This is a genomic window from Pseudoalteromonas sp. NGC95 (assembly GCF_015864705.1).
GTDB lineage: Bacteria > Pseudomonadota > Gammaproteobacteria > Enterobacterales > Alteromonadaceae > Pseudoalteromonas > Pseudoalteromonas arctica.
Map to the genome: position 1 here is coordinate 115,344 of NZ_JADYWR010000007.1, position 57,671 is coordinate 173,014.

The window sequence follows — 57,671 nt, forward strand, 5'->3', positions numbered from 1 at the left end:
TGTGCTTCGTCGGCTCTATCTAAGCCTATGGTAATTTGTGATAAATACGGTACTTCGCGTAATTCGCTAACTATATTTTGCAGTGCAGGGCCTTCAAGTTCACTAAATAACGAAGGAAGTATTAATCCCATTGGGCGCTGCTTGCTAAAAGTAAGTAGCTCTTTTTCTAGATCTTCTATTGGTCTGTCGGCAATATTATGTAATGTTGTAATAATGCCATTTTGATAAAAATCAGCCATGAGATTTTTGCTCCTCAGAAATACTTAAAATACTGCTAATGCACGGCAACGATGTTATTTCTTCAATCCAGCCCAGCGGTGCTGGCGATTGAGAGTATCGTGCTTTGTTGTGCGACAATTTAACCGGCTTTTTACTCGCCGGATTGGCGATAATAATGGCGATATTTGCATGCTCTAACATTTGCTTATCGTTATCGCTATCACCAAGTGCAATGACCGTGAGAGGCTTTCTGAAATGATGGGTAAACTGTTTAACTAACCACTGCTGTGCAGCGCTTTTATCGGTATTTTTGGCAATATGAATGAAGCGCCCACCAATTTTTATATCGTAGCCGAGTGCTTCAACATCGTTTACAAAGGCTGTGAGTAATTCGTCGTTGCCATACCAATAAAGAGGGTCTGAATAATCGCGGGTTTGTGCGCGTCTTGCTTGCGCATCGTTTAGCCCGGTAAGTTCTGATATTTGCTCACTCGATAAGTCACTAAACAATTTGTAATGTGCTTTATAATCTGCCTTTAAAGTATTTAGATCATCTAATAAACTCGATAGCGGCTTTGCCATTGCGTAGCACCAGTAAGCGCCTATTTTTTTGCAACCAATAGGCTTAAGTTCAAAATAATCTTCTGGAATAAATACCGCTGCACCGTTTTCAACAATAAAAGGTTGTTGAATATTTAAATCGTTTTTAAGCTCTATAACTTCGCAAAAAGTTTTACTGGTATTAAACACCACAGGAATATGTGCATTTTGCAGCTGCTGTAATAACTCACTGATATTATTGGTATTGTAATCGGCGTGATCGAGTAATGTACCGTCCAAATCTGTAAAAATAATGGGTTGAAGTGTGTCATCACTCGTTAGGTGCATACCGCTAATATCGCGGTTGCTATCAAGTTCAATTAAAGCGTTTGCTTTAGCGCTCAGTGTGTTTAAGTTCTCACGCGTAATGCGCTCAAAATGAGAAATAAAATACACCAATTGCTCGTTAGTCATGGTGCCTGAGCCTTCACCTTTTTTGGCTATTAACTTTTGTTCTTGCTCTTGTCGCCATGTAAAAACATCACTAAAACTCGGTGCTTTTAGCATAACGGTATAATCAATTAGGTTAAAAACGGCTTTATATTCGTTTGCCAAACAGCTATTTACACAGCGGCGCCAAACGCCTTCTTTATCAAACTGTTGCTCTAACTCGTTAAGCGGCTCACTCAATGAAAACAGCGGTTGTGGCTCACTGCCCACGCACCACCCTTCTAAAATAACAATATCAACTGGCTTTTCGTTTGTTAGCCAATCACTTGCAGGCACGCAGTCGTCTTCGTGTTTATTAAAACGTGGAAGTGGTACGCTTACCTCTCCTGCCAGTAAGTTAGTTATTGTGCTATTCATTAACGCTACATCGTGAGTACCCGGTACTCCGCGAGTAGTAAAAAGAGGATGTACGCCTTTGGCAAGTTCACTACGTGCTTGTTTTGCTAAATAAAAGTCATCAATCGACAATGCAACACTGTTAAGTGGTGTGTTTTTAGAAAACCAGGTAACTAAAAAATCAGCGAGTGTTGTTTTTCCTGAGCCTTGGCATCCATTTATGGCAACAAAAATAGGAGTATTTGTTTTTTTAGATTCGAGGATGTCATGCGCGAGTGGAACAAAATATTGCTCACTCAAATATTGATACTTTAAAGGCAGTTGGTGTTTTGCTAAAAACGGGGTTATATCCACAATATTGGCCTCTGACATAGTAACTCCTTTGCATACAATGCGTTCTGGAAGTTAAATGCAGATACTAGACCATTATTATTTTTGTATATTTATTAATAAGTTAAAAAAATAGCGCATTAAAAATGCGCTATTATGGTGCAATCTATTTAGCTAATGTGCAAAATTAAACTTTTTCAGGTTCTGCTTTTGGTAATACTAAGTTAAGTACTATTCCTAAAATAGCGCAGAGGCTTACGCCCTCTAAACTAAATTGGCTACCACCAATATGCATACCACCAATACCGCACACCAAAATAAGCGCAACAATACTTAAGTTACGCGGCGCGGTTAAATCATCGCCCGACTTAACCAGTGTATTTAAACCCACTACAGCAATAGAGCCAAAAAGTAGAATCATAATGCCGCCCATTACTGGCACAGGAATAGTTTGCAAACCAGATCCCATTTTAGCTACAAATGCTAAAATAATGGCAATAACAGCTGTCCACATCATTACTTTAGGATTGAAGTTTTTGGTAAGCATAACTGCCCCCGTTACTTCTGAGTAAGTAGTGTTAGGCGGGCCACCAAATAATGATGCCGCAGAAGTCGCAAGGCCATCACCAAACAAAGTACGATGAAGCCCAGGCTTTTTCAAAAAGTCTTTATTGGTTACTTGGCTAATAGCCATCATATCGCCAATATGCTCAATTGCAGGTGCTATTGCTACAGGTACCATAAACAAAATAGCCTGCCATTTAAACTCAGGCCAAGTAAAGTTTGGTACAGCAAACCACTGTGCGTTAGTCACTGCGTCAAATTGCACAACGCCCATGCCGAGCGATAAACAATAACCCGCTACAACCCCTGCCAGAATAGGTATAAGCTTAAATACGCCTTTTCCCCATACTGCAAAAATAAGCGTAACCACTAACGAGAACAACGAAATATAAATAGCGCTGGTGTAATCAATAATTTGAATACTGCCGTCGCCACTTTTACCCATCGCCATATTTACAGCAACAGGTGCTAGCGCAAGGCCAATAACCATAATCACTGGGCCTACAACCACAGGTGGTAAAATTTTATGAAGCGTTGCAACGCCTTTAAATTTTACTAATAAACTTAAAAGCATATAAGCAAAGCCCGCCACCATTAAGCCGCCCATAGTGGCCGGCACGCCCCACATTTGCACAGCGGCAATAATAGGTGCAATAAAGGCAAACGATGAAGCTAAAAATATAGGCACTTGGCCTTTAGTCACTACCTGAAACAGCAAGGTACCAATGCCTGCGGTAAAAAGCGCAACATTAGGATCCAAGCCCGTTAAAAGCGGCACTAATACCAGCGCACCAAATGCTACAAACAGCATTTGCGCGCCCGTTAAAATAGTTTTTATTGAAAAGGTGTCATTATTTTGCACTTAAGACTCCTAAACAGTACCGAATATTTTGTCGCCCGCATCGCCTAAACCAGGGATAATATAGCCCTTTTCGTTTAAGTGGCTATCTACTGAGGCTGTAAATATTTCTACATCTGGATGAGCTGTAAGTGTTCTTTCAACCCCTTCTGGTGCTGCAACTAGTACAATTACTTTGATTTCTTTACAGCCTGCTTTTTTAAGCATATCGATTGTGGCAATCATTGAGCCACCCGTTGCAAGCATAGGGTCAATAACTAAGCTTAGGCGCTCATCAATATTACCTACTAACTTTTCAAAATATGGTACTGGCTCTAGTGTTTCTTCGTTACGTTCAAGACCAACAACACTCACTTTAGCGGCTGGTAATAACTGCATAACACCATCCATCATGCCAAGACCAGCACGCAAAATAGGCACTACGGTAATTTTTTTACCTTTAATATGCTCTACCTTTAATTTATTACCATCCCAGCCTGTAATTTCGTTATCTTCTAACTGTAGGTTTTTAGTGGCTTCGTAAGTTAATAAGGTTCCAACTTCAGAACATAATTCACGAAAGCTTTTAGTACTAATACCATGCGCTCGCATTAGGCCTAGTTTATGTTGAACAAGAGGGTGAGAAATAACGTGAATTGCCATGATATAAACCTACTGATACAAGAATTTGCAGTATTTTATATTAAAAAAGGTCATTTGACCTGTAGTTTTAAAGAGATTTTCATACATCGTGCCAAAATGTATTGTTTTGCTTGATATTTATGCAAGCCATCAACCCGTTGTGTTTATTAAATGTTACTCGCTAACCAGCTGTTTACTTGCTGTTGCATATAACTATTTATTTTTTGGTGCTCGGGGCTCCAGCCAGCTACAAATCGATAAAAGTCAGCCCATGCAGCAGGCCATAAAGCGAGCCAATTGTCAGCTATTTTACTTGCTGGTGCTGTAGGATGATAAGTAGTAATAGCAGCCTTTAAATTATCAAAATAATACGCAAGATACTCATCAGCGCACTCGTGTAATTGTGCATCACTTAAGCAACTGGTCATAAAATACATTACATCAATTATCCCAGAACCTGCACCTATATACTGAAAATCATAACCGAGTATTTCATCGCGCTCATTTGCTGCAAAGTTAGCAAGTTTTGCATCGCCATGAATCAGCGTTTTATACGCACAACTTTGTAGTTGCTCATCTATTTTATGTGCAGCATTTTTAATATCGGACTTTTTATCAAGGTTATCTTTTAGTTTATTAAACTCATCTGGGCGCGTGCTTAAATGCCAGTAGTTGCCTTGCTGCCATAACCCTTCAGCGGGTTTACTTAAGTTAAACGCATGAAAGTGTGCAAGCCACTTTAATATAGCTTTAACATGTTGTGCCCCTGCTTGAGCAAACCCATGTTTGGTGAAATCCTTAAACACCAGCGCATATTCATTATCTTTATTAATTGCACCTATACATTCAATACTTTGCGCATGTACTGGTAAATACTGGCTATAAAGCTTATAAAATGTGTATTCAACACTATAGGAATGCTGCTTTCTTTTAAGCGCAAATTCGCTTTGTTTAATTTTAGGATGGTGTATATAACTGGGTATTTTAATAGCTTTAATAACGCAGGCTTTATCATCAAGCTGGCACTGCACAATACTGCCACAGCCACTCCAAAGGGATGTAAGCGTATCGCCAATTTCAATGTGCTTAAAGTGAGGTTGTAATAAAGGAATGTAAAATGCCATAGCTATATTAAGTAAGTAAGTTTTTTGTAGTTTAACATTAGTGGGCATTTTTAATAAAACTAAGGCATAAAAAAGCCCCACTTGGTTTTATACAAGTTTGTATGTAAATAGTGGCCAAAATCACTATGCCACTACACACTAAGAGGCAAATGATAGTTGGCTATAATAGAGAGCGAAGCGAACAAAGCCAACTGTTATTTGTCCTGCTTGAGTGGCTTGTTATATACCCGTTGATACACAGCTACAGCCTGTTTTGCAGAACTGCTCTTAGTTAACAGATAGTTGACTATAAATATTAAAGGAAGGAGTAGCAAGAAAACTAAGTCGCTGGCATCACTTTTAGAAACTGATGACCAAACGGGAAGACTAAAATTACCACTTAATAATAATGTAGAAATGAAAAAACTTTTTAGGTATCCGTCAGTTTCTTTGTAAATATTAAAGTTTCGGAAAAAAAATAAAGCGGCAACCAAAGCAATTAGACTTGAAACGGCAACCTTTTCGTAGTTTCCATTAGCTAACATTGCAGCTAAAAAACCAGGGTACATTGCTAAGATGGCACAAGGCAGCGCAATTATGTTTATCGGCTTAATGATGCACCTCAACTTCCTTTTAGGGTATATAACGCCCAAATAATGGGCTAAAAATTGTGGGCTAAAATGGAGCGAAGCGAACAGCCCGCTGTTTTTAGTCCTTTTAATTTGCTTGTTAGTTGCCGATTACAGGCAACCCTTTTGAAACATGTAATACATCAGCTACCCAAGAACCATTTTCTTGGCTTGATAAATAGGTAGATGACAACTGGCTCTTTAAATGTAGAATTTGATGTGACTCATCAGTAAACACAAAACTTATATCTTGCCCGATTAAATCGCGCCAAACTTTCCAGTTAGTTGCATCAATAACATGATCAGGTTCATTGTCGTTGAACCTTTCAGATTTAAACCCAATACAATATTGAACTGGTTCGTTACACCAAGAGAAATATAATTTTTCACCAGCTTCAAATTCTAAGTAAATTTCACGATCTATTTCATGAGATTCAGAATCTGACTGCCCCTTCAGCGAACCAAAGTCAATTTCAAACAATTCGTAAATTACACGCTTAAGTTTCATAGGCAACTAACGCCTTGCTAAGGGGCAAATAATGGTTGGCTATACTGTGCGAGGCACGAGCGCGGCCAACTGTTATTTGTCCGTTTGAGCAACTTGTTATGTTTATTTACAACTTGCTTGCTTCGGTGAGCTATCTTGCACAGGGACTCTTTGATGAGATTTATGAGTTGCATTCCATTCGTTGGCTTTCCGAATATTGGTTCTAATTGCAGCAGCTTGGCAGTTATTATAACTACTATGAGTACTAACTTGAGCCCCGTCTGAGTATACAAGGGTATACTTTTGAGACTGATTTGAATCAATAGTACTACAAGCTGAAAGTAAAATTAATGAAGTGATTAGAGTGAAACTTTTCATCATATATTCCTTTATTTATTAAAAGTTAGTTATATTTCATATAATAATATAGCCGATTTTTAGAACGATATAAACATAACAACTTTGTCTACGACATTTGTCGTTTTATAAACCGACAAATGTCCATATATTACAATGCATTTATCTTAACCATCAAATAAACACCTGTAAACAATTAGTTAACTGAAAATTATTTTTAATCAGTGCGAAAATGCACCGAAATGGTGGAGATCAGTAATATTGGACAAAACAACAAGCACTGTCTATATACACAGTTAACTTTTGCTAGAGATTCATATCATGAAATCACCTTTTTTAACTATGATAGCCGAACAAATGTATCTAAAGCGTTATGCTAAAAGTACCGTTAAAGCGTATTTATACTGGATAGCTTCGTTTATTCGATTTAACTCTATGAGGCACCCAACAACGATGGGAGACAATGAGGTCGAACTTTTTTTAAACCACCTTGTCAACCAACAAAATGTTGCTCCTAACACTCAAGCGCAAGCCTTAAATGCATTGAGCTTTTTATTTAAAGAAGTGATTAAAAAACCACTTTCATTATCATTAGGTTTTATTAAGAGCAAACGAGCAACTAAACTACCGGTAGTTTTAACGCAGCAAGAAATAAATAATTTTTTTAAAGTGTGCTCTGCAAAGCATTATTTACCCTGTGGATTACTTTATGGTAGCGGTATGCGCTTAATGGAGGTACTACGTTTACGGATACACGATATTGACTTTGACTATAACTGCATTCGAATTTGGGATGGCAAAGGAGGCAAAAATCGTGTTGTAACGCTTGCAGTAGAGCTCACACCGCAATTACGTTCTCAAATACAATTAGTTGATAGTTACCTGCAATTAGATTTGAAAACCCCCTTATATAGCGGCGCTTACATGCCTCATTTATTACGTAAAAAATATCCAAACCACAATAGACAGCTGGGCTGGCAATATTTATTTTCATCACATAAATTAAGCATTGATCCTGAGAGTAAGCAATTAAGACGTCATCATATCGATGAAAAACAATTACAACGCGCTGTTAAAAAAGCCGCTTTTGATGCACATATTAACAAACATGTTACGCCACATACTTTGCGTCACTCTTTCGCTACGCATTTGCTGCAAAGCGGCGCTGATATCCGCACAGTACAAACACAGCTAGGTCACAGTGATGTGCGTACTACACAAATTTATACCCATGTATTGCAGCAAGGTGCTAATGGGGTTATTAGTCCTTTTTCAAGATTATAAGCGTCTCTTTTTAATCCTCTACAGATACATACTCGCTTACAAATCAATACCGCTATCTATTTCTACTTTAAAAAACACATAAAAAAGCCCCGCTTGTTTTTACACAAGCGGGGCTCCACACTAATACTTTTCAACAATAAAAGCGCCGATACTGCGGGCGCTTTGCATTATTGAATTTAATTACTTTAACTTACTGATTAACTATGCTTTTAAGCGGGTTAATCGGCTGTGCGTTATCGTCTAGTAGGTTCATATCAAAATCGAACTCATCTACACGAATCGCTTTTTCACGTTTGATGTTGTAATCAATTAACTGAACGTGTTCAGCTTGCGTGATTACGTTTGCCGCTAGTGCGTTATCAAGCGTGATGTTAAAGCGTATACCTGGTTTAATTACTTTAGCACGTAGTGCTTTTTTAACTTTAGCCAGCTCGCCAAGTGATGCCATTTTAGCTTTGTAAGCTTGCTCATTAATATGATGACCATCGCCTACTACTGGTTTAACTAAATGCGTAATTTGCGCTTTAAATGCGGTATCTAGCTGAGCTTGCTTAGCTAGTTCGCGGATTAAATCATCGCTAATTTTTGGCATTTTAGTTGAGTAGTTCATTGTAATGAAACGAATAAACTTACGTGTACCACTTGCAGGGAAGTTATCTAAAAACTTATGCAATGCTTCTTCAGCACTTTGTAGTGCAAAACGAGTCGCGTAATGGAAATACGGCGCTGCTTGCTCACGGTCACTACTTGATACTTTTTGCTCGTAGTATTTAATTGATGCCATAGCTGCATATAAGAAGCTCATTACATCGCCTAAACGTGCCGATAGCATTTCTGCTTGTTTTAATTTACCGCCAAGTACCAATAACGAAAAGTCTGCGTACACTGCAAGTTTTGCAGATAATTTATGTACTGCTTTTTCGTAGTCACGTACTTCTGGTAATTCAGAATTAGCACTTGCTGTAAATGGTAAAACACCTAACCGGAAAGCACGTAAGCTGTTTGCTGTGCTGTAACCAATTGTTTTACGTAAAATACCGTTAAATTCTTTATCTGCGCCTTTGTCTTCGCTGTGAATTGACTCAACCATAGATTGTAAATATGGGTGACAACGCATAACACCTTGACCAAAGATCATTAGGTTACGTGTAAGAATGTTCGCGCCTTCTACCGTAATGGCAATCGGCTGAGCAACATAACCACTTGCTAATGTATTTTGTGGACCGTTTTGAATCGCTTTACCTGCTTGAATATCCATTGCTGAATCAAGCACGTCGCGACCAAGCTCTGTCATGTGGTATTTAGCGATTGCGGTTACTACTGATGGTTTTAAGCCCATGCCTAAGCCTTCAGTTGTAAGTACGCGCATTGCTTCTTGTAGGTATGTTTTACCTGCAATGTCAGCTAGTTTTTCTTGAATACCTTCAAACTGGCCAATGGCTAAACCAAACTGTTCACGCACTGCTGCGTATTCAGATGCTGATTTAAATGCAACTTGTGCTGTACTAACACCTAGCGCAGGTAATGAAATACCACGGCCAGCACCTAAACAGCTAACCAGCATTTGCCAACCACGGCCGATATTTTTCTGTCCACCAATAACAAAGTCCATTGGTACAAATACTTTGTTACCACGTGTAGTACCGTTGTAAAAACGAATACCCATTGGGTCGTGACGATTACCAAGCTCTACACCTGGGTGCTCTTTTGGAATTAGTGCACAGGTAATACCTAAGCTTTCTTTACCACCTAATAAACCATCAGGGTCCATTACTTTAAAGGCTAAACCAAGTACAGTAGCAATAGGTGCAAGCGTTATGTAGCGCTTGTCCCATGTGATCTCAAGGCCAAGTACTTCTTCGCCTTTATACATGCCTTTAGTAACTGTACCAATGTCTGGAATGCCACCTGCATCAGAACCCGCTTCTGGGCTTGTTAATGCAAAACATGGAATGTCTGTACCATTTGCTAGGCGTGGTAGGTAATGTGCTTGTTGTTCTTGCGTACCAAAGTGAAGTAATAGCTCACCCGGGCCTAACGAGTTAGGAACCATTACGGTTACCGCAACTGCTGAGCTTTTAGTCGCAATTGTGCCAACAATAGTAGAGTTTGCATAAGGGCTAAACTCTAAACCACCAAACGACTTAGGAATGATAAGCGAGAAAAAACGCTCTTTTTTCAAAAATTCTAAGATGTCATTTGGTAAATGAATGCCGTTTTGAATCACTGAATCGTCAATCATGCCCAGTAGTTCTTTTACTGGACCGTCTAAGAATGCTTGCTCGTCTGCGCTTAATGTAGCAGCAGGTACGTCGCGAAGTGCACTGAAATCAGGTTTACCTTGGTAGATAGAACCTTCAAGCCATACATCACCCGCGTCTAGCGCTTCTTGTTCTGTGATAGAAATACTTGGTAATACTTTTTTTAGTTTTGTACGTAAACTCATGATTGAACTCATCCGACCAGCTAAATAATAACTACATTACGTCATAAAAAATCGTTTAGATCAATTACTCTATTCAATTAATTAACAGTTTTTTCAATTTATTTTCTTTACCTGAACGTAAACTGTTGAAACACAAAGGCTTACAGTTGTACGCTGAAAAAAAGTATTTTAGCTAAAATGATGAATAAAACAGCAAAAGCTCTAGCGCTGTATCTATTTTTTGATGGGCATAAAAAAACGCAGCACAAATAGGCTACGTTTTTATTCAATTTGTAGAGGCTACATTATCAATTAATCTAGCTAAAACTACCTAAATTTAAATCAAATTGTATAAGCGCTTCACTTAGCAACTTTAACAACTTGCTTGCCGGTAAAACCACCAGCAAGTTGTTTATTAAGCGCTTGCGATACTGACTCAGCACTAAAATCTACGGGCGTTATTTCTGGGTGTTTAATGTCGCCACTAACAGCGCCTTCAAGTAACAGATTGCCCATAAAACTCAAACGTTGTTGTGCACATAAACTATTAGCAAGCCACGCACCACCAATCGATACAACACTAATATTGGGCGCTCGGTGATACATTAAGTCTTGATCAAAACAAGGTAGCGGATTTAAGCAGGCAATACGTCCGCAAAAACGCATTAACTCAATATTACGCTGAGTACACTCACCACCAATCGTATCAATAACCGCATCAAAGCCTTGTGGGCCAAGTTCTCTGCGGATTTTTTCGCATAGCTTTTTATCGCTATAGTCAAAAACCACATCAGCGCCTAGCTGCTTAACCAACTTATGGTTACGCTTTGATGCCGTGGTAAATACATCTGCACCACGCTGCTTTGCATATTGAATAGCAAACTGCCCTACCGCTCCGGCTCCGCCTTCAATAAAAATAGTATCGCCTTCACTAATGCCTATTTTATCTAAGCTAATAAGTGCTGCCATACCGGCGCATGGAAGTGTTGCTGCAATGGCTGCATTTAAACCGCTTGGCACAACCGACACTGCAAAGTTAGGTACCTTGGTGTATTCGCTCAAAGCACCTTGCTCACCAATGTTGGCATGCCACATAACGCGCTGGCCAACATTTGGAAACACACCTTTATTAGCTTTAACCACAACACCTACGGCATCTAAGCCTAAAATGTGTGGATACTGCCATTTACAAAAGCCTGTTTTAGCAAATTGACCATCAACTGGATTTAAACCAACGTACTCTACTTTTACAAGCAGCTCGTTATCTGCACAAATAGGAACAGGCAGCTCAGCATCCGCTAAGTCAATTGCTTCATTTGGTTCTGGCAGTACAATAGCGCGCATTGTTTGCGGGATAATGTATTCATGTAAATTTTCAGTATTTGGCATCAATATAACTCTACTTATTAGTGTCGTTTAACGCATAACTCCATTGGCCATTAAATGACTGGTAAGCATTTACTTTGGCAAGCAGTGAAGAAATTGTTGTTTCAACAGCATTTTCTTGTGCTATTAAAACATCCTGGCGCGCATCTAACAACTCAAGGTAAGGAATTTGACCTTCTTCGTACATTGCTTGTGCTTGTAAAAATGCTTTATTAGCAAAGTCATAGCGCTCATCGGCAAAGCGTTTTTGCTGTGCTTGATTGACCAACAATTGCAGTGAAAGTTCACTTTCACTTAGTGCAGTTAATACTACTTGTTGATAATCGCTGTAAGCGGCTTCACTTAAAAACTGCTGCGCGTCGCGCTGTGCTAATAATGCTGGGTAGCTTAATAACGACCATTGCAACTGCGGCGCTACTTGCCACTGTTGGTCGGTATTTTTTAAGCCTGTGCTATCTATACTCACAACCCCTGCAAATGCAGATAAACTAATATCTGGTAATAACGCTTTACTAGCTGCAACGCTTAAACTATTTGCTTGGCTAAAGTCAAACAGTGCACGGCTAATATCTGGACGTAAGGCAATGGCATTATTAGCGTTTTTTAGTGCTACGCTAAAGTCACGTTCAAGCACGCCTTGCTCGTTTTCAATAGCAATATTTTGCGCTAGCTTACCGCTTAGTACTGCAAGAGCAGATAAATCGCTGTATTTTGCATACTCAATAGCAGGCATTAATGCTTGTTGCTGCCTAAGCTGCGCCATCGTACGGTTTAAATCAAGTTCGTTTGCTACGCCTTCGTCAACTCGGGCTTGAAGAACGTCAATACTTTGCTCAAGCGCTTCAATTTGTAGCGTAACAATGTGTTGTTTTTCAACATTCCCTTGATAACTTACAAAGCCTTTAACGACTGACGAAACTACTTCAATTTGTAATAAGCGTACTTGCTCTGCTTGGCTCATGGCTGATGCATTTGCAGCATCAACCAACGCTGTTATGCGACCAAATAAATCTAGCTGCCAATCAAGTGCAACATTTGCACTTGATTGGCGGTCAAACACGCTTGGTGCATCGCTTCGAGCTGCGCCAACATTTACGCCACCTTGCGGTAGGTACTGGGCTTTTTGCTCTCCTAATCGCGCTAATGCACTTTTAAGTGTTAGCTGGCTTGTTTGCAAATTATAGTTATTTGCAAGCGCACCAGTAACAAGCTCATTTAGTTGATCAGAATTAAGCTTTTTCCACCAGCTTGTTTCATCAGCAACGCTAACGTTACTAGCAATATTAGCTTTGGCAACAAATTCGTTAACGGCTTTTTGCTCGCTCATGGTGTCTATTTTACTCGCACACCCGGCTAAAAACGCAACGACTAATACCGCACTGGCAGTCAGACTTGTTTTAAGTCTTTTTTGCATTAATTTAGTCATGAGTATTCTCCTGCGCTTTCTCTTTTTTGTTAGTCACTAACATATAAAATACCGGCGTAAACAATAGGCCAAACACGGTTACACCTATCATCCCTGAGAATACTGCGTTACCCATTGCGTGTCGCATTTCGGCGCCCGCACCGGTGGCAAGTACTAAAGGTACAACACCTGCTGTAAATGCAATTGAGGTCATTAATATTGGGCGCAAGCGCATACGACATGCCTCAAGTATTGCCTCTAAGTGCGATAAGCCTGAGTCGTGTCTATCTTTTGCAAATTCAACCATCAATATTGCATTTTTAGAGGCCAACGCAACCAGTACTATTAACGCTATTTGGGTGAATATGTTGTTGTCAGAGCCAACAAACCACACACCTAACAAGGCTGAGAAAATAGTCATAGGAACAATTAATATAATTGCCAGTGGTAAACGTAAGCTCTCGTACTGCGCTGCAAGTACCATAAATACAAGTAATACAACTAACGGGAATACATAAACCATGGTGTTACCGGCAAGTACTTGTTGGTACGTTACTTCAGTCCACTCATATTCAATACCTGTTGGTAGTGTGTCTGCGAGTACTTTTTCAATAGCAACTTGTGCTTGATCAGAGCTATAACCTGGCGCTGGGCTACCATTTAACTCTGCACTTGGGTAACCGTTGTAATGCATAACACGGTCAGGACCAATTGTTGGTGTTACTGTTAATACAGAGCCTAGAGGCACCATATTACCTGAGCGGTTACGTACTTTTAAATTAAGTATTTGATCAGGGTCTAAGCGGTAGTCAGCATCAGCCTGTGCATTTACTTGGTACGTACGGCCAAACATATTAAAGTCATTTACGTACACAGAGCCTAAGTAAATTTGCAGGGCATTAAATACTTCATCAAGTGGAATACCTTGAATAAGCGCTTGCTCACGGTCAATATCAATATCCATTTGTGGAACTTGGATACGGAAACTTGAGTACAGGCCCATTAATGCAGGGTCTTGTTGCGCTTTACCAATAACGGCTTGCAGACTATTAAATAGTGCTTCAAACCCTTTATTAGCTCTGTCCTCTATTTGCAGTTTAAAACCACCGGTAGTCCCTAAACCTTGAATTGGCGGCGGTGGAAATACCGCTACAAATGCCTCATCAATGGCAGCAAAGCGTTTATTCAACTGCGCCGCTATCGCCATCGCTGATTGGCTTGGGTCGGTACGTTTATCAAAGCTCTCAAGTGGTGTAAATACAATGCCGCTGTTAGGGCTATTCGTAAAACCGTTCACTGATAAGCCAGGAAAAGCAACAGTATGTGCAACGCCTGGTACTTCTAGTGCAATTTGCTGCATTTGAGCAAGTACATCTTCAGTACGATCAAGGCTTGATGCGTCAGGTAACTGCGCAATAGCCACTAAATACTGTTTATCTTGCTGTGGAATAAAGCCACCTGGTACGGTATCAAATAACTTAATTGTGCCACCAACAAGTGCGATGTAAGCCACCATTACAACAACGGTCATACGAATTAGTTTTTGTACCAGTTTTTCGTAACCTTTAGCACCACGATTAAATACGCGGTTAAATGGTTTAAATAACCAACGACCAAACAATTTATTAAGTAAACGCGTGAACGCATCTGGTTTTGCATCATGTGATTTTAATAACAATGCAGCAAGCGCAGGCGATAACGTTAGTGAGTTAAACGCTGAGATAATAGTCGAAATTGTAATTGTAAGTGCAAATTGCTTATAAAATTGACCTGATAAACCGGTAATAAACGCAGTAGGAATAAATACAGCACTTAGTACTAGCGCAATGGCAATAATAGGGCCTGTTACTTCGCTCATTGCAACGCGGGTTGCTTCAAGTGGCGATAAGCCTTTTTCAATATTACGCTCTACGTTTTCAACAACTACAATCGCATCATCTACAACAATACCTATGGCCAATACTAAGCCAAACAACGACAAGGTATTAATTGAGACACCTAACCACTGCATTACGGCAAACGTACCAATGAGTGAAATAGGCACAGCAATTAGCGGAATAATTGATGCACGCCACGTTTGTAAAAATACAATAACAACAATAACTACCAGTACAATTGCTTCAAGCAACGTTGCAATTACCGCGTCAATTGAGCCGCGAACAAATACCGTAGGATCGTACACAATGTCGTATTCAACACCGGTAGGAAAATCTTTAGATAAGCGCGCCATTGTTTCACGTACTTGATCAGAAAGCTCAATAGCGTTTGAACCTGGGCGTTGAAATATTGGCATTGCAAGTGCTGGTTGGTTGTCAAGCTCTGCACGCAGTGCGTAAGTGTCTTGGCCTAAATCAACACGGGCTATATCAGATAAACGCGTTAACTGACCTTCGTCGCCTACTTTAATAATAACTTGTTCAAATTCTTCAATACTGTTTAAACGACCTTTAACATTTAACAATATTTGAAATTGACTGTCGTTTGAAATTGGTTGCGCACCTAAGCTACCTGCAGCAACTTGCTGGTTTTGCGAGCGAAGTGCTGTTACTACATCTGTTGCTGTTAATTCGCGTGCAGCAAGTGCATCTGGGTTTAGCCATACTCGCATTGAGTATTTACCAGCACCAAACATGCGAATATCACCTACGCCTGGTAAGCGCGCAATTTCATCTTTAATGTTTAAATCAGCATAGTTAGATAAGTAAGCTGTATCGTGCGTTTTTTCAGGTGAGTATAAATGCACTACCATGGTTAAATCTGGTGATGACTTTTCAGCCACAACACCTAAACGTTGTACTTCTTCAGGCAAACGCGGAAGTGCACTGTTTACACGGTTTTGTACTTGTACTTGAGCACGGTCTAAATCGGTACCTAACGCAAAGGTTACCGTTAGTGTCATGCGGCCATCACTGGTACCTTGCGAAAACATATATAGCATGTTTTCAGTGCCGTTAATTTCTTGCTCCAGCGGTGTTGCCACTGTTTGCGCAATAACGGTAGGGTTAGCACCCGGGTAGTTGGCGGTAACAACTACAGTTGGAGGAACTACTTCTGGGTATTCACTTACTGGTAATTGGAATAGTGATATACCACCAGCAATTAAAATAACCAATGACAGCATGGCCGCAAATATTGGACGCTGTATAAAGAAATGCGAAAATTTCATCAATAAACCTTATTGCTTAGCCACAAGTTGTGCGTTGTCATTTAACAATGTAAATGCCACACCACTTGTATCAATTGTTACTGTTTGCGGAGAGATTGGCATACCAGGGCCTACGCGAGCTGGGCCATTTACAGCAATAACATCACCTTCGTTAAGGCCCGATGTAACCGCACGTAATGCACCGTAACGCTCACCAGTAGTGATAAGTTTGTATTCAAGTACGTTGTTCTCGCCAACCGTTAATACAAAACGATTTTTTAAGTCGGTACCAATTGCACGTTCTGGGATAATAATAGCGTCGCTAATAGAATTGGCTGCAAGCTTGATACGTGCAAACGAGCCTGCGCGTAATTGGTTGCTGTCTTCATTAAATACCGCACGTACACGTAATGTGCCCGTTGATGAATTAATTTGGTTGTCGATAAAGTTAATGTAGCCCTTGTATGCAAAATCACTTTGACCGACTTTTTGCATTACAACAGTTTGATGGCTCGCAGCAGTAACATCATTAAAAGAGCTATTCCATGTGCGCTCATCAACATCAAAGTAAGCGTACATAGCTTGGTTTGAGACAATCGATGTTAATACGCTTTGACCCGCAAGTATGTTATTACCTTTAGTAATATTTGCGCGGGAAATAATGCCATCAATTGGTGATACTACTGACGTAAACTCTAAATCAAGCTCTGCTGAAGTAAGTTGTGCTTGAAGTGCAGAAAGCTGTGCTTCGCGTTGGCGTAGTGTTGAAGTACGCGCTTGTGCTTGTTCAGTTGAGATTGCCTTACGGTCTAATAAGCGTACCGCACGTTTGTCTTCACTTTTAGCTTGCTCTAAGGCAGCTTCTGCACTGTTGATTTGCGCTTTTAAGCTAGCAACCACAGCAGCAAATGGGCGAGCATCTAATTGAAATAAAACATCGCCTTCTTTAACCACGTCGCCTTCTTTAAATTCAATGCTATCGATGATTCCCGATACACGCGGCATTAAAGCAACTTCTTGTGGAGACTCTAAACGAGTTGTATATGTGTGCCAGCTTTGTACCGGCTTAACAAGCACCTGTGCTACATCAATTGGTTGAAGTTGCTGTGCAGGTGCTGATTGAGCTGTGCTCTCATCAGCACAACCCGCAAGTGTTAAAGATGCCGCAGTAAGTGCAGCAGCAATTAGATGTTTGTTCATGAAGACGCTCCATTGTTGATTAGCCTCGCATAATACGGATTAAACCCGTGTGTAAAAACCATAGATTTTTAAATTCATTAATGCCAAAATGGCATCAATAGATTAGTTAAGGTGTAATAATGGATACAACAAGTCGACTTTTAATGTTACTTGAAGTGGTTGAGCAAGGCTCTTTTGCAAAAGCTGCAGAAATACGCAACATAGATCGCTCTGTTATATCTAAACAAATTAGCCGTTTAGAGGATGAGTTAGGCGTTAGGTTACTTAACCGAACCACGCGTTCATTTTCGCTCACAGCGGCGGGTGCCGAAATGATCAAAAAAGCAGCTGAGCTTAGAGAGCTGCTCGGCGAAACCGTACGCATGGCTGAAAACTACCATTTAGAACCGCGTGGCGTATTAAAAATCACTTCATCAACACTTATTGGTCGTCGTTATTTACAACCTGTACTTAATGATTTTCAAAAACGCTTTCCTCAAGTAGAAGTTGAACTGCGTTTAGACGATAGATTAGTAGATATAGTCTCTGAAGGATTTGATTTGGCTTTTCGTGTAGGTGAGCCTAAAGATTCGTCACTTATTGCACGTAAAATAGCGCGTAACCGATTATTAATTTTAGCTGCACCGCAGTTTATTGAAACTTACGGTATGCCAAAAACAATCGAAGAGTTAGCGCAATTACCAGCAGCAAGCTATGCCAGTAATTCTATTCGAGTAGAAACCATAGATTACTACGATAGTAAAGGTGAACGCTGCGAGCAAAAAATAAAAAGTGTGTTTCGTGCTAATGATGCCGAGTCATTGTTAATGAAAACATTATCGGGAACAACTTACTTTGTTGCCCCTGCATTTATTATTGGTGATGAAATAATACAAGGTAAGCTAGTGCCTTTATTGACCGATGTAAAACTGATGGAGTTTAGTGCGATGTATGCCGTATATCCGCACCGAGATTTACCAGTGAGGACCCGGTTGTTTTTTGATGCTGTGCGCGAGCATTTAGGAAAAGATAAACCGATTTGGGAAAACGGGATCCCCAATTTTGAGCAAATGTATTAAGTAATCCTGCTTAAGCAACTACCGTTTCGTAGTCATGTTCTTTTTTAAACTTACAGTACACTTTATTGCGGCCAAATTGTTTTGCTTTGTATAACTGTTTATCTGCTTGGTTTACAAAGCTTTCCAATGAATTAGTACTTTTAAATTTTGCCACACCAATACTGGTTGTAACATTGATTGCAAGGCCGTCAATGTCAAACGTGGTATTTTCAAAACGTGCTCTTATTTGTTCAGCGGTATTAAGTGCAGCCTCATCATTTTCAAAAGAGCTAAATAAAGCAAACTCTTCTCCGCCTACTCTAAATACATACCCTCTACCAAGCACAACTCTTAGTAAAGTGGCCACTTCGATAAGTACTTGGTCACCGACACCATGGCCATGCTCATCATTTATCTGCTTAAAAAAGTCTAAATCGAGTAAAAACAAATATAACTGTGACTTATCTTGTAGTTCTACTTCAAAGTAGTGGTTCATTGAAAGGCGATTACCTGCACCCGTTAATGGGTCAAGTAACGCTAAATTTTTAAGTCGCTTTGAAAAATGTGAGCGGCTCCCTTCAAAAACATGAGAAATCGCCCAAATACTTAAATAAGCACAGAGTAGATTAAGGGATAAGTTAAAAGTTTCAAAGGGGGCAAGTGTAGACTTACTCCCTAAAATAAACACTTGGATAACTAATAAATTTGCAGAGAAAATTACACCATATTGTTTACCTAATAACAGGTAGTACAAAATAGGTAATGCAAATGACCATACAAACACACCATTACGAGGCGATGCTAAGGATGTACCTAAAATAACAATTAGCGTTATAAGTACACACATTATTAAGGATTGCCAAAACTGTAGTGGACGGCGTATAAGTGAAATATAAGTAAATATACAATAAATAGAAAAACAGATTTCGATGTAGCCAAGCAATGGAAAGTTATTTACGGTTAAATTAAATCCCGCAAATCCTACCGATAAAAAACCAAAACAAAGACACATCCCTCTCAGAACGTCCTTTCTTAATGATTTAGTGCTATTAAGAGCCGCGATATCCATTCTAATCACTTAATAAAAATAAAAAGTAAGTTTAACGTGAAAATACAATTTAACAAGCCTTGTTGATATAAAACCATGTAGATACAACCAGTTATTTACATTTTAGGGATAATGTAGTGTGTTTTAGAAACACGTTTGATGCTTTAATATCACTAAGTGGCTTTAACAACTAGCCACCTAACATGGATAAATTAGTAGTAATACCTGTATTACCTTGGTGTAAAAGGTGAGTTGGCTTTTTGGTTTTAATATAACGAGATAACAATGCCATTAATTCACTGTTTGAACTGTCGTTCATATATTCTCTTAGCGAAATACCCTCTTCAGAAAACAAACACAAGTGCAGATTCCCTTTTGCTGTAACCCTTAATCGGTTACAGGTACTACAAAAGTCGTTGCTGTAAGGCATGATCAAACCAATTCTGCCTTGATAATCAGGATGAGCAAACTCTTGAGCAGGACCTGCTGATGCACTACGCGCAACTTGCTGCCAACCCGTTTGTAATAACTGAGTTTTTAAAACTTGCCCAGAAACATGGTTAGCATCAAAAAAGGCTTTGTTGTCGTTTGTTTGCATCAACTCTATAAAGCGGATGGTAACGGGACGGTGTTTAACCCAATTTAAAAATGTATCAAACTCTTTTGCGTTGTATTGCTTCATCAACACGCTATTTATTTTTACCGAATCAATACCCGTTTCAAGCGCAGTATCAATACCTTTCATTACTGAGGTAAATTTGTCATGCCCAGTAATGGTGTTAAACATGCGCGAATCTAAACTATCAATGCTTACATTAATGGCGTTTAAGCCTGCATCTACCCAGTCATGAATATTCTTATGAAGGGAAAAACCATTGGTAGTCATTGCAATTTTTTTTATGCCCGCGACATCTTTTGCCGCGCGAACAACATCTATAAAATCTTTTCTAAGCGTTGGCTCTCCGCCGGTGATCCTTACTTTTTCGATACCATGGTGTGCAAACGCTTTAAGCGTGTTGCTAATTTCATCAATTGTGAGAAAGCCACGGTCTGGCCCGCCCTGATAACCATCTGGTAAACAATAAACACACTTAAAATTACATACATCAGTAATAGACAAACGTAAGTAACTAAACTCTCGCCCTGTTGGGTCGATTAGCATAAATAAACCTTAACTAATATCAACACGTAATAACAACCTAATACCAATTTGCAATAATACTTAATCATTTAATTAAGCAAATTGGTATAAACAACGCTACTTATTGATACATAAATAATAATTACATAAATATATTTAATAACTTAAAGGGCCAGCATAAAGCATACCCCTTTAGTTATTTTTGTTTTACGCTTCCAAGCCTTTTTTAAGTTCGCTTGGCTTCATTGGTAGGTCACGTAAACGTACGCCTACTGCATTAAATACAGCATTACCAATAGCAGGAGCAACCCCTATAACGCCAGGTTCGCCTAAACCAACTGGAAACTCATCACTTTGTAAAAATTCAATGTCAATATCTGGCACATCTTGCATTCTTAGTGGTAAATAAGTATTAAAGTTAGTCGCTGATACTTGCCCATCTTTATACGTATTTGATTCATGCAATGCAAGGCTGCTGCCCCATAGTAACGAACCTTCAATTTGCGCCAGTGCGCCATCTGGGTGAACTATTAAGCCAGCATCTACAACAACATAGAGCTTTTTGAGCGTTATTTTACCACTATCACGGTTAACATGAACATGCGCTGCGGTTGCAAGCCATGCTGGCATGGTACGCTCTTGCCCTGAACTTACAGAAAAACCAATGCCTTCATCTTTTGCTAATTTAACAGAAGCTACTTTATCAGACACCGTTTTAAGCACATTACGTAAGCGCAGTGCTCCGCCAACGCTCTCAGGTGCTTTACCCGCTTGCTTGCCTTTACCGTCTAACATTTCAATTCTAAATTGAACTGGATCTTTACCTTGCTTATGGGCAATTTCATCAATAAACGACTCAAGGCTCCATGCAATCCAGCCAGGCCCTACTGAACGTAACCAACCTGGAGTAAAGGTGCTTTGTGCAACTTCGTTATTAATAGCGCGTGCACGGTGACTGCTCATGCTATACCAATGATCAGCGCCTGATGCCGAAAATGCATCAAATTTACCTTTACCATCAACACCCGGTGATAAAAACCCTGGTGCCATTGCTTTAGTAGGCCAACCTGCAGCAAATGCATGCTCTAAACCAGTAAAAGTACCGTTTTTATCAAACGACGCTGTCATTTTTGCAGCAGATGCAGAACGAGACTGATCGAATAAACTATCGTCTGCTCGTGTAAATACCAGCTTTACTGGTTTACCTACTGCTTTTGCGGTTAGAGCTGCAGGTACAGTCCAGTCACCAAATAATCGACGACCAAAACCACCACCTAAATAATAAGGACGAATAATTACTTTGTTTTGTTCTATTTCGAGTGCTTTAGCAAGCGCAGGTAACGTAAGTGACTGCCATTGGTTACCAGTATGAATAATCCAATTTCCGTCTTTAAATTCTGCAACCGCATTTAATGGCTCTAGCTGATAATGACTCGCTGTCGCTGTGGTATACATTGATTCTAACGACTCACTGGCGTCTGCTTGGGTTTTCTTTATATCGCCTTGATCAACAAATAAAGTACCCGAGTCGCGTTGCTCGCATAATCGCTTACCTTCTTTTTGAATATCAGCTTCAGATATATTTGCTGACTCACCCTTTTTGTAACTCACCTTTAAAGCATCTACTGCTTTAATGGCACTTGGGTAACTATCAGCTAATACAACAACCCAGCCTTGCACTGTGTTACTAGGGTCATTTAAAATTTCATAGCCTTTGTAACCTTTAATAGCTTTTGCTGCACTATCGTCAACGTTTGTTACTGTACTGCCATAACGGGTTGGCGGTATTACTGGTCGCGCGTACAGCATGCCTTCAACTTCTACATCTATCCCATATACTGCTGTACCATTTGTTTTGGCTGGTATATCAAGCGCTTTAAAGTCTTGTTTAAGCCCTGTTAAATGACGTTTATTAGCCGGTTTTAGTGGAAGGTTTGCAACTTCATCACTGGTAAATGTACGATTAAACTCGCCTTTTTTAACTATGTCAGCATAACTAACCGATTTTTCGCCTGCAATAATATAGCCCTTTTCAGCACGACATTTGTCTGCAGGCACGCCGAGCATTTTAGCTCCAGCTTCTATTAATGCAATTCGACCCGCAGCGCCGGCTTGAGATAATGGCTTAAAGCTTTGAAATACAGACCACGAACCACCCGTTACCATAAAGCCCCATTTTTCATGGGTATCTACGTAGGTAATTGATACTTTATCCCAATCACATTCAAGCTCATCAGCCACAATGCGCGCAAGAGCAGTACCAATATGTTGACCCATTTCAGCTTTTGCAATACTTACTTCTACGGCGCCGTCGGTGCTCATAGTCCACCAAATGGTTGGTGAGAAAGCTTGTTGCGCAATTGATTCTTTTGCACTGACCGAACCCGAAAATAACGCAGGGGCAAACGCCATGACTAAGCCTGCGCTAGCAGTGCCAATCATAAACGAGCGACGATTTAAATTAACGGTTTCGCTATTTTTTTGAAATAATTTTTTCATTATCGGCTCCAGTTAAGCGTCTTGTGCATTTGGATCAAATATATTTACTACACTTTGTGACTCATCTGCAGCGCGTTGAATAGCAGTTTTAATACGTTTATAAGCCATACAGCGACAGTAGTTACCATTCATATGGCTTACTATTTCTTCATCTGAAGGACTTGGATTAGCTGCCAGTAATGTAGCAGCTTGCATTATTTGTCCCGACTGACAGTAACCGCACTGTGGTACTTGCTCTTCAACCCATGCTTTTTGAAGTGGGTGTTCGTTATTAAGCCCTTCAATTGTGGTAATGTTTTTTCCTGCAATTGCGCCAATTGGTAAAACACATGAGCGAGTTGCTTGCCCATCTAAATGCACCGTACACGCACCACACATTGCAATACCGCAACCAAACTTCGTACCTTTTAATCCAATTTCATCACGAATAACCCATAACAATGGTGTATCTTCACTTGCGTGTGATTCAACCACCTTGCCATTAATTGTAAACGTCACCATAGCTTGCCCCTTGATTAAGCTTTATAACCCGTGTTTAAATTATTTAATTTAAATACGGGTTATAACAGTTAAGATTGTTGTAACTACTAATCCATAACACATATAGTTACCGCATCAGCTACATTAACAGCTAAATACCATAACCACTGCACTAAAGCGTTAGCGCAGCTAAAACTTATTTTGCCCTACTACTATTTTCTCACTCATTTTTAGCTATAAAATTACTTAGCTGCTTTTGAGTATCTATGTCTAAACTCGCACTACGTAAACTAATTGTATTGACGTCCTCACTGCTGGAGCGCAGTAATTGCTGTGCACCTCTATCTGAAGTTAAGCTTGCAAGCTGAGATAAATCAACCGCTGGGAATATAGCGGGTACACCTAAACGCTCGCCATAGTTTGCGCACCAGCGCGATGGATTACGTGTAAAACCAGTAACTAGCTCACTTAAGTGTGCTACTTTTAGCTCAACCTGATCCGCGAGCATAAATAAAATCCCATCAAAGGACTTATTTTTAAACACTGTTTGAGAAGCTATCGCGATTGAATTACCTAAACCTTGGCTCCATTGCTTGTTCTCAATGAGCTCTATGTTTTTATAACCTGCCAGTGCTTGTGATACTTCTTTATGCCATGCCCCGGTAACTACATACACCGGCGTGTCATCAAGTGCTTGAAGTGTATTTACTGCATGCTCAATCATTGTTTTGCCAAACCCGATATCAGCCGTTAATTTACAGCCGTTAAAGCGAGATGATTGACCTGCGGCTAAAACAACTTTTGCAATTAGCACGGCTCCTGCCCCCAATGGCTTAGCGATTGGGCGTTTTTGTCACACAGCACTGCATGTATTTCACTGATCAGCGATAGTGCAATACTCTCTGGCGAGTCGCCGCCTAAATTTAAACCGACAGGCCCAAAAACAGGAGACTTTATTTGTGAAACACGCGTATTTGCGTGCTCTAAAACTTGTTCACGTCTGTGCTTAGGACCCAATAACCCTATGTATTTAAAAGAAACATCTTTAAATTGAGCCAACGTACTGGCGTCAAGTTCAACGCTGTGAGCCATTAAAATAGCAGCATCTACTTTATTAGTTATGCAATATTCTTTTAACTCACTCGGTGCGAAGCGCAAAATAGCATCTGCATTTTTAAAGTATTGCCTTTTTGCATTGGCAGCACGTGTATCCCATACAGTTACACTCCAACCAAGTTGTTTGGCAAATGTATAAACCGGAACTGCATCGGCCCCACCACCCACTATTAATAAATGAGGCGGTGGATAAATAGAGGTTTGCAAGCACGTAGCGCCTTGTAATTCTACCAACTGCGCTTTGCGGTTCATTGATAAACCATGTAACTCATCATTTTGCGTAAATACACCACTGCCGGCTGGCAAAATGGGGCTTACTTGTTGAAGGTATCGCCCTGGTTTATTCTCATTAAGTGCTTTAGATACAAGCTCTAACTGTAAATAGTCATTAGCTTTGTGAATGGGCTGCAGTAAAATGTGTACTATGCCCCCACAACCAATGCCAAGTTGAAATGTTAAATCGTCTTCATCGGTGGCATCATAACTAATGGTTTTACTGGTTAAAGTACTCATTACTTGTTTAGCGTGGCGCTGTATGTCAGCTTCTAAACAGCCTCCTGAAAGCATGCCCAAGCGCTCGCCTAGGCTCGAAATAAGCATCATAGCCCCTAATTTTCTGTAGCTAGAGCCTTCAATTTTGTACAAAGTAGCTAAAACCCATTCTTGGTTGTCCCTATTGAGATACCAAGTGTTTAAGATACTTTTCAAATCTGTAACCATATATTGCCCTTTAAAAAGCATTTTTTGCGTTTAAAAACAAACCAGCCTAAACAGCTAATTTAAAACTTAATAATTCACGCACAATTTAGTTTTCTATTATATCGTTTAAGGTCTCAATTAACTCATCAAATTGATCATTAACGCTTTGGCGTTGTTTATCATTTAGAGTTAGGTTTAATTCGTAGAGTAAATTTATATATAAATTTAAGTTTGCTTCGTTGCTTTTCAATAGTGCGTCGCTCATATAAAGTTCGCGCTCTTCAATAACCGTACTTAACTGATTTATAAATTCTTTTTTTGTAATTTCAGCATTTGTGAATACCTGTTTGGCTGCATTCAAACGGTTTTGCTTGTACTCTAACCACAGCGCTCCTGCATCTTGATGTTGCTCATTAGTTAATTTAATCAGCGTTTTTTGTTGTTTATTAAGCTTGCCTATCCACTGCTCGTAGTATTCAAATTGCTCTTCCAAACGCTCACTTTTTCGCTCAAGCGGGGTTTGTTCGTTAAACTCTTCGCGTTCGTCGTTAATTTTTATTTGGATATTGTTTAAAAGCTCACCTCTTTGCTCACTTGATAAGGTTGCCCCAAGTTCAGCTAAAGGCAGTTTTGCGTACCCAAGTAGGTTCTGCCAATGTTGTTTTGCAAGCACAACCTGTGTTTTTAATTGTTTAGCCTCCAATGTTTGGTTAAACAATACTTTTATATTTTGTATGTCTTGTCTGTAGGCGGGTAACTGGGTAGTTCGGTGCCAATTTTGTGTTGTTGTAATTATGTTTTTTAGCTGTGTATTTTGCTTTTTATTTAAATCAACATAATCGTCAACCCAAAACGATGAAAGCCAACTCAAATTATTGTAAGTAAAAGATGCCGAACAACTACATAAAAACAACATACTTACAGCAAGGCATATCTGTTTTAGTTTTTTTGCTTTGAAATTATTAAGCATAACCTTCTCTATTATTTAGATTGTGGCAAAGCTCAAAACTCATTTGATAATAATTATCATTTAAGCATTGACTTGCATTTAGATCTAACTGATAATCGTTCGCACAAACACAGTGTAACGACCTCAGTGCCTACGGAAGAAAATTCAGCAAGGATGCTGACACATTAAAAGAAGAGCGTGCCGCTTCGTGTTATTACTTACTCGACCCAAGTAATAACATCAAATATCACATTTACTTGCTACATTGCTCATATTAGTGACGGTTAATATGACTCAAAAAAGCCCTAACGGGCTTTTTTTATTTCTTTAAATTTTCTATAAAATCTGTATCTTACACTTCTTAAACTCGTTTACTTACCTTAAAAGCCCACCGCGCTATTATTTACATTTTATACGCACGATCTGATAAGGTATCGCCTTGCGTTTGCGCTAAAGCTGGCGTAAAACATAACAGTAGACACCCTTTTTTGCATCTATTTATAATAACCGATTTAGTCTCTACTTAAATGCATTGAGTATTAAACGTTTAAAATGCGCAAATAGTGCAAAAATTTAATAATTTAGCATTTAACTAAAGTCTGTTTACCTTTCGGGATTAAAACTTGTTCTATTTAGGCGCTATTTAATCGCGGCAAGATATACTGGCCCTAAAACCTATCGTAACTATTACTAATTGGAGACATTAATATGTCACAGTTTAATTTGAAAGCACTCGTTCTTGCTGGCGTTTTACTTGCCAGCCCTTTCGCTCATGCAACATTAGAAGATGGCATAAGAGCAGCTAACGAAGGTGAATTTGCAGTCGCCCTAAAAGAATTTCAATACCTTGCAGATAAAGGTTTTGCGCCAGGAATTTACGAACTAGCTAAATTATACGAAGGTGGATATGGTGTAACACGCGATTACCGCAAAGCAGCTGCGCTTTATCAACAAGGCGTTAAAAAGAACCATCCGGATTCAATGTTTGCGTTAGCTGTTTTATACGACGAAGGTAAAGGCGTAAAGCTTGATCACCAAATGGCTGTTACCTTATTTGAAAAAGCAGCCAATAAAAACCTGCCTGCGGCTCAGTTTAATTTAGGTGTAATGTATTCTAATGGCGTGGGCGTTACGCGAGATTATGAAGCGGCACGCAACTGGTACGAAAAAGCAGCTGCAAACAATTACTCTTTAGCACAATTCAATTTAGCCCTCATGTATTTTGAAGGGCTAGGTATGCCAAAAGATTTAGAAAAGTCATACATTTGGAATACTATCGCTGAGTACAACGGCAATATGCAAGCGAGTCATAGCCGCAAACTTGATGAGCGTAAAATGCTGCCTAAAGAAATTGAAGAAGCTAAAGAAAAAGCCGATGCCATTTATGCAAAAATACAAGTGGGTACCTATGCTGGCGAAGGTCGCTTATTTTAAAGTCTTATTTTAAAGTTTAAGAGTTTAAGACCTTAGTTTGAAACTAATCTAAAAAGGCTGAATTACATAACGTAATTCAGCCTTTTTAATATCTTGATTTAGCAAGTTAAAAATCTATTCAACTTTACAAAATCAACACACTCTTATTTTATGTAAAGCCACTTTAGTAGCTTAATAAGAAGTTTGCTTTGTTTTAGCAGCATAACAATACGAGGATTAAACGAGCCCGATACTAACGTATTTTTAGCATGGCTAAACGTTAAAAACCCTTCTATGCCATGATAATGCCCCATTCCTGAATGCCCTACACCACCAAAAGGCGCATCGTCAGCAGTTACTTGCACTAACGTGTCGTTTATTGCCACAGTGCCACTGATTGTTTGCTTCATAATGTATTCTTGAGCGTGCTTATCTTGCCCTAGAATATAAAGCGCTAACGGGTGGTGATGGGCTTTAATATAGTCAATTGCGCTGTCGAGCTTGTCATAGCTCATTATTGGTAGTATTGGGCCAAATAACTCATCTTGCATAAGCTGCATTTCGTCAGTAACTTGAGTCACTAAGTGCAGCCCCATACGATGTTTTTGCTCATCTTGCTGGTTTTGCTCAAGTGGCTTAATAATGTTTGCGCCAAGCTCTTGTGCTTGCTCTAAATAGGTTGCTAAACGTTTATAGTGTGCATCGCTAATAATAGAAGTTAAGTTTTTACCTTCAACACCGTCTTTAAAGTGCTTTTTATAAAGCTCGCATAATTGCTGAACCAACTGATGCTCAAGCTCTTTAGGTACAAATACGTAGTCGGGAGCAACGCATATTTGCCCTGCGTTGGCCATTTTTCCAAACAGTAAAGCTTGCGCCGCTTTTTTAATATCGGCATTTTGCGTAATAATAACTGGCGATTTACCACCGAGTTCGAGCGTTACTGGTGTTAAATTACGACTCGCTGACGCCATTACTAATTTACCAACGGCCGATGACCCCGTAAATAATAAATGAGCAAATGGCAGTGATGAAAACTGCGCGGCTACGTCGCTACCGCCTTGTATTATTTTGCAATGCGCTTGCATGTCGTCTTTAAATATTTTTTCGATAACGACGTTTGTGTGAGGTGTAAACTCGCTTAATTTGAGCATAACTCTATTACCAGCAGCTATGGCGGTAAGCACAGGTACTAACGCTAACTGAATGGGGTAATTCCACGGTGCAATAATACCAACCACACCTTTAGGTTGGTAATTAACACTTACTTTTGAAGGCCACAAACTTAAACCTACAGAGCGATTACTTGGCTTTGCCCATTTTGGTAGCTTTTTGATAATGTGCGCGAGTGTTTGAACCGTAGGCAATATATCGCCAAGTAGAGTATCGAAAGCGGTTCTGTAACCAAAGTCTTTTGAAGCAGCATCCACTAGCTCTTGCTCAAGTTCAACAATACGTACACGGAGTTTTTTTAATAAAACGAGACGTTTATCAATTGGCAAGTAAGGTGTTTCGAGAAAGCTTTTTTGCAATTCATCAAATTGGGGAATTAAAGGCATTGCCTGTGATGTGTCGGTGCTCAAAATAGATTACTCAATTTTTAAAGTTACCGCAGACTATAACCTTGTTCTGTTTTTCGAGCAATAACACTAATTATCTAAAAAAGAGCTTCTTGAGCAATATAAATAAGTATAAAGAGTAGCTTTGTTTAAAACTGTAAATATAAACAAAGCTACTGGTTGGAACTAATTTAGTATAGCTTTAAAAGCCAAATACTTGCGCTGCGATAGTCATTGTCACTAGCGTAATTAATACAATGGCGACAATATTTAGCACAAAGCCGGCTCTTATCATGTCGCGCATTTGAATTTGCCCTGAGCCAAACACAATAGCGTTTGGTGGTGTCGCTACCGGCATCATAAACGCACAACTACACGCTATAGCTGCAGGAATAACCCAAACCAAAGGCGAACCTGTTATAGACTCTGCAACGGGTCCTAACAAAGGAAGAAAGCCAGCTGCAGTCGCTGTATTGCTAGTGATCTCAGTTAAAAATGTAATTAAAGCAACCACAACAAGTACGCTCATAACAAGAGGAATCGCACTTGCGCCTTCAATCATGTGAGCAATAAACTCGGCAAGACCTGACGATTTAATTTGAGATGCAAGCGTAAGTCCGCCCCCAAACAATAGCAATACGCCCCAAGGCACTTGTGAGGCGTTTTGCCAATCAAGAATACGCTCATCACTGCCTTTATTAGCAGGCATTACAAACAGCAGTAATGCAGCAGCAATTGCAATTGTAGTATCTGAAATTTTAAGACCTGTTATATCACCCAATAAAGGTCTAAATATCCAGCAAAGTGCAGCAAGCACAAATACAAACAATACGCCTTTTTCTGCGCGTTGCATTATTCCAAGCTTTTTTAACTGTTCAGAAAATACCGCTTTGGTATCAATTTTTTGATCGTTTTTAACATTAGCATCTACTTTATACGCAAATTTGGTAAGCCAAACCCAACTAATAATAAGCATACTTAAAGACAGTGGTACGCCTACAATCATCCACTGAGCAAAGCCTATTTCAATTTGGTAACTGTCAGATAGGTATGCAGCCATTAATGCATTAGGCGGTGTACCAATTAAAGTAGCAATACCACCAATGCTTGCACCATAAGCAATTGATAGTAGCAATGCTTTGCCAAACCCTTCATTACTTGGGTCTGATTGCTTAACCAAATTGGTAATTGAAAGTGCAATAGGCAACATCATTACGGCTGTCGCAGTATTAGACATCCACATAGATAAAAATGCAGTAACAAGCATCATAGCTAAAATTTGTAAACTTGGTTTTTTACCCGCATATAACATGGTGCTTAATGCAATACGTTTATGTAAACCCCAACGCTCCATAGCAATTGAGATTAAAAATCCGCCTAAAAATAAAAAGATTAACGGGTGTGCATATGGCGCAGCCACACTTTTTATTGCTGCTATGTCAGCCAGTGGTGATATAACCAGTGGTAGCAATGCAGTTGCCGGAATTGGTACAACTTCACTTACCCACCACGATGCCATCCAAAACGCTAAACCTGCGGTTTTAAATGCCGCAACCGACATTCCTGTTGGCGGATCAAGTAAACATGTTAATAGCATTACTAAAGGGCCCAGTACTAAAAAAAGCCATTGAAAATGTCTGTTCTTATCTGGTTCTTGCGTCAATATATTATCTGTCATGGCTAGCCTCTAAAACTTGTATTTAAGACCAAGCGCAACACTGCTGTCGTCTTGTTCTTCTAAATTAAGATCGGTATATAAAAGATAAGCTGTAGTTTGCTTATCAAATACATAATCAAGGCCTGTGCTCCATTGCGTTGCCTCAGATGCTTGACGAAGAGTTGAGTCATCCTTTGCAAACTGAACTTTTGGCACCCACTTATCAAGTGTATAACTGGCACTTAATACGTAACCATTGCCCGACTTACTGCCATCTACTGATTCTGAATGCTGGTACAGCGCACCAAGTTGTAATTGTTCGAACTTATAAACACCGGCAATTCTACTTGCAGTAATATTATTAAGTGAATCAACATGGCTTAACGATAAGTAATATGGCGTATTATTTAAATTACGGTCGCCATAAATAAGCGTAGCAGCAAAGCCTGCTTTATCGTCTTTATTGTCATCTTTTGGCGCATAAGTAAATGAAAACTGCATATTATGCCAATAGTTTGAGGTGTAAGTTATAGTATCGCCAAGGCGGTCTTGACCTGCAATAACCTGTGCCATATCGGCTTGAGTTTCGTTAAAGTTATCGAGTTTACCTTCAGAGTATTTAAAGCGAGTGTCGTTACGACCTACAACAACTTCACCAAAAGCGCCTTTTAAACCTAAATAAGTATTACGTGCAGTAAAAGGCTCTTGCGTATCATCTTCTTCAAAACCTTTAACTTGTACCTCATATTTAAAAACAGCACTTAAATATTCGTTAAGTTTATGATCGCCCTTAATACCAATACGCGAGTATGGCGCTTCAATTTGAGTACCCTCTTCGGCATAACGCATTATGCCCGTATCAGTACTGGCAATTTGTACTTCAGCTTTACCGTATACAGCGTACTCTGCAGCAAAAGATGTGTGTGAAAACGTAGCTAAGCAACCATAGGATAGAAATAAAATACAGGTGTGTGTAGTTTTTGTCATCGTGTGCCCTAATTATTAGAATCTACTTGTTGTAGCGCTAATAAGGCAACTTTACTGCCAAGTGTATAAAAGCAACCTATTTCAATAGCTTACTAAAATAAATCGTTTGATTTAAATAAAAACGTGTGAATTACCGCACATAAGAAAGTGGGTCTTGTCACCAAACCCACACATTTAGTCAGTAAACATATCTCTATTAAGATTGTATTTACTCATTTTATCGTAAAGTGTTTTACGGGCAATTTGCAGTGTTTCCATGGTGTTTTTAATACTGCCGTGGTTTTGCTCAAGCGCGTACTCAATAAGTGACTGCTCATAAAAAGAGACTTTTTCAGATAAGCTTAAATCGGGAGATAAGCCACCTAATTGTTGTGTTTTAACTTCAGCAAAGGCAAGTTCGGCACCAAGTAATACAGCTCGCTCTGCTTGATTTCTTAGCTCTCTCACATTGCCCGGCCAGTCATAGGCAACTAACCGCTGTTGTATTTCGTAATTTACTGCCGCCGGCGGCTTATGATAGCGAGTTGCAGCAATAGAGCTAAAGTGTTTAAACAAAAGTAATATGTCAGCTTTTCGCTCTCGTAATGGCGGAATATTAACGTTAACCAAACTAAGTCTGTAGTATAAATCAGCTCTAAAATCACCCTTTTCAACTAACGCAAGTAAGTCTACTTTTGTAGCTGCAACAATTCTGATGTTTAAATCAATTGCTTTGTTATCGCCTACAGGTGTTACTTTTCGCTCTTCTAATACGCGTAATAACTTAACTTGCAGTGCCATTGGAGTGCTTTCTATTTCATCTAAAAAGACCGTACCACCTTGTGCATATTCAAACTTACCTTTTCGACTTTGAGTAGCCCCTGTATAGGCACCACTTGCTGCACCAAACAATTCGCTTTCTATTAACTGCTCTGGTACTGCGCCACAATTAATAGCAACAAAATTACAGCTAGAGCGATTACTCTGATCGTGTAGATACCGCGCTACAAGTTCTTTACCTGTGCCAGTTTCACCTTCAATCATTACATCGGTTGGGGTATCTATAATTGTGTTTAATAAGTGCATCATGTGTTGCATTTTAGGTGTGTCACCTAGTATGCGTACACCTGGGGCTGAGGTTTTCTGTACAGCCACTTTTAATGCGCGGTTCTCCATAACAAGGCTTCGTTTGTCGCACGCTCGTGCTATGCAATCAAGAAGATGTTCGTTAACTGGTTTTTCAAATAAATCATACGCACCTAATTGCATCGCTTTAACTGCTATCGATACATCAGCGTAGCCAGTTAAAAATATTACAGGGAGCTCACTATCAAAAGCCGTTATTTGCTCTAAAAGCGTTAAGCCATCCATGTTCGGCATATTTATATCGCTCAGCACAACTCCAGCAAAGCGCCTATTGAGTTTGCTAAGAGCGGTACTTGCGTCATTAAAGCACTCAACGGTGTATCCTTCGAGAGTGAGCAATTGCTTTAAAGAGTCTCTGATCATTGCTTCATCATCAATGACTATTATGTGATTACATGGAGAGCTGTCAATCATCTTTATTTTCCTGCCTGTTAGAGAGGCTAATTATAAATTCAGCCCCGCCTTCAACTCGATTGTGCGCGCTCAAACAACCATTAAACGAATCTATTATTTGTTTTGATATAGATAAACCAAGGCCTAAACCTTTACTTGATTTAGTACTATAAAAAGGTTCAAATAAATTACCAAATGCATGTTGCTCAATACCAGAGCCAGTATCTAAAATCGACAGTTTTACTCGCTCTTCAAAACACTCCAGCTGAAAACTTAAGTTACGAATAATTGCGCCATTCATAGCTTGGCTAGCATTAGTAATTAAATTAACCAGTACTTGTTCAAATTTAAGCGAATCGACCCACACAACGACTGTTTCATCAAACTGAGGTGGCTCTACTTGTACGTTATCTTGCTTTAACTGCGCGCTAGAAATCATTAATGCGTTATTAACAAGCCCTGCAAGAGGGTAAGGTCTGAGCTGCATTTTTGAAGGTTTACTAAAATGCTTTAACTGACCTACAATTTGGTGCACTCGATTAACTAATCCCTCAATCACTACTAAGCTTTCACCAAGTGCTGAAGTATTTCCTTTAGCTAATAAACGCTTTGCCGAAGCTAAATAAGTATTAATAGCACTGAGCGGCTGGTTTATTTCGTGGTTGATTCCTGCACTTAGCTGTCCTATTGTCGCAAGCTTTGCAGACTGCACTAAAGCCGTTTGTACTTTTTCCAAAGCCTGAGTGCGCTCAAGGACTTCAAGTTCAAGGCTATGTCTGGAGTACACCAGCTTTTTATAACCCGCAAACCGAGTTAATAAAATATAACTAATAATAATAACTAAGCTACAGATAATAAATACCCAAAATAAGCGAGGCAGTTGAGCTGAATTAACTTTTGTTATATCAACGAGTACGTTCATTGTGGCATTAAAATATCGTAAAGGTCTTTGCGACATTACGTAAAGTTTTTTATCTATTTTTAAATGTTTAATACCTTCATTAGAAAATTGAAACTGCTTAATATACAAAGGCTGATGATCTAAATAAGCCCGACGAGATTTAATATCTCTGCGCATGGTTATATCAAGCTCAGTGAAGCTGTTTAATCGCCACGTTTGCATATCTGACATTGCAATTACCTCATCTGCAAGCTGCAAAAAAAAGTGACTACCCTTTGAAGTATTTAGAAGCTCTCTGTCATCCTCAAATTTACTTACATTCACTTTTAACACAACAACACCAATGGCTTTATTGTCGCGATATACTGCTTGTGAAAAGTAAATACCACGCTCTTTAGAGCGCATGCCTAATGCAAAGTACGCTACTTTTTCGCCTGCAAATGCACGTTTGAAATAAGGTCTAAACGCAAAGTTGCTACCTAAAAAAGTATAATCTGCTTGCCAATTACTACTGGCAATAACTTCGCCTTGAGTATTTAGAACAAAAATATCTGAGGCACCGCTAGCTTGTTGAATATCAGCAAGGTAGTTATTAATAGCGTTATAGTGCTGTGGCTGCGCATCTACAAAGTCTATCATTAACGAGTTATAGGTAAGTAACTGGGGAATAGCAGAAAAACGAGCAAGCTCAGTATCAATATAGTTATTTAATTGCGTAACTTGGCGCTCAGCCTGGTAGGTTGCTTGCTCAACATCATGAGAACGACCAAGCCAAAACGTAACAACTAATATAAGTACGAGTAACACACAAACAGTAATGAATTTTTTAGAAAAAGAAAACATGAAGAACTCGCAAAAAATAGCCAAGAAAATTTTAGGGCGCTAGTGTAACGGCTAATCTCTAGCAGAGATATAAACTTTTTGTTAACAACAGTTTTAAAGTGTTTAAAAACAAAAATCGCCGTAAACAACTATGTTTACAGCGATCTGTTTAGCATTAAATTAAAAAACAATTAATTTGTAGCTAATGTTGATCTATTTTTAACATATTTATATAAGCCAATTAACGACGCTGCAATCCAAAATATCTCGATTACAAAGCTCGCTAAATTAAAGTTATAACAAAGGCTAATTAACAGTAAAATTGCCCCTGTTAAATTCATCATATTATACGTTAAGCTAGCTGGAGATGTTTTACCTAGCTGCAGTAAAAAAAATGAACCAACTACTAAAAAAGTACCTGTCATGCCTATGATGTCAAATAAGAGTGCTATCACGAAACTATCCTTTATCCATTTTTAAATAACCCAATAAACTGGCCCGATCCATGGGGAGGGTATTTTTTCATTCATTGAAACAGCAAACCGGGCGATTCTATCAATATGGTAAATTCTAACAAGGCCATATGTCCGCATGCACAAGGCTTTATACTTATTCGCTTAATTAAGTATTATTGCGGTTTGGTATTACTTCATATACCTTATTTAAAGGTTACTTTGCCGCCAATTATTTTATAGGCAGGCGCACCGCGAATAATCGCTTCTCGGGCAAATGGTCGGCTACAGTTAGGGCAAATACAAGCCTCTGTTGTAAAGTCTTGGCTAATACGCTCTTTAAAGCACTTAACTAATGCTCCTTTCCCCCCTTTTCGATATTTAAATAAAGAGGCTTTACAAGCAGAGCAAAAAATATCAACCGTTTTAGTAGGGCCTTTTTTGTTGGGTTTTGCCATTACGTCCTGCGGTATTATATAAAGAGTAATTAGCAATTATATCAGTTTAGATGGGTAAAGGTTACCACCTCTGACTTAGAATTTAGATACGGCAGACTTAATCTATAAAGCCCCATTACATATAACCTTTATAAAATAAACACATCCTAATCTTTAAAAAAGAAGCGGTTTAACTGAGATGACAATACATTCATATTAAAAGGTTTGACTATAAATCCTGATACTTTAGCTGCAATAACTTGCTTAACTTTATCTGTACTGTCTTCACAAGTAACCATTAAAACGGGAATATCAGCGAGTTCTTTATCTTTTCGAATGTTAGTAAGTAAACTAACTCCATCCATTTTTGGCATATGAAGGTCAGTAATAACCAAATCGAAATGTTGATTACGCAGAAATACCAAAGCTTGCAATCCATCAGTTGCTTCAACGATATTGCTATACTCTAGTTTTCTAAGCATATTAATTAATACGTGTCGCATGAGTGGCATATCATCAACAACTAATATTTTCATTAGTTTCTTTACCAAATTGTATAATGGGATTATATAAAACTACTCTACTCGTAGATAAGGATCAAATTTGGATTTGCTGATTATTTAAATCTTACGGCCATACCCCTAAAATGAGCCCCATTAACGAAAATTGTAAAATATGGTACCCCCCGTTAATTAAAAAAAGCTTTAGAGGGCGTTGCTCAAATATATAACTCAATCCTAATGAGCTACTAATCCAAAAAAAGCCGATCACGAAGCCGGTTCCTATACTTTCACCTACGCTTGCATCCTTACCTAAAAAAAGAGATAGCATTAAAGCCGCTATAAAAACTAAAAAAAAACTGCCACCAAATATCAACTTAGGGTTAGCCGATTGTAAATCCAGATCAGTTAAGCCAATACTTTCTAGCCATGCATTTTTAAAGAGAGCTTTTGAATACCATATACCGCCAAGCATAAAAGAAGACAGTGCAGCCACTAGTATCGCAAAATAATCTACATCTAAAAGGTTCATACAAACAGCCGTATACAAAAAGTGTAATACCGTTTGGTATTAAATATTAACGGTATAAAGATACTCCCAATGTAGTTATAAATAGGGGATTGAGCAAATGGCCTTACTTAAATTAATTTTTGGTATAGAAGGTAATTATAAAAATAAAATTTATAAATCGCCAAATTTTGCATTGGTCAATAAGGCTAAATCAGTTGGCGAGAGTGCTATTTCTAAGCCTCTTTTTCCGGCGCTCACATAAATAGTGTCAAAGAGAGAAGCACTACTATGAATAAACGTAGCTAGACGTTTTTTTTGTCCAAGCGGACTCACCCCTCCTAAAATATAACCGGTACTAACTTGTACTTTTTGTGGGGCAGCCATAATTACTTTTTTAGCCCCACATAATTTAGCTAACTGTTTTAAATTAACTTGTTGAGATACAGGCGTTACAGCAACAATCAGTTGCCCTTCATGTGTTTCAAGTACTAAGGTTTTAAATACTTGTGCACTGTCTAAATTTAACTTTTCAACGGCTTCAAGCCCGTAGTGGCTATTATTCTTATCGTGCTCATAACTGAGTACTTCAAAGGTTTTTTTTTGCTTTTTAAGTAGATCTATTGCTGGTGTCATGCTGTTTCATCTTTTTTATTCACAGTAACAAAAATTAAGTTTAAAGCAAAAAAAACGACGCTAAAAGCGTCGTTTTTTTGTTCATAATAATTTAAATTTATTTAGTTAAATCATCAAAAAACTTTTTAACACCGTCAAAAAAGCCTTGCTCTTTAGGACGGTTTTTAGAGCTATCAGTGCCCATGCTTTCATCTAACTCTTGAAGTAGTTCACGTTGACGCTCGTTAAGATTAACTGGCGTTTCGATTACCACTTTACAAATTAGATCGCCTTGGGCACCACTGCGTACAGACTTAACACCTTTGCCACGCATACGGAACATTTTGCCCGTTTGAGTTTCAGACGGTATTTTAAGTTTTGCACGACCATCAAGTGTTGGCACCTGAATTTCGCCACCAAGGCCTGCTGTAGTAAAGCTAATTGGTACTTCACAATATAAATTATTCGCTTCACGTACAAATATTTCATGTTCACGAACCGATACTTGCACATACAAGTCGCCCGATGGTGCGCCATGCATTCCGGCTTCGCCTTCACCCGTTAAGCGAATACGGTCGCCTGTATCAACGCCAGCTGGAATTTTAACTGAAAGCGTTTTAGTTTTTTCTACGCGGCCTTGTCCATGACAACTGTTACAAGGGTCTGAAATAATTTGACCTTGTCCCTGACACGTTGGACACGTTTGCTGAACAGCAAAGAAACCTTGGCGCATTTGCACTTGGCCAGCACCATGACATGTAGTACATGTTTTAGGTTTAGAACCCGCTTTAGCACCACTGCCATCACATGCCTCACAACCAACCCATGTAGGTACTTTAATTTCAACTTCTTTACCACGAACAGCTTCTTCTAAGCTTAAGTCCATGTTGTAACGTAAATCAGATCCACGTTGTTGACGAGATTGACGTCGCCCACCGCCGCCACCAAAAATATCGCCAAATACATCGCCAAATACATCACCAAAGTCGCCATGTCCGCCACCAAAACCACCGTGACCACCGCCACCACCTTGTTCAAAGGCTGCGTGACCATGTTGGTCATACATTTGACGTTTTTGATCGTCGGTTAAAATTTCGTACGCTTCTTTAACTTCTTTAAATTTTATTTCGAGATCTTTATCGCCTGCGGTACGATCTGGATGATATTTCATCGCTAAGCGTTTATACGCTTTTTTTATGTCTCGCTCACTCGCATCTTTGCTTACGCCGAGGACTTCGTAATAATCGCGTTTTGACATATCTATCACACTACTCTTTTCTGTTTACAGCGTAAGCTGCAGGATAAATCGATAAATCGCATCGATTTATCATTGAATTTTTAAACCTTGAATACATGCAAAAGGCGCGACAAGCTATTGCTCGCGCGCCTCAATTGTTCATCCTAACCTAAACACCTAACTGAGTTAAGTACTTTTGGCTAGCGAGAAGCGGTAGCAACAATTACTTGTCGTCTTTCACTTCTTCGAACTCTGCATCAACAACGTCGTCGTCTTGCTTAGTTGACTGTTGTTCGCCAGCGTCTGCTGAACCTTGCTGTGCTTTCGCTTGAGCAATTTCCATTAGTTTTTGAGACTTTTCAGCAAGAGCTTGAGTTTTAGCTTCAATCTCTTCTTTATTGTCGCTCTTAATTGCAGCTTCTAAATCTACAACAGCAGCTTCAATTGCTTCTTTGTCTTCGTTTGGTAATGCATCGCCAGCTTCTTCAATTTGCTTACGTGTACCGTGAACTAAAGCGTCAGCTTGGTTACGAGCAGCTACAAGTTCTTCAAACTTTTTATCGTCTTCAGCATGTGCTTCTGCATCACGAACCATCGCTTCAATTTCGTCATCGCTTAAGCCTGAAGATGCTTGAATCGTAATTTTTTGCTCTTTACCTGTATCTTTATCTTTCGCAGATACATGTAAGATACCATCGGCATCAACATCAAATGTTACTTCGATTTGTGGTGTACCACGTTGTGCTGGACGAATACCTTCTAGGTTAAATTGACCTAGAGATTTATTGTCGCTTGAACGTTTACGCTCACCTTGAAGTACATGAATTGTTACAGCAGATTGATTATCTTCAGCTGTTGAGAACGTTTGCGATTTCTTAGTAGGAATCGTCGTGTTTTTCTCAATCAATGCAGTCATTACTGAACCCATTGTCTCAATACCTAGAGATAATGGAGAAACGTCTAGTAATAGTACATCTTTAACGTCACCAGCAAGTACACCACCTTGAATCGCTGCGCCTACGGCTACTGCTTCATCAGGGTTAACATCTTTACGAGGCTCTTTACCGAAGAACTCTGCAACGATTTTTTGTACTAAAGGCATACGTGTTTGACCACCAACAAGAATAATGTCGTTGATGTCGCTTACTGATAAATCAGCATCAGCAAGTGCACGTTTAAGTGGCTCAATTGTTTTAGTTACTAAATCTTCAACTAGTGACTCAAGCTTAGCACGTGTTAGTTTCACGTTCATGTGCTTAGGACCAGATGCATCAGCAGTTACATACGGAAGGTTTACTTCTGTAGACTGTGCAGATGAAAGTTCAATTTTTGCTTTTTCAGCAGCTTCTTTAACACGTTGCATTGCAAGCGGATCATTTTTAAGGTCTAAGCCTTGATCTTTCTTGAATTCAGCTACTAAGTAGTTGATTACGCGGTTATCGAAATCTTCACCACCTAAGTGAGTGTCGCCGTTTGTAGCAAGTACTTCAAAAGTGTGCTCGCCTTCAACTTCATCAATTTCAATGATTGATAAATCGAAAGTACCGCCACCTAAGTCATATACTGCAACTACGTTTTCGCCACGGTTTTTATCCATACCGTAAGCAAGTGCCGCAGCCGTTGGCTCATTGATAATACGTTTAACTTCAAGACCCGCAATACGACCAGCATCTTTCGTAGCTTGACGTTGTGAATCATTAAAGTATGCAGGTACTGTGATTACGGCTTCAGTTACTTCTTCACCTAAGAAGTCTTCAGCTGTTTTCTTCATTTTTTTCAGTACTTCAGCAGAAATTTGTGGTGCAGCGCGTTTTTCGCCGCCCGCTTCTACCCATGCATCGCCGTTATCAGCTTTAACAATTTTAAACGGCATGATGCCGATATCGCGTTGTACTTCTTCGTCTTCAAAACGACGACCAATTAAACGCTTAATTGCAAATAATGTGTTTGTCGGGTTAGTAACCGCTTGACGCTTAGCAGATTGACCTACTAATGTTTCGCCGTCTTGCGTGTAAGCAATAATAGACGGGGTTGTGCGATCGCCTTCCGCGTTTTCAATAACACGTGCTTTGCCACCATCAAGTACTGCAACACAAGAGTTTGTAGTACCTAAATCGATTCCAATAATTTTACCCATGAAACTTCTCCAACTTCAATATTCGTTAATACGTTCGATGACATAGTAAATAGGGATGCGCCAAACTTATTTCAACTGTAAAAATGAAAAAAAATTCATTTTTTATGATTTATTTACAAAATAACCCTAATAATTGTAAGGAATGGTGATTTTTACACCGCCAGGGACGCTTTTAATTACTGGTCTGACTAGTTTGATTGTGTTATAAATTTATTAAATCGCACTACAAAAGGATATCTTCTATGCATTTTGAACAATTACTTCAGCAAGCTTCAAAAATTGGAAATTTAGACAATACCGAACAATCAACTAGCACAATGCAATTCCCAGAAAACTGGTGTCAGGGCAGAACTGCTTTTGGTGGGCTTTCGGCTGCGCTGTTATATCAAGCAATCAGAGGCAAGGTAACGGATGATCGTCGCTTACTTTCACTCAGTACTAATTTTGTAGGGCCATTACTTGCCGATACCTCTTTTTCATTGTCTGTTGAAATACTGCGCCAAGGTAAAAGCAGTACACAGGTACTCGCCAAAGCGATTCAAAATGAACAAGTGTGCGTAATTGTACAAGCGTGTTTTGCTAAAAGTAGAGAGTCGGGTATTAATGTGCCTGTTTCGAAGTCTTTGGGTTTAAAGCCAGTAGATGAGCGCCACACATTACCTTTTATAAAAGGTCAGATGCCTGAATTTTTCCAACATGTTGATTTGTGCCCACAGCAAGGTGCTATGCCATTTAGTAGCGCAGAAACCTCTCATTTAGGTGGCTGGATGCGCTTTAAACATACGCCCGAACAAATAACTGAAGCCCATGTGATTGCACTTACCGATGCATGGCCGCCAACACTTTTACAAATGTTTAAACAACCCGCTCCTGCAAGTAGCATGTCGTGGTATTTAGAATTTGTGCAAGAGCCAAATTTAACACCTGGAGAATGGCTTGGCTTTGAAGCAATTACTCATCATTCAAAAGATGGTTACGGTTTAGAGGATGGCTGTATATGGTCGCAGTCGGGTGAGCTAATAGCGCTTACACGTCAAACAGTGGCTTTATTTGATTGATGAATGGGTTTGGCCTTCATCAACAATCCTTTTATAAGTACCATTTTGCTTGATGAGCGCCAAACCAATATCAAACTCAGTAGCTAAAACGAGGTTATTAAAATAAGCAGGTCGATCTGCTTTTGGAAATAAAGTGTAAATTTGCACAGCTTCGGGGGATTTATGTTGATTGTAGTAATAGTAAAAAATACGCTTATCTAACACAATTACATCAACCCAACCTTTTAACAGCTTATCTACCTGCGCTTTTTGATTAATAACCTCTTGATATGAGCTAAAGTGTTTAACATTCCTTTTAAATATAGGATGCAGATATGCCGTTGCATTTTGAAAAGCAAGAACGTTTTTATTAAACATGCCTTCTATTTTATCAATGTTATATTTATTTCGCTTGAGTGTAATGGCCACATTTTCATAACTAAGTACCGTTTTACTTGGATAAATACCCGCACTAATTCCTCCAGCATAATTTAAAAGTATATCTACTCCTTTATTATGCAATTGATGCTCAGCGCGTTTATTCGACATATATTGCACATTAATATTGGCAAATCCATTGGCCTTTAACGCGGCTTTTATTAAATTTAGGTGTATACCCGAGTCCGCTTTTACAAAAACATAGGGTGGAATTGATGCGCTCGCAGCGATGATTACCTCTCGCTCTTTATTAATAGCCACAGCATTTTGCGAGCAAATAAAGAGCCACATTAATATGTAGTAAAAATAATATTTCACACGCTTCCTTTATATAACGAACAGCTTGATGGCAGAACGCGTTGTATTAATGTATTAAATATAGCAAAATTGAAGAAATATTCTTCTTGCTTGGTATTAAATTGCAAACTGTATGCCCCTGCTGCGATCTGATCATAGATATACCTCGCATAATCGCAAAACAAATGGCGATATGCCCGCATTGCCACCATAAACTTTGCGAAGCCGATGTTAATCACGATAGTCGTATAGTTGCACTAAGCTTTAGCGCACTATTAATGCTGCTGAGCAGTATGTTTTACCCTTTTATTTCTTTTAGCAGTAGTGGTATTACTCAAACTATTACTCTGCCCGACGCGGCTCGAATTTTATTTAATTACGATAGTGAACTGCTTGGCTTATTTATTGATTTGAGCATTATTGCTCTGCCTATGGGTTTGCTTCTTATTTTAATTCCTTTGCATCTTGGGCTTTTAAAAACATTACCAGAGGGCATAGCAAGGCGACTACTAAAGTTCACCCTTGCGTTAGAGCCCTGGATTATGTCGGAAATATTTTTAATTGGCGTACTTGTTAGTATGGTTAAAATCATGTCGCTGGCTGATATTAGCTTTGGCACGAGTTTTTGGGCTTATGTGGGGTTTGTTATTTTATACATAGCCGCGCTTGTTCACTTAAATCGCCCACGCTTATGGGCTCAAATAAAGCCTGTAAAAGTACTCGAAGGCGCAGAGCATGCTAAACGTGCAATAGATGAAAATATTAAAGCCTGCCATGTGTGCCATCAACTATGTACCGGTAATATTTGTCAGCGTTGCCATACAAAAACGCACGTTAGAAATCCTTATAGCGTACAAAAAGCAGCAGCTTGGCTAATTACCTCTGTTGTTTGTTATATTCCAGCTAATGTTTTGCCTATTATGCATACCACTAGTCTTGGGGATGAATCCCCTTCAACTTTAATTGGTGGCGTAATTACACTTTGGAAAAGTGGCTCCTACCCTATTGCCGCTATTATATTTTTAGCCAGCGTTGTGGTGCCACTTGCTAAAGCTTTTGTGTTGAGCTTTTTATGCTTTATGGTAACGAGGCCTGCCAATAGACATACAAAAAGTTATACCCGAATTTATCAACTGACTGAGTTTATTGGAAAATGGTCGATGATAGATGTATTCGTGGTTGCTATTTTAGTTGCCTTAGTTCAACTGGGTAATTTAATGTCAGTAACACCAGGATTAGGCATTGTATTTTTTACAGTTATGGTAATATGCCAAATGATGGCTGCCCATGCCTTTGACCCACGCTTGTTGTGGGATTCCCCTAAAAACAAAAAATCAGAGAACAAAGCATGACCGAAACTGCCGAAATAACAAAAGAACCGAAAATTTCCGCTATCTGGATCATTCCGGCAATTGCGCTGTTAGTGGGCATGTGGATGCTATATCAGTATCAGTCAAATAAAGGGCCTACTATTTTTATTGAAATGCCTCAAGCTGAGGGCATTATTGCAGGTAAGACTGAAATAAAAGTGCGCAGTGTAAAAATAGGTCAAATTGATCATGTTCGACTATCAGACACCCAAGACAGCGTTATTGCCCGTGCGCAAATAGACAAAAACTACAATAACTTATTAACTGATGATGCCAAAATTTGGGTCGTAAAACCACGCATTGATGAAACGGGTATTAGCGGAATGAGCACGCTATTATCTGGTGTATATTTAGAGTTTTCACCCGGTGAAAGTAAAGAGCTAAAAGAGCGTTTTAAATTACAAGACGAACCCGCCCTCATTGGTAAAGATGTGAAAGGTGGCCGTTTCAAATTAATGAGTTACAACGCTGAAGTGCTTGATGTGAGTACTGGTATATTTTTCAAAAATTACAAAATAGGTCAAATAGAAACCGCCACTTTTGATTGGGAAAACCAAGCAATGAAGTACGGCGTATTTATTAAAGAACCTTATCAAAATCTCATCACCATGAACTCTATTTTTTGGGTGAACGCAGGGATTGAAATTGACCTATCTGCCGATGGCATCAATATTAATACGGGCTCTTTAAGTAAACTTTTAAAAGGCGGCATTTCGGTTGGCTTACCTGAGCAACAGGCCCCGGGTGAAATAGCACAAGATGGGCATAGCTTTTCGTTAAGCCAAAGCTATAAAGAAGCGCTAGAAGAGCGCTTTTACGATTTTGATTACTACCTCATTGAATTTGAACAATCAGTTCGAGGACTACGCACAGGTGCTCCTGTCGAATATAGAGGTATGCGTGTAGGTACTGTTGTTGAAACCCCTGCCAATGTAATTATTGACGGTAAACCTGCCCACTTTAGAAACCATAATACGGCGGTTCCAGTACTTATAAAAGTAGAATACGGACGCTTGTATCACGACAGTGCCTCAGCTAAAGAGTATTGGCAAGGTAGTTTAAAAGGCTGGATTGAAAGTGGTATGCGCGCCTCGTTAAAGCCTGGTAATTTATTAACGGGTGCAGTGTACGTTGATTTTGATATATACCCAGATGCACCGCAAGCGCACCTAGGTAAACTTGTGCAGTATGATGTTTTTCCGAGTATTTCTAGCGGCATAACCGTATTAGCAGACCAAGTCTCTGACGTACTTAATAAAGTAAATAACTTAAAAGTTGAAGATAGCTTAGAACAAATGCAAGCCACATTTACCGATTACCGAGCGCTTGCTAATGAAATGCGAGAGCTGCTAAGCCAAAAAGATACACAAAACTTACCAGGCGACTTTAATCGTAATTTCGAAAAGATGACAAAAAGTATGGAGCAGTTTGAAGTAACTATGCGCCAATTTGATAAAACCATGGCCAGTTACCAAGCAGGTTCTGAACTTCATCATCAAATACAGCAAACATTAAAAGAGTTTAAACGTTTAAGCGAGGGCCTACAGCCTTTAACTCGCGGATTAAACGAGCAACCTAATATGCTAATTTTTGATAAATCATTACCAGCAGATCCAAAACCAAGGAAGCAATAATGAAATCGTTATTTTTAACTGCAAGTTTATTATTACTATTGGCAGGTTGTAGTTCATCAATACAAACTGCAACACAATATTATCAGTTTGAGCAGCCTATTGGTGCCTCTTCTCGAAATGTGACAGACACAGACGCACAATTAAGAATACAAACAGTTGTACTTAGAGGTGCTTTAAATAATTTAGGTATTGCTATGAAAATAGATAGCAACCAAATTCATGCCGCAAATTACAACCTGTGGGGCGAATCGCCGGATGTAATGCTCACTGCAACAGCCCAGCAAACTCTTTTTAATGCTATGCCAAATTGGATGGTAATAAAGGGCTTACCGGTCATTACTGAACTCGATCAGCAAACGTTTTATGAGCTTGAATACGAAATTCACCACTTTAATGGCGATATGGAAGGTAACGCTGATATTTCAGGGCTTTGGCGATTATATTACACACACCCAGAGACCGGCAGGCGTTTGGTCAGCATCCATAACTTTTCAAACTTAGTTCCTATTGATGATGATGGTTACGACGGTTTAGTTTCGGCACTTGAAAAAATATGGCTAAACATCAACCTAAATGTCGCTAAAGAAATAGAACAAGCAAGACTTTAATCATTAAGTGAAAGTATAATTACGGCGGTTTTATCATCATTGATAACCGCCTTGCCCTCTATTTTAAAGCCCAATTTTAACAACACACTCTGCGATGCCCTATTATCTGGTGATGTTATTGCACACAGTTTTGTAATTCCAAATTCATGCTTATGGTGCAAAAGTGCGCTGGCCGCTTCAAAAACATAGCCTTTTTTTTCAAAACCACTTACAAGAGCAAAACCTAAATCAGGTTGTTGTAACGCTGCTCGTTTATAAAACCCAACAACGCCAACCACTACAGCATTATGCAAAGTAATAACGTAAGGCCCAAAGCCTTGGCGTACATGAGAAGCAATAAATGACTGATTGATGTACGACTTGGCATCATCAAGGGTATAGATTGCTTTATCACCAATATGCTCTATGAAACTCGCCTGATTAACTAGCTTAAGTAAAATAGCTGCATCAAGCTCATTTGCATGGCGCAACAACAGTCGATTTGTTTTAAATACAGCGTTCAATGTAAGCTCCTCTAAAAAACTTTGTTTTGCATGTAACTTTTTGTTGACTGAAATTAAAAAGCGGATTATTTTTGCGCCGATGTTTTTACAGGCACAACAATAGCGGTTTGCACTCCTTGCACCGTCTGGCGCCAAAGCCAACGCGTTTCACTTAAGCCGCTATTTAACATAACTGTTTATGTGTCCCTCCCTCGCGTACAAAAGCAGTGACTTGGAAGGTGATTTTACAACAAACTTATCATCTTCTTTGTTTTTGTATAAGCAGTTTAAAAATTAATACTATTGTAATTTTTATACATGCTTTTAATTTTGTGAATACTTAAATGCTTGAACCTTCTGCGTTGAGTTTACTACCACCGTTAGTGGTGGTTGTATTGGCTGTTGTATTACGCCGCCCTATTTTATCTTTACTTATTGGTGCTTTAGTTGGTTTAGTTATAGCCGATCCTGCACAGGTACTTACTAACTTTGCGAGTACATCGCTAAAAGTGATGACAGACGAAACCATTGGCTGGCTAATACTTGTATGTGGTGGCTTTGGCGCTTTAATCGCGCTATTAGTGCGCACAGGTGGCGCATCGGCTTTTGGCAAGTTAGCCCTTAAATACACTAAAGGTAAGCGTTCATCTTTGTTTATGACCTTTTGTTTGGGTGTAGTTATTTTTATTGATGACTACTTAAATGCGCTTACCGTGGGTGAAACCATGAAACGCATTACCGATAAATTTAAAGTGAGCCGTGAGATGCTTGCCTATGTTGTAGACTCTACTGCTGCACCAATTTGTGTACTTGTCCCTTTATCTACCTGGGCGGTTTTTTTTGGTGGCTTACTCGTAGATAACGGTATTGCTGAAGAAGGCAAAGGGATTGCAGTTTATATCCAAGCCATACCGTATATGTTTTATGCGTGGTTTGCAGTGCTTGTTGTTTTACTTGTTGTGCTGGGTATTATTCCTGCGATTGGTCCAATGAAAAAAGCAGAACAAATGGCGCAAATTGAGCAAGCTCAAGTCGACCCTGCTCAATACAATGACGTTCAAACAGCGGATGAATATGCAGTAAAAGCAGCTGAAGAAAACTTTGAAGATGCTGATCCTAAAGGTAAATTACGTAACTTTTTGGTGCCGATTATTTTACTGGTTGCATTTACTGTTTACTTTGAAATAGACGTATACAAAGGCTTACTAGCAACAATGGCGGTCACTCTCCCGTTTTATGCGCTACAAAAATTAATGAGCGTAAGTGAAATGATTGAGCGCATGCTTGATGGCTTTAAAAGTATGATCCCCGCTATTGGTACTGTTATAGCTGCGTTTATATTTAAAGATGTATGCGACTTAATTGGTTTACCTCAGTTTGTTATTGGCAGCTTAAGCCCTTATATGACTGCTGCATATTTACCAGCCGTGGTATTTATTTCAATGGCTATTTTAGCGTTTGCAACAGGGTCTAGCTGGGGTATTTTTGCTGTATCAATTCCGATTGTTATGCCACTGGCAAATGCGGTTGATGCAAACATACCACTGGTCATTGGTGCGCTATTATCGGCTTCTTCTTTTGGTAGCCAAGCGTGTTTTTACTCAGATTCAACCGTACTCGCAGCGCAAGGCTCTGGTTGTAATTTAATGAGCCATGCCGTTACACAATTGCCTTACACGCTAATTGCTGCGGCATTAGCTGTTATAGGCTTTTTAATAATGGCTTAAATATTATACCAATCCGCAATAATACTTAATCATTTTGCGGGGCTAAACGAGTCGCTACCTGCGTTAAAAAATTTTCATTTAGAACAACTAAATAGCGAATTTTTTGCCTAGCTATCAACACGTTTTTCCATCCTCAAAATAGATCACTTAATTAAGCGAATTGGTATTATTAGTAAGATAAATAATAAACCCCAATGTAGCAATACATTGGGGTTTATTTTTAGCTGTATAAATAAAGCTTATTTTTGTAGTTTAATACCATTGTAATAGGCATCAAGCGTTGTGATTTTAGTTTGATTTGGTAAATCGGCAAAGTCACTTTCTATAAACTTAGTACCACGTAATTGCACATTTAAACGTGCCGCATTAGGATTAAGCATTGTTTGCTTGTAGTAGTCTTTTATATCTGCAAGCGTTACTTTTTCAACTTCATCAATCAGCTTTTGCTTAGAATCAAAGGTAAAATTTTCACGGTACCAATCGTTTATAAGTGGGCTCATTTCGTCACTTAAGTTTTTAGGCTGCTCTTTAAGCGATACTAGGGTTGAATTTTTAAGCTGCTCAAAAGTCTCTTCGCTCATGTTATCAAGTTCAACTGCGTATTCTTTTTTAAACTTATCAAAACGAGCTTGTATTTCTTTAGGACCTTTAACCGGTGTTTGAATATACAAACCAATTGCTGAGTAATCCTCGATTGGGCGAGCTAAGGCACCTACTGCGTATGCAAGCTGCTCCTCAGTACGCATTTTATCAAACGCAACTGTTCTAAAGTGGCTTTGTAATACAGCCGCTTCTGCTTTTTGTTTGTAACCCGCAACAGGGTGAACGGTCATATCAACCACCGCTACATCGGCTACATCAATATCTTTTTGCAGTACCAGCGTTTCGCCCGGTTGTGGCAACCATGCTTTGCTTCGCGCAAATTCACTGCGTTTATGGTTGCTTGGTAGCGTTGCACTTAATTCGTCTGCAATCGCGTCTATATCTTGCTGATTGTAGTTACCGTAACTAAATACGCGTAAATCGTTTTGTGCAAACGTAGCTGTTTTTAATTGTGCTAAGTCGGCAACACTCACTGAGTCAGCGGCTTTAATAAGCGCGTCTGTATCAAAACCACCTGTACGCGTTAGTTTTGAATACTCGCCAAATGCTTGTGCATACGGAAACTGTTTTTGTTGGTTTAGTAAATTACGTTTAAAGCGATCAACTGCTTGGCTAAATGCTTGTGCTGTTTCATCGGCTTTTAATCCGGTTAAAGCTTGTTTAAGCAATACATCTTGTTTATCTGTGAAACCACTCATAGATAAAACAAGACCATTACTCGGCGCAAGGCTTACACTCATACCAGCGATTGCTGCTTCGGTACTTAACTGACTTTGTTGAATATTGTATAAATCAGCCCAAACAGAATAAAGTACTTCTGCTTTAATATCGTTCAAACCTGGTTGAGTATTTATATAAACTTCAACAAGCCCTTTTGGCTGCTCTGCAAATTTTTGACTTGCTTGGCGCCATACTTTTACACCATTTTTATCGTAAGCAAGCTCAGGGTGTTTTTGCTCTTTAAATGCTTGAGTTTTTATTGCAAAATTTTCAGGCAATAAATTGTTTACAGTTGGTAGTGCTAACTTAAATTCGCTTGGTTTTTTCCAGCTGGCAATTTCATCATCGCTAATATCACTAATGCGGTATTTGCCGTCGTAAAAGTGTAGTTGCGAGTCAGTCTCTTCTTGTTGCGATACATACCAAATACGAAGAGTATCGGCATTTAACTGCTCAAGTACTTTATTTACAGCATCAGCGTCAAATTTTGCATAATAGTAAGGTGCATTAATAGCGTGATTTAACGGATAGTCTTGCATGCTTTGCGTAAGTGAACTTACATAATTAAACTCATCACCTTTTTCTAAAAACTTAAACTGGTTATTTAGTGATGTACGAATTTCGTTGAAGTACTTGCTATCAACGCCCTCTTTTTTAATTAAATCGATGTACTGCATAATAGTCGCAACTATTTCGTCACGATTTTTCATGCCTTCATCTGTAAGCTCTGCGTTTACGTTTAATGACCCGTAGTTACCATATTGATTTGGTGCAGCTGAAGCTGACAACTGAGATACCCACCCTTTGTCACGAAGCAATTGCGCTGGGCTGCCCGGCATTTCATTACTTAGTAAATACGCTACAAATCGGTTTGGTTTAAGCGCGAATTCGCTATTATTATTAGCAATGGTGAAATCAAGTTGTAGTTGTTTTACATCTTCATTTGGTGCATAAAACACGCGTTTTCCGCCAGCGTTATCAAAATCAAGTTTTGCAGTTACTGTTGGTTTTTCGATGTTTTTATTTTTTATATCAGCAAAGTATTTTTGTGCTTTTTGCTCCATTTCAGCAATAGGTAAATTAGAAATAAGCGCTACTTTCATGACATTTGAAGAATAATATTTATTATAAAAATCAACCGTTTCTTTGTGAAGAGAACTATTTTCTTTGTCACCAAGTGTTTCTAGGTTACCAATTAAAAAGCGATTAGCCGGGTGATCGCCCATCATTTTACGCGCTAGTTTAAATTGACCAAAAAAGTCCATTTCGCGACGCATTGACCACTCTGCGTTTACTGCATTTTTTTCTTTATCTGTGTATTCAGGGTATAACTTAGGTGCTTTGAAAAAGTCGGCAAAACGGTCTAGCCCTTCATCAAACGCGTCGTTATTAATTTTAAACATGTAATTAGTAATATCGAGCCAAGTATACGCATTGTGCGCGCCACCATTTTTGGTCATAAAATCAGAATACCCTTTTGTATCTGGGTAACGATCAGTGCCTAAAAACAGCATGTGTTCTAAATAATGCGCCATACCTTGTTGCGACATCGGGTCGTGTAGTAAACCTACACCTACACTTAGTGCCGCTGCCGATTTTTCCGCGCTCGGATCAGACACTAAAATAACTTCAATGTCGTTTGCTAATTTAAGTGTTTTATATTCGCGGTTATCGTTAGGGCTTACAACTAACGTGTCTGATAATAAAGAGGCCGGAGGCGCCACAGAAACCGAAGCAGTATTTGAACAACCACTTAAAACTGCAAGTGCGATAGCACTAAAACCAATAATCTTTTTCATTTTTGTTTTCCATTAAAAAGTATTGCGCAAAATAGCATGCGCCAATTCAAAGCAATATAGTTAAGCTAAACTAACATTTTCAATTAATAACTTTCTACAAAATAACGCTATTTTGTGTAACACATTGTGAAAAATGTCTTCATAATCGGCTATTAGTTGCGAGTCTGCCAACCTTCGAGATTAAAAATCATTCAATATCAAAAGATACACAAACTCTAAATAATAATAAGGAAAAACAATGGAAAAAATCATCATACTTGCCATGTTTACACAAGTTACGCTTTCACTGGTTGTCATGCTCATTATGGGTAAAAGGCGCTTTGCAGCAGCTAAAAACAAACAATTAGATTTAAGCGATTTTAAAACAATGCAATTAGATAAGGCTGGCGACACTATTAGGGTTGCAGATAGAAACTTTTCAAATCAGTTTGAAATACCTGTGCTTTTTTACGCGGGGTGTTTACTTGCACTACAGCTAAATAGCGCCAGTACACTTGTGGCTATACTGGCCTGTTTATTTGTAGCAACACGTATTGTGCATAGTGTTATTCATTTAGGTGAAAATAACGTACGCGCACGTTTTAAAGTGTTTTTACTAGGTTGTGCTTGTGTGTTTTCAATTTGGCTTGCGATGGTTTGGCGAGTATTACTTTAAACAGCAAAGTTTAATAATAATGTGGGCGGCTGGTTTACGCCATCCACATTACCGTTAATTTTAATTATTTAGCACGTTTTAAACGAGGAACCGCAAGTAAAAAAGCACCTAAAAGCCAAATTAATCCGCCGCCAGAACTGCTACCTGAATCTGTTGATGTGTCAGAATCAATTAGCGTATTTTCAGTAACAGTAAGACCTGCGGCTGAATTAGGATCATCATCCATTACCGCCACGTTTTGAATAGTCACTAAATTAGCACTGCTAATTGTTACATCAGTGCTTGCACATTGTTCAGCAGTAATACCAACAACGGGTGTTTCACCACAGTGTACTAATGCTGCAATTTTATCTAACGTTGATTGGCTTGCTGCAGTAATTTGTCCAAACACAGTAAAGCCACCGTTTTGCGTATCAAGTGCTGCACTATTGTCTGTAATATTAAAAAACCACTGGCTTGTTGCGCTATTAGCATCACCCGATAGTTTAGCCATCGCAATGGTGCCCTTAACATTAGAAAAAACAGGCTCATTTTCTACAGCAGGCTTTGTGGTAATCGCATCTAGCGAGTCAGAAACAGTAAATCCTCCCCCTTGAATAACAAAGTTACTAACAGAGCGGTGAATTACTGTTTCGTTATATGAATCGTCTTGAACGTAACTTAAAAAATTTGCAACTGTTTTAGGTGTTTGTTGATCAAACAAGTTAATTTCTATGACACCTTGGCTCGTGTTCATTTCGACAATAGTGGCAGCACTTGTAAAGCTTGCTGCGGCGAGTACTGAGCCAAGTAAAAGTTTTTTCATGTTGTATTCCTGTTGTTATATTTTTAGATAATTGTTAATGCGTTAACACATTAATGCCATAGGCGATTAAAATCGATTCTAAAGTGCGAGTTGATACAAATTAGACCGTGTTGATAACAAATTAATTACATATACCATTACTTATATTCTTTTTAGCTATATAAATCTAATTATTTAAAATTAAATCATCTTAAGAGTATGGCTACTTTTTGTTACCTTTAAAAAACACAAAACAACAGGATCTTATAATGCCACACACTAAACATGCAATTTGCGACTTTGGTTTACACAAAGGCGAACCCTATACAAAACTGCCAGCAAGCTTTTTAACCTGGATGATAGGTACTAATCACCACAAGCGAGAGTATGCGAATACGGAGTTGAAGCGTCGTGAACGTGCTGCCACAAACCAATTAACAGCCCCTTCCAAATAAAATGTAAATAAGTACGTTTTTTTAGCATAGAACTAGTTTAAACTAGCTGCCTGATAAATTAAGTAGACCTTAATCCATAGGTATTTTATGCGTATAATTATTTTATTTTCGGTTATTTTTAGTGTACTCGGATGCACATCTCCTGCTCCTGAATCCGTGTTTAGCGCTACCCCGACTAAATATTTAACTGTTCTTCATACTAATGATAACCACGGGCGTTTTTGGCAAAACGAAAAAGGCGAATACGGTATGGCCGCTCGCAAAACGTTAATTGACTCTTTACGCAATAAAGCTCAAAAGCAAGGTCATGCAGTATTACTACTCTCTGGTGGTGATATAAATACAGGTATTCCTGAGTCAGACTTACAAAAAGCAGAGCCTGACTTTAAAGGAATGTCGCTGATTGGTTACGATGCAATGGCATTGGGTAATCACGAATTCGACAACCCTATTGATGTATTGAAGCAACAGCAAAAATGGGTGAACTTTCCTTTTCTATCAGCCAATATATTTGAAAAGGAATCAGGCGAACACGCGTTTGATAGCTATAAAATATTCAAAAAGAATGGATTAACTATTGCTGTTATTGGTTTAACAACAACCGACACAGCTAAAATTGGTAATCCTCAGTATATTGGGCACTTAGAGTTTAAAGACCCTGTTGACGTTACAGCAAAACTAGCTAAAGAAATAAAAGCTAAGTATAACCCTGACATTACAATCGCCCTGACTCATATGGGTCATTATGTTGATGCTAGCTTTGGTATTAACGCACCCGGTGATGTAACACTCGCTCGCTCACTTCCTGCAAACACCCTTGATATGATCATTGGTGGCCACTCTCAAGAACCTGTATGTATGAGCAATACAAATGTAAATGACGATAGCTTTAAACCAGGTCTTGACTGTAAACCAGACCAACAAAACGGTACTTACATTATGCAAGCCCATGAATGGGGTAAGTATGTTGGTAAAGCTGAGTTTAAGCTTGAAAACGGAAAATTAACGTTACTAGACTACAAACTGATGCCAGTTAATTTGTATGTAGATAAAGTACAAGCTGATGGCTCAACTAAAGAAGTATTAGCAAACGAGTACATTAAACCAGACTCAAAACTTGAATCTTATTTAGCGGTATACCAAGCTAAAGGCGCTAAACAAATTGAAGGTACCATTGGTGAAGTAGATGCTCGCTTAGAAGGTGACAGAAACAAAGTTCGCTACCAACAAACAAATCTTGCACGCGTAATTATTCAAGCTCAAATGGATGTAGTGGGTGCAGACTTTGGACTAATAAGTGGTGGTGGTATTCGCAGCTCAATAGAGGCTGGTGAAGTGAGCTATAAAGATATTTTAAAAGTACATCCTTTTAAAAATCGTATTACTTACATGGATTGGCAAGGCAGTGATTTATGGGACTATTTAAATACAGTAACGAGCTTCCCACCGGATGCTGGCGCTTATTTGCAATACCATAAACTATCGTTTGAGCGTAAAAATAATCAGTTAGTTAATGTTGTTATTAACGGCCAACCTTTGAACAAAAATAAAACTTACCGTATGAGCTTAAATAGCTATAACGCATCAGGCGGTGATGGCTATCCTGCGCTTACAAATAAAAAAGGCTTTGTTAGTACAGACGAAACAGATGCCCAAGCACTTCAAGATTTTATATCAAAAAACAGCCCTCTTAAAACGGCTGAATTTACTCCTAAATAGCCTCTAATAATAGGAAAGTAACCTTGTTACTTTCCTATTATTTCAATACTGCCCTTTTTAATATTTGCCAGCCCATAACTATGCAGACGAGAGCGAGAACCCTCCCCGTATGCTTTAGGTGGATAATATAACTCTTTTTCGTCGGGATACTCGCTGAGTACTTCATCTAATGCAGCACGTACTTCGCTCAGGGTTTTTTCTAGGCTATTATTAAAGTTAGGCCTTTTTCTAACTGTATGGCCGAGTTCGACCAACCTATAAAAATACTTGTTAGCAAGCTCTAGCAGCTCCTCTGGCACATCTTTATTATGACTAAGCGCTACATCATAGTTATTTGTACAATACTCTACAAGTGCTAAATAAAAGCACAATGGCTTATTGGCTAAACACATTTTTTGTTCTGTATTACAACTACTTGATAATGTTTTATCATTAAGGTCAACAATAAGTATCAACGGCGTAGGCTCTGCAATTGATTGATGCTGTGCATTATTAAACTGCTTATTGCTCTGTTTAATAAACGCAAATTTCACCCAAAAACTAATCAACACACTTAATACTAAAAATATAAAATAGTAAATAAAATGACTCAATGCAAAGTGGGTTTGTTGGACGTTAAATACAACTAATACGAACCCATTACTAGTGCTCAAACTACGTATTATTTGGTGTGAGTTTACAGGTGTTACCATCTCGTTTTTTGGTGCAATAGCAACAACTTTGAGCTCGTTCGAATTAATGTAGCTGTTTAAAGTTTTAATGTAGCTGTTAACTGCATCTTTATTACCTGAATGCTTTAGCAGCTCATTCGATAAATCGAGTAATGGTAAGTCGAGTGCTATTTGCCTCTCTATCTGCGTAATTTTTTGTTTAGCTACTTGCTGGCTTTTTTGAGTTACAGAAATATAAAAGACAGACGACAAAATAAAAAACAAACTTATAATAACAAGTAATTGCTTATACTTACTCATCACCAGCCTCCTCTTTTAAGCCTACTAAGCTGGCGCCACAGCGCCAAAATGGCTGGACGTTTTGATAGTAATGCAAACTTTGATCTTTAGACATATCAAGCAAATTTTCCTGCACTGCGCATAATAAATCAGTGTTGTTTTGCTGCATTTTTAAATACCATCTTGTTCCAGAAATATTATTACTCAATGGCGTAATATAGTTTTTTGAAAAACGTTTTTCGTCGCTCTCTTTCCAAAACGAAGCAATAATATCTACTTTTCCATTAGCGAGTAAATCACGTAATTCGTTATGAGAGCTAGCATAAGTGATTTTCAAATTGGCTAAATTAATATCCAACTCTTTAAACGTTTGCTTTGGTAAAATATGCCCTGATCGGCTGGTCGGATAATCAAGCAAACCTATGCGCTTATCTAAAAAGTATTGTTTAGTGACTCGAGGTTTTTCTTTAGAAGATATAAAAAAAGCCGTGTAGTCAGAAAAACCAACAACGGGCTGGTAGTTATAGGTCGACTCTGCTTTAAAGGCTGCCATAATATTGTTTTTAGCCAAAATTAAGTCAGCAATTCCTTTACCCACAAACTCAAAGCTGTCTGCCGTTCTATACCCCCAATACCCTTTTACAGAGCCATATTGCTTAGCCACCACGTTATCAGAGCATAACTTTTGTGTTAATAACTTAGCTATTTTTTTTGATTGCGTAAAAACAATTAATTGGCCTTTGTTACTTGTTGCAGTTGTTTGACACTCTGTTGAGGTTTCGATCATAACTGGAAAGTGTAATTCATCATTGTATACACTAACTTGACCGCAAACCCACGTAACGACCAACAATAGAAACAAAAATGTAACAATTAACATTTTGTGCAACACGATATTTTTAAAATTCAAAGCAATGCCACTCAAAAATAGACGATATAGTGCATTTGAACAATTTCGCTTACTTATTACAACAAGTAATTTTACCTGTTAAACATAAACTATTGATTTAAAAGCAATGTGAATAAGAAACTATGAATTTTAATGAGTCCTTCCTATCAACACCAAAAGTAAGGACAATTGACCGCATTAGCCTGTAGCAACGCCATGAAATATTCATTAAGGAAGTTCTAATGCATAGCAATATAAAGTACTCGATATCTTCTGCGCTTTTGATTAGTGCAATATTTACAAGCACTGACTCACATGCTTGGGGTCAAAATGGCCACCGCATTGTAGGTAAGATTGCAGAATCTCATATAAGCGAAACAACTAAAGCGGCG

50 protein-coding genes (2 of these 50 cut by a window edge) are annotated in these 57,671 nt (G+C 38.9%); 12 read left to right on the forward strand and 38 right to left on the reverse strand.

The features are described from left to right. From I6E70_RS08565 to I6E70_RS08600, 8 genes are all read right to left on the reverse strand, one after another. On the reverse strand, positions 1-239 hold the beginning of the coding sequence (locus I6E70_RS08565; RefSeq protein WP_002958673.1) for a glycosyl transferase. Its footprint begins 982 nt before the window's first position; 239 of the gene's 1,221 nt are visible here — the first part of the coding sequence; it begins with the start codon at positions 237-239; the stop codon falls past the left edge of the window. Then, positions 232-1,977, reverse strand: a complete 1,746-nt coding sequence (locus I6E70_RS08570; RefSeq protein WP_197188515.1) for an HAD-IIB family hydrolase — start codon at positions 1,975-1,977, stop codon at positions 232-234. The genes I6E70_RS08565 and I6E70_RS08570 overlap by 8 nt, the downstream gene beginning before the upstream one ends. A 145-nt stretch (positions 1,978-2,122) precedes the next feature. Then, entirely contained in the window at positions 2,123-3,361 is a 1,239-nt protein-coding gene (locus tag I6E70_RS08575) for a uracil-xanthine permease family protein (RefSeq protein WP_007580880.1), read from the reverse strand. Positions 3,362-3,370: 9 nt separating this feature from the next. Continuing rightward, complete coding sequence (gene upp / locus I6E70_RS08580; protein WP_007580883.1) at positions 3,371-4,000, reverse strand: uracil phosphoribosyltransferase; 630 nt, start codon at positions 3,998-4,000, stop codon at positions 3,371-3,373. 146 nt (positions 4,001-4,146) lie between these two features. Further along, positions 4,147-5,103 carry a phosphotransferase gene (locus I6E70_RS08585; protein WP_197188552.1) on the reverse strand — a complete coding sequence of 319 codons (957 nt, stop codon included), beginning with the start codon at positions 5,101-5,103 and terminating at the stop codon, positions 4,147-4,149. A gap of 194 nt (positions 5,104-5,297) precedes the next feature. Continuing rightward, on the reverse strand, positions 5,298-5,627 hold the full coding sequence (locus I6E70_RS08590; RefSeq protein WP_197188516.1) for a hypothetical protein: 330 nt from the start codon (positions 5,625-5,627) through the stop codon (positions 5,298-5,300). A 184-nt stretch (positions 5,628-5,811) separates the two neighbouring features. Beyond that, the gene (locus I6E70_RS08595) at positions 5,812-6,219 is read right to left on the reverse strand and encodes a hypothetical protein (RefSeq protein WP_101217018.1); all 408 of its coding nucleotides are present in this window, start codon (positions 6,217-6,219) and stop codon (positions 5,812-5,814) included. A gap of 102 nt (positions 6,220-6,321) precedes the next feature. Next, positions 6,322-6,576, reverse strand: a complete 255-nt coding sequence (locus I6E70_RS08600; protein ID WP_197188517.1) for a hypothetical protein — start codon at positions 6,574-6,576, stop codon at positions 6,322-6,324. 300 nt (positions 6,577-6,876) lie between these two features. Between I6E70_RS08600 and I6E70_RS08605 the strand changes: the two genes are divergently transcribed. After that, positions 6,877-7,839, forward strand: coding sequence for an integron integrase (locus I6E70_RS08605; protein ID WP_197188518.1), 963 nt, complete (start codon positions 6,877-6,879; stop codon positions 7,837-7,839). Positions 7,840-8,029: 190 nt separating this feature from the next. Here the strand turns inward: I6E70_RS08605 and I6E70_RS08610 are convergent, their stop codons facing one another. From I6E70_RS08610 to I6E70_RS08630, 5 genes are all read right to left on the reverse strand, one after another. Continuing rightward, positions 8,030-10,285 carry an acyl-CoA dehydrogenase gene (locus I6E70_RS08610; RefSeq protein ID WP_197188519.1) on the reverse strand — a complete coding sequence of 752 codons (2,256 nt, stop codon included), beginning with the start codon at positions 10,283-10,285 and terminating at the stop codon, positions 8,030-8,032. 339 nt (positions 10,286-10,624) lie between these two features. After that, positions 10,625-11,653 (reverse strand): zinc-binding dehydrogenase, encoded by a 1,029-nt coding sequence (locus tag I6E70_RS08615; RefSeq protein WP_197188520.1) that lies wholly within the window; start codon positions 11,651-11,653, stop codon positions 10,625-10,627. A gap of 10 nt (positions 11,654-11,663) precedes the next feature. Beyond that, on the reverse strand, positions 11,664-13,076 hold the full coding sequence (locus tag I6E70_RS08620) for a TolC family protein (protein WP_197188521.1): 1,413 nt from the start codon (positions 13,074-13,076) through the stop codon (positions 11,664-11,666). Beyond that, positions 13,069-16,221 carry an efflux RND transporter permease subunit gene (locus tag I6E70_RS08625; RefSeq protein WP_002958688.1) on the reverse strand — a complete coding sequence of 1,051 codons (3,153 nt, stop codon included), beginning with the start codon at positions 16,219-16,221 and terminating at the stop codon, positions 13,069-13,071. Before I6E70_RS08625 ends, I6E70_RS08620 begins: the two co-directional genes overlap by 8 nt. Before the next feature lie 9 nt (positions 16,222-16,230). Beyond that, a complete protein-coding gene (locus I6E70_RS08630) occupies positions 16,231-17,400 on the reverse strand; it encodes an efflux RND transporter periplasmic adaptor subunit (RefSeq protein WP_010553924.1) in 1,170 nt (389 codons plus the stop codon). 119 nt (positions 17,401-17,519) lie between these two features. Between I6E70_RS08630 and I6E70_RS08635 the strand changes: the two genes are divergently transcribed. Continuing rightward, positions 17,520-18,458: a LysR family transcriptional regulator gene (locus tag I6E70_RS08635; protein WP_007582020.1), complete on the forward strand. Its 939-nt coding sequence runs from the start codon at positions 17,520-17,522 to the stop codon at positions 18,456-18,458. A 10-nt stretch (positions 18,459-18,468) separates the two neighbouring features. Here I6E70_RS08635 and I6E70_RS08640 read toward each other — a convergent pair whose 3' ends face one another. The 7 genes from I6E70_RS08640 to I6E70_RS08670 form a co-directional block, all read right to left on the reverse strand. Further along, a complete protein-coding gene (locus I6E70_RS08640; protein WP_197188522.1) occupies positions 18,469-19,506 on the reverse strand; it encodes a GGDEF domain-containing protein in 1,038 nt (345 codons plus the stop codon). A 169-nt stretch (positions 19,507-19,675) separates the two neighbouring features. Then, positions 19,676-20,647 carry a GTP 3',8-cyclase MoaA gene (moaA, locus tag I6E70_RS08645; protein ID WP_024593165.1) on the reverse strand — a complete coding sequence of 324 codons (972 nt, stop codon included), beginning with the start codon at positions 20,645-20,647 and terminating at the stop codon, positions 19,676-19,678. A gap of 186 nt (positions 20,648-20,833) precedes the next feature. Next, entirely contained in the window at positions 20,834-23,125 is a 2,292-nt protein-coding gene (locus I6E70_RS08650) for a xanthine dehydrogenase family protein molybdopterin-binding subunit (protein ID WP_121955117.1), read from the reverse strand. Positions 23,126-23,137: 12 nt separating this feature from the next. Further along, complete coding sequence (locus I6E70_RS08655; protein WP_007582016.1) at positions 23,138-23,626, reverse strand: (2Fe-2S)-binding protein; 489 nt, start codon at positions 23,624-23,626, stop codon at positions 23,138-23,140. A 199-nt stretch (positions 23,627-23,825) separates the two neighbouring features. Continuing rightward, entirely contained in the window at positions 23,826-24,419 is a 594-nt protein-coding gene (locus I6E70_RS08660; protein ID WP_197188523.1) for a nucleotidyltransferase family protein, read from the reverse strand. After that, the gene (locus I6E70_RS08665; RefSeq protein WP_197188524.1) at positions 24,413-25,441 is read right to left on the reverse strand and encodes an XdhC family protein; all 1,029 of its coding nucleotides are present in this window, start codon (positions 25,439-25,441) and stop codon (positions 24,413-24,415) included. The genes I6E70_RS08660 and I6E70_RS08665 overlap by 7 nt, the downstream gene beginning before the upstream one ends. Before the next feature lie 85 nt (positions 25,442-25,526). After that, the gene (locus I6E70_RS08670) at positions 25,527-26,390 is read right to left on the reverse strand and encodes a DUF6279 family lipoprotein (RefSeq protein ID WP_197188525.1); all 864 of its coding nucleotides are present in this window, start codon (positions 26,388-26,390) and stop codon (positions 25,527-25,529) included. A gap of 687 nt (positions 26,391-27,077) precedes the next feature. Between I6E70_RS08670 and I6E70_RS08675 the strand changes: the two genes are divergently transcribed. After that, entirely contained in the window at positions 27,078-27,803 is a 726-nt protein-coding gene (locus I6E70_RS08675) for a tetratricopeptide repeat protein (RefSeq protein ID WP_007582012.1), read from the forward strand. A gap of 143 nt (positions 27,804-27,946) precedes the next feature. On the opposite strand, the gene I6E70_RS08680 is transcribed toward I6E70_RS08675, so the two are convergent. From I6E70_RS08680 to dnaK, 12 genes are all read right to left on the reverse strand, one after another. Then, the gene (locus tag I6E70_RS08680) at positions 27,947-29,365 is read right to left on the reverse strand and encodes a coniferyl aldehyde dehydrogenase (protein WP_010553932.1); all 1,419 of its coding nucleotides are present in this window, start codon (positions 29,363-29,365) and stop codon (positions 27,947-27,949) included. Positions 29,366-29,543: 178 nt separating this feature from the next. Then, positions 29,544-31,019, reverse strand: a complete 1,476-nt coding sequence (locus I6E70_RS08685; protein ID WP_024591797.1) for an SLC13 family permease — start codon at positions 31,017-31,019, stop codon at positions 29,544-29,546. A 9-nt stretch (positions 31,020-31,028) separates the two neighbouring features. Then, complete coding sequence (locus I6E70_RS08690) at positions 31,029-31,985, reverse strand: porin (RefSeq protein ID WP_007585437.1); 957 nt, start codon at positions 31,983-31,985, stop codon at positions 31,029-31,031. Between the two features lie 174 nt (positions 31,986-32,159). Beyond that, entirely contained in the window at positions 32,160-33,524 is a 1,365-nt protein-coding gene (locus I6E70_RS08695) for a sigma-54-dependent transcriptional regulator (protein WP_024609208.1), read from the reverse strand. Further along, a complete protein-coding gene (locus I6E70_RS08700) occupies positions 33,517-35,247 on the reverse strand; it encodes a sensor histidine kinase (RefSeq protein WP_197188526.1) in 1,731 nt (576 codons plus the stop codon). The genes I6E70_RS08695 and I6E70_RS08700 overlap by 8 nt, the downstream gene beginning before the upstream one ends. 170 nt (positions 35,248-35,417) lie before the next feature. Continuing rightward, positions 35,418-35,681 (reverse strand): CBU_0592 family membrane protein, encoded by a 264-nt coding sequence (locus tag I6E70_RS08705; RefSeq protein ID WP_010553937.1) that lies wholly within the window; start codon positions 35,679-35,681, stop codon positions 35,418-35,420. 203 nt (positions 35,682-35,884) lie between these two features. Beyond that, the gene (locus I6E70_RS08710; protein WP_007585454.1) at positions 35,885-36,136 is read right to left on the reverse strand and encodes a hypothetical protein; all 252 of its coding nucleotides are present in this window, start codon (positions 36,134-36,136) and stop codon (positions 35,885-35,887) included. A gap of 146 nt (positions 36,137-36,282) precedes the next feature. Further along, positions 36,283-36,651: a response regulator gene (locus tag I6E70_RS08715; RefSeq protein WP_010553939.1), complete on the reverse strand. Its 369-nt coding sequence runs from the start codon at positions 36,649-36,651 to the stop codon at positions 36,283-36,285. A gap of 91 nt (positions 36,652-36,742) precedes the next feature. Then, positions 36,743-37,147 carry a DUF1761 domain-containing protein gene (locus tag I6E70_RS08720; RefSeq protein ID WP_197188527.1) on the reverse strand — a complete coding sequence of 135 codons (405 nt, stop codon included), beginning with the start codon at positions 37,145-37,147 and terminating at the stop codon, positions 36,743-36,745. Positions 37,148-37,297: 150 nt separating this feature from the next. Further along, positions 37,298-37,759, reverse strand: coding sequence for a Cys-tRNA(Pro) deacylase (ybaK, locus tag I6E70_RS08725; protein ID WP_010553941.1), 462 nt, complete (start codon positions 37,757-37,759; stop codon positions 37,298-37,300). A 97-nt stretch (positions 37,760-37,856) separates the two neighbouring features. Next, positions 37,857-38,996 (reverse strand): molecular chaperone DnaJ, encoded by a 1,140-nt coding sequence (gene dnaJ / locus I6E70_RS08730; RefSeq protein WP_197188528.1) that lies wholly within the window; start codon positions 38,994-38,996, stop codon positions 37,857-37,859. Positions 38,997-39,198: 202 nt separating this feature from the next. Beyond that, the gene (gene dnaK, locus I6E70_RS08735) at positions 39,199-41,112 is read right to left on the reverse strand and encodes a molecular chaperone DnaK (protein ID WP_008171317.1); all 1,914 of its coding nucleotides are present in this window, start codon (positions 41,110-41,112) and stop codon (positions 39,199-39,201) included. 242 nt (positions 41,113-41,354) lie between these two features. Between dnaK and I6E70_RS08740 the strand changes: the two genes are divergently transcribed. Further along, complete coding sequence (locus I6E70_RS08740) at positions 41,355-42,170, forward strand: thioesterase family protein (RefSeq protein WP_165724924.1); 816 nt, start codon at positions 41,355-41,357, stop codon at positions 42,168-42,170. Here the strand turns inward: I6E70_RS08740 and I6E70_RS08745 are convergent. Continuing rightward, positions 42,159-42,905, reverse strand: coding sequence for a substrate-binding periplasmic protein (locus tag I6E70_RS08745; RefSeq protein ID WP_197188529.1), 747 nt, complete (start codon positions 42,903-42,905; stop codon positions 42,159-42,161). The genes I6E70_RS08740 and I6E70_RS08745 overlap by 12 nt on opposite strands. Positions 42,906-43,069: 164 nt before the next feature. Between I6E70_RS08745 and I6E70_RS08750 the strand changes: the two genes are divergently transcribed. The 3 genes from I6E70_RS08750 to I6E70_RS08760 are packed head-to-tail and all read left to right on the forward strand — an operon-like array spanning position 43,070 to position 46,496. Continuing rightward, entirely contained in the window at positions 43,070-44,236 is a 1,167-nt protein-coding gene (locus tag I6E70_RS08750) for a paraquat-inducible protein A (protein ID WP_010553945.1), read from the forward strand. Further along, positions 44,233-45,888, forward strand: a complete 1,656-nt coding sequence (pqiB, locus tag I6E70_RS08755; protein ID WP_197188530.1) for an intermembrane transport protein PqiB — start codon at positions 44,233-44,235, stop codon at positions 45,886-45,888. The genes I6E70_RS08750 and pqiB overlap by 4 nt, the downstream gene beginning before the upstream one ends. Beyond that, complete coding sequence (locus I6E70_RS08760) at positions 45,888-46,496, forward strand: PqiC family protein (RefSeq protein ID WP_197188531.1); 609 nt, start codon at positions 45,888-45,890, stop codon at positions 46,494-46,496. The genes pqiB and I6E70_RS08760 overlap by 1 nt, the downstream gene beginning before the upstream one ends. Here the strand turns inward: I6E70_RS08760 and I6E70_RS08765 are convergent. Beyond that, positions 46,493-46,999, reverse strand: a complete 507-nt coding sequence (locus tag I6E70_RS08765; RefSeq protein WP_197188532.1) for a GNAT family N-acetyltransferase — start codon at positions 46,997-46,999, stop codon at positions 46,493-46,495. The genes I6E70_RS08760 and I6E70_RS08765 overlap by 4 nt on opposite strands. Positions 47,000-47,322: 323 nt before the next feature. Between I6E70_RS08765 and I6E70_RS08770 the strand changes: the two genes are divergently transcribed. Continuing rightward, positions 47,323-48,705, forward strand: a complete 1,383-nt coding sequence (locus tag I6E70_RS08770; protein WP_165724927.1) for a Na+/H+ antiporter NhaC family protein — start codon at positions 47,323-47,325, stop codon at positions 48,703-48,705. 239 nt (positions 48,706-48,944) lie between these two features. On the opposite strand, the gene I6E70_RS08775 is transcribed toward I6E70_RS08770, so the two are convergent. After that, positions 48,945-51,827: an insulinase family protein gene (locus I6E70_RS08775; protein ID WP_197188533.1), complete on the reverse strand. Its 2,883-nt coding sequence runs from the start codon at positions 51,825-51,827 to the stop codon at positions 48,945-48,947. Positions 51,828-52,065: 238 nt separating this feature from the next. On the opposite strand from I6E70_RS08775, the gene I6E70_RS08780 reads away from it, so the two are divergent. Beyond that, the gene (locus I6E70_RS08780; RefSeq protein WP_197188534.1) at positions 52,066-52,482 is read left to right on the forward strand and encodes an MAPEG family protein; all 417 of its coding nucleotides are present in this window, start codon (positions 52,066-52,068) and stop codon (positions 52,480-52,482) included. A 64-nt stretch (positions 52,483-52,546) separates the two neighbouring features. On the opposite strand, the gene I6E70_RS08785 is transcribed toward I6E70_RS08780, so the two are convergent. Beyond that, positions 52,547-53,287: a peptidylprolyl isomerase gene (locus I6E70_RS08785; protein WP_197188535.1), complete on the reverse strand. Its 741-nt coding sequence runs from the start codon at positions 53,285-53,287 to the stop codon at positions 52,547-52,549. 248 nt (positions 53,288-53,535) lie between these two features. Between I6E70_RS08785 and I6E70_RS08790 the strand changes: the two genes are divergently transcribed. Both I6E70_RS08790 and ushA read left to right on the forward strand, forming a co-directional pair. Continuing rightward, entirely contained in the window at positions 53,536-53,721 is a 186-nt protein-coding gene (locus tag I6E70_RS08790; RefSeq protein WP_024591811.1) for a hypothetical protein, read from the forward strand. An 87-nt stretch (positions 53,722-53,808) separates the two neighbouring features. Beyond that, positions 53,809-55,440, forward strand: coding sequence for a bifunctional UDP-sugar hydrolase/5'-nucleotidase UshA (ushA, locus tag I6E70_RS08795; protein WP_197188536.1), 1,632 nt, complete (start codon positions 53,809-53,811; stop codon positions 55,438-55,440). Between the two features lie 26 nt (positions 55,441-55,466). Here ushA and I6E70_RS08800 read toward each other — a convergent pair whose 3' ends face one another. Together I6E70_RS08800 and I6E70_RS08805 are read right to left on the reverse strand one after the other, a co-directional pair. Next, positions 55,467-56,411, reverse strand: coding sequence for a hypothetical protein (locus tag I6E70_RS08800; RefSeq protein ID WP_197188537.1), 945 nt, complete (start codon positions 56,409-56,411; stop codon positions 55,467-55,469). Further along, positions 56,404-57,270: a hypothetical protein gene (locus I6E70_RS08805; RefSeq protein WP_029751213.1), complete on the reverse strand. Its 867-nt coding sequence runs from the start codon at positions 57,268-57,270 to the stop codon at positions 56,404-56,406. Before I6E70_RS08805 ends, I6E70_RS08800 begins: the two co-directional genes overlap by 8 nt. Before the next feature lie 251 nt (positions 57,271-57,521). Here I6E70_RS08805 and I6E70_RS08810 point away from each other — a divergent pair, with 251 nt between their 5' ends. Continuing rightward, positions 57,522-57,671, forward strand: the start of a protein-coding gene (locus tag I6E70_RS08810) for a S1/P1 nuclease (protein WP_007582418.1). It continues 705 nt past the right edge of the window; only the first 150 of its 855 coding nucleotides appear in the window; the start codon lies at positions 57,522-57,524; its stop codon lies off the right edge, out of view.

Bases quoted from the DNA above. Each gene is read 5' to 3' on its own strand.
- I6E70_RS08570 (WP_197188515.1), bottom strand. From the start codon at position 1,977: ATGTCAGAGGCCAATATTGTGGATATAACCCCGTTTTTAGCAAAACAC.
- upp (WP_007580883.1), bottom strand. From the start codon at position 4,000: ATGGCAATTCACGTTATTTCTCACCCTCTTGTTCAACATAAACTAGGC.
- I6E70_RS08585 (WP_197188552.1), bottom strand. From the start codon at position 5,103: ATGGCATTTTACATTCCTTTATTACAACCTCACTTTAAGCACATTGAA.
- I6E70_RS08590 (WP_197188516.1), bottom strand. From the start codon at position 5,627: ATGTTAGCTAATGGAAACTACGAAAAGGTTGCCGTTTCAAGTCTAATT.
- I6E70_RS08595 (WP_101217018.1), bottom strand. From the start codon at position 6,219: ATGAAACTTAAGCGTGTAATTTACGAATTGTTTGAAATTGACTTTGGT.
- I6E70_RS08600 (WP_197188517.1), bottom strand. From the start codon at position 6,576: ATGAAAAGTTTCACTCTAATCACTTCATTAATTTTACTTTCAGCTTGT.
- I6E70_RS08605 (WP_197188518.1), top strand. From the start codon at position 6,877: ATGAAATCACCTTTTTTAACTATGATAGCCGAACAAATGTATCTAAAG.
- I6E70_RS08610 (WP_197188519.1), bottom strand. From the start codon at position 10,285: ATGAGTTTACGTACAAAACTAAAAAAAGTATTACCAAGTATTTCTATC.
- I6E70_RS08615 (WP_197188520.1), bottom strand. From the start codon at position 11,653: ATGCCAAATACTGAAAATTTACATGAATACATTATCCCGCAAACAATG.
- I6E70_RS08620 (WP_197188521.1), bottom strand. From the start codon at position 13,076: ATGACTAAATTAATGCAAAAAAGACTTAAAACAAGTCTGACTGCCAGT.
- I6E70_RS08625 (WP_002958688.1), bottom strand. From the start codon at position 16,221: ATGAAATTTTCGCATTTCTTTATACAGCGTCCAATATTTGCGGCCATG.
- I6E70_RS08630 (WP_010553924.1), bottom strand. From the start codon at position 17,400: ATGAACAAACATCTAATTGCTGCTGCACTTACTGCGGCATCTTTAACA.
- I6E70_RS08635 (WP_007582020.1), top strand. From the start codon at position 17,520: ATGGATACAACAAGTCGACTTTTAATGTTACTTGAAGTGGTTGAGCAA.
- I6E70_RS08640 (WP_197188522.1), bottom strand. From the start codon at position 19,506: ATGGATATCGCGGCTCTTAATAGCACTAAATCATTAAGAAAGGACGTT.
- moaA (WP_024593165.1), bottom strand. From the start codon at position 20,647: ATGCTAATCGACCCAACAGGGCGAGAGTTTAGTTACTTACGTTTGTCT.
- I6E70_RS08650 (WP_121955117.1), bottom strand. From the start codon at position 23,125: ATGAAAAAATTATTTCAAAAAAATAGCGAAACCGTTAATTTAAATCGT.
- I6E70_RS08655 (WP_007582016.1), bottom strand. From the start codon at position 23,626: ATGGTGACGTTTACAATTAATGGCAAGGTGGTTGAATCACACGCAAGT.
- I6E70_RS08665 (WP_197188524.1), bottom strand. From the start codon at position 25,441: ATGGTTACAGATTTGAAAAGTATCTTAAACACTTGGTATCTCAATAGG.
- I6E70_RS08670 (WP_197188525.1), bottom strand. From the start codon at position 26,390: ATGCTTAATAATTTCAAAGCAAAAAAACTAAAACAGATATGCCTTGCT.
- I6E70_RS08675 (WP_007582012.1), top strand. From the start codon at position 27,078: ATGTCACAGTTTAATTTGAAAGCACTCGTTCTTGCTGGCGTTTTACTT.
- I6E70_RS08685 (WP_024591797.1), bottom strand. From the start codon at position 31,019: ATGACAGATAATATATTGACGCAAGAACCAGATAAGAACAGACATTTT.
- I6E70_RS08690 (WP_007585437.1), bottom strand. From the start codon at position 31,985: ATGACAAAAACTACACACACCTGTATTTTATTTCTATCCTATGGTTGC.
- I6E70_RS08695 (WP_024609208.1), bottom strand. From the start codon at position 33,524: ATGATTGACAGCTCTCCATGTAATCACATAATAGTCATTGATGATGAA.
- I6E70_RS08700 (WP_197188526.1), bottom strand. From the start codon at position 35,247: ATGTTTTCTTTTTCTAAAAAATTCATTACTGTTTGTGTGTTACTCGTA.
- I6E70_RS08710 (WP_007585454.1), bottom strand. From the start codon at position 36,136: ATGGCAAAACCCAACAAAAAAGGCCCTACTAAAACGGTTGATATTTTT.
- I6E70_RS08715 (WP_010553939.1), bottom strand. From the start codon at position 36,651: ATGAAAATATTAGTTGTTGATGATATGCCACTCATGCGACACGTATTA.
- I6E70_RS08720 (WP_197188527.1), bottom strand. From the start codon at position 37,147: ATGAACCTTTTAGATGTAGATTATTTTGCGATACTAGTGGCTGCACTG.
- ybaK (WP_010553941.1), bottom strand. From the start codon at position 37,759: ATGACACCAGCAATAGATCTACTTAAAAAGCAAAAAAAAACCTTTGAA.
- dnaJ (WP_197188528.1), bottom strand. From the start codon at position 38,996: ATGTCAAAACGCGATTATTACGAAGTCCTCGGCGTAAGCAAAGATGCG.
- dnaK (WP_008171317.1), bottom strand. From the start codon at position 41,112: ATGGGTAAAATTATTGGAATCGATTTAGGTACTACAAACTCTTGTGTT.
- I6E70_RS08740 (WP_165724924.1), top strand. From the start codon at position 41,355: ATGCATTTTGAACAATTACTTCAGCAAGCTTCAAAAATTGGAAATTTA.
- I6E70_RS08750 (WP_010553945.1), top strand. From the start codon at position 43,070: ATGGCGATATGCCCGCATTGCCACCATAAACTTTGCGAAGCCGATGTT.
- pqiB (WP_197188530.1), top strand. From the start codon at position 44,233: ATGACCGAAACTGCCGAAATAACAAAAGAACCGAAAATTTCCGCTATC.
- I6E70_RS08760 (WP_197188531.1), top strand. From the start codon at position 45,888: ATGAAATCGTTATTTTTAACTGCAAGTTTATTATTACTATTGGCAGGT.
- I6E70_RS08770 (WP_165724927.1), top strand. From the start codon at position 47,323: ATGCTTGAACCTTCTGCGTTGAGTTTACTACCACCGTTAGTGGTGGTT.
- I6E70_RS08775 (WP_197188533.1), bottom strand. From the start codon at position 51,827: ATGAAAAAGATTATTGGTTTTAGTGCTATCGCACTTGCAGTTTTAAGT.
- I6E70_RS08780 (WP_197188534.1), top strand. From the start codon at position 52,066: ATGGAAAAAATCATCATACTTGCCATGTTTACACAAGTTACGCTTTCA.
- I6E70_RS08785 (WP_197188535.1), bottom strand. From the start codon at position 53,287: ATGAAAAAACTTTTACTTGGCTCAGTACTCGCCGCAGCAAGCTTTACA.
- I6E70_RS08790 (WP_024591811.1), top strand. From the start codon at position 53,536: ATGCCACACACTAAACATGCAATTTGCGACTTTGGTTTACACAAAGGC.
- ushA (WP_197188536.1), top strand. From the start codon at position 53,809: ATGCGTATAATTATTTTATTTTCGGTTATTTTTAGTGTACTCGGATGC.
- I6E70_RS08800 (WP_197188537.1), bottom strand. From the start codon at position 56,411: ATGAGTAAGTATAAGCAATTACTTGTTATTATAAGTTTGTTTTTTATT.
- I6E70_RS08805 (WP_029751213.1), bottom strand. From the start codon at position 57,270: ATGTTAATTGTTACATTTTTGTTTCTATTGTTGGTCGTTACGTGGGTT.